This window comes from Acinetobacter sp. ANC 4862 (genome assembly GCF_004336635.1).
Classification (GTDB): domain Bacteria; phylum Pseudomonadota; class Gammaproteobacteria; order Pseudomonadales; family Moraxellaceae; genus Acinetobacter.
Window position 1 is genome coordinate 1 of the sequence record NZ_SJXH01000013.1, and the last position, 57,671, is coordinate 57,671.

58 protein-coding genes and 2 pseudogenes (1 of these 60 running past the window's edge) are annotated in these 57,671 nt (G+C 41.8%); 18 read left to right on the forward strand and 42 right to left on the reverse strand.

Features of this window, described 5'->3' with window-relative positions; genetic code table 11:
- Both E0409_RS07575 and E0409_RS07580 read left to right on the forward strand, forming a co-directional pair.
- Window positions 1-244: pseudogene (locus E0409_RS07575) on the forward strand (IS982 family transposase); the annotation flags it as partial.
- Between the two features lie 220 nt (window positions 245-464).
- The gene (locus E0409_RS07580) at window positions 465-887 is read left to right on the forward strand and encodes a hypothetical protein (RefSeq protein ID WP_131289361.1); all 423 of its coding nucleotides are present in this window, start codon (window positions 465-467) and stop codon (window positions 885-887) included.
- Between the two features lie 175 nt (window positions 888-1,062).
- Here E0409_RS07580 and E0409_RS07585 read toward each other — a convergent pair whose 3' ends face one another.
- Window positions 1,063-1,824, reverse strand: a complete 762-nt coding sequence (locus tag E0409_RS07585) for a ferredoxin--NADP reductase (RefSeq protein ID WP_131289363.1) — start codon at window positions 1,822-1,824, stop codon at window positions 1,063-1,065.
- Window positions 1,825-1,909: 85 nt separating this feature from the next.
- Between E0409_RS07585 and gigC the strand changes: the two genes are divergently transcribed.
- Complete coding sequence (gene gigC / locus E0409_RS07590; protein WP_131289365.1) at window positions 1,910-2,794, forward strand: LysR family transcriptional regulator GigC; 885 nt, start codon at window positions 1,910-1,912, stop codon at window positions 2,792-2,794.
- Window positions 2,795-2,843: 49 nt separating this feature from the next.
- On the opposite strand, the gene E0409_RS07595 is transcribed toward gigC, so the two are convergent.
- The 16 genes from E0409_RS07595 to ndhC all read right to left on the reverse strand — a co-directional run bounded on the left by E0409_RS07595 (window position 2,844) and on the right by ndhC (window position 19,909).
- On the reverse strand, window positions 2,844-3,569 hold the full coding sequence (locus E0409_RS07595) for a cold shock domain-containing protein (protein WP_131289367.1): 726 nt from the start codon (window positions 3,567-3,569) through the stop codon (window positions 2,844-2,846).
- Between the two features lie 138 nt (window positions 3,570-3,707).
- Window positions 3,708-4,001 (reverse strand): cold shock domain-containing protein, encoded by a 294-nt coding sequence (locus tag E0409_RS07600; protein WP_131289369.1) that lies wholly within the window; start codon window positions 3,999-4,001, stop codon window positions 3,708-3,710.
- An 88-nt stretch (window positions 4,002-4,089) separates the two neighbouring features.
- Window positions 4,090-4,725 (reverse strand): uracil phosphoribosyltransferase, encoded by a 636-nt coding sequence (upp, locus tag E0409_RS07605; protein WP_131289371.1) that lies wholly within the window; start codon window positions 4,723-4,725, stop codon window positions 4,090-4,092.
- Window positions 4,726-4,847: 122 nt separating this feature from the next.
- On the reverse strand, window positions 4,848-6,341 hold the full coding sequence (gene nuoN, locus E0409_RS07610; RefSeq protein WP_131289373.1) for an NADH-quinone oxidoreductase subunit NuoN: 1,494 nt from the start codon (window positions 6,339-6,341) through the stop codon (window positions 4,848-4,850).
- A gap of 3 nt (window positions 6,342-6,344) precedes the next feature.
- A complete protein-coding gene (gene nuoM, locus E0409_RS07615; RefSeq protein ID WP_171458793.1) occupies window positions 6,345-7,949 on the reverse strand; it encodes an NADH-quinone oxidoreductase subunit M in 1,605 nt (534 codons plus the stop codon).
- A gap of 7 nt (window positions 7,950-7,956) precedes the next feature.
- A complete protein-coding gene (gene nuoL, locus E0409_RS07620; protein WP_131289377.1) occupies window positions 7,957-9,852 on the reverse strand; it encodes an NADH-quinone oxidoreductase subunit L in 1,896 nt (631 codons plus the stop codon).
- Window positions 9,849-10,157 carry an NADH-quinone oxidoreductase subunit NuoK gene (gene nuoK / locus E0409_RS07625; protein WP_067726428.1) on the reverse strand — a complete coding sequence of 103 codons (309 nt, stop codon included), beginning with the start codon at window positions 10,155-10,157 and terminating at the stop codon, window positions 9,849-9,851. The genes nuoL and nuoK overlap by 4 nt, the downstream gene beginning before the upstream one ends.
- Window positions 10,157-10,675, reverse strand: a complete 519-nt coding sequence (nuoJ, locus tag E0409_RS07630) for an NADH-quinone oxidoreductase subunit J (protein ID WP_171458794.1) — start codon at window positions 10,673-10,675, stop codon at window positions 10,157-10,159. The genes nuoK and nuoJ overlap by 1 nt, the downstream gene beginning before the upstream one ends.
- A complete protein-coding gene (nuoI, locus tag E0409_RS07635; RefSeq protein ID WP_131289381.1) occupies window positions 10,675-11,217 on the reverse strand; it encodes an NADH-quinone oxidoreductase subunit NuoI in 543 nt (180 codons plus the stop codon). Before nuoI ends, nuoJ begins: the two co-directional genes overlap by 1 nt.
- Before the next feature lie 18 nt (window positions 11,218-11,235).
- A complete protein-coding gene (gene nuoH / locus E0409_RS07640; RefSeq protein ID WP_131268668.1) occupies window positions 11,236-12,252 on the reverse strand; it encodes an NADH-quinone oxidoreductase subunit NuoH in 1,017 nt (338 codons plus the stop codon).
- A 3-nt stretch (window positions 12,253-12,255) separates the two neighbouring features.
- Window positions 12,256-14,940: an NADH-quinone oxidoreductase subunit NuoG gene (nuoG, locus tag E0409_RS07645; RefSeq protein ID WP_131289383.1), complete on the reverse strand. Its 2,685-nt coding sequence runs from the start codon at window positions 14,938-14,940 to the stop codon at window positions 12,256-12,258.
- Window positions 14,941-14,951: 11 nt separating this feature from the next.
- Window positions 14,952-16,280 (reverse strand): NADH-quinone oxidoreductase subunit NuoF, encoded by a 1,329-nt coding sequence (gene nuoF, locus E0409_RS07650; RefSeq protein ID WP_131289385.1) that lies wholly within the window; start codon window positions 16,278-16,280, stop codon window positions 14,952-14,954.
- A complete protein-coding gene (gene nuoE / locus E0409_RS07655) occupies window positions 16,277-16,786 on the reverse strand; it encodes an NADH-quinone oxidoreductase subunit NuoE (RefSeq protein WP_131289388.1) in 510 nt (169 codons plus the stop codon). Before nuoE ends, nuoF begins: the two co-directional genes overlap by 4 nt.
- Before the next feature lie 14 nt (window positions 16,787-16,800).
- Window positions 16,801-18,588 (reverse strand): NADH-quinone oxidoreductase subunit C/D, encoded by a 1,788-nt coding sequence (nuoC, locus tag E0409_RS07660; RefSeq protein WP_131289390.1) that lies wholly within the window; start codon window positions 18,586-18,588, stop codon window positions 16,801-16,803.
- Between the two features lie 88 nt (window positions 18,589-18,676).
- Window positions 18,677-19,354, reverse strand: coding sequence for a NuoB/complex I 20 kDa subunit family protein (locus E0409_RS07665; protein WP_086199188.1), 678 nt, complete (start codon window positions 19,352-19,354; stop codon window positions 18,677-18,679).
- Between the two features lie 6 nt (window positions 19,355-19,360).
- Window positions 19,361-19,909 carry an NADH-quinone oxidoreductase subunit A gene (gene ndhC / locus E0409_RS07670; protein ID WP_131289392.1) on the reverse strand — a complete coding sequence of 183 codons (549 nt, stop codon included), beginning with the start codon at window positions 19,907-19,909 and terminating at the stop codon, window positions 19,361-19,363.
- A gap of 627 nt (window positions 19,910-20,536) precedes the next feature.
- On the opposite strand from ndhC, the gene E0409_RS07675 reads away from it, so the two are divergent.
- On the forward strand, window positions 20,537-20,893 hold the full coding sequence (locus E0409_RS07675) for a hypothetical protein (RefSeq protein ID WP_131289394.1): 357 nt from the start codon (window positions 20,537-20,539) through the stop codon (window positions 20,891-20,893).
- A 45-nt stretch (window positions 20,894-20,938) separates the two neighbouring features.
- On the opposite strand, the gene bfmS is transcribed toward E0409_RS07675, so the two are convergent.
- Window positions 20,939-22,597: a sensor histidine kinase BfmS gene (bfmS, locus tag E0409_RS07680; protein ID WP_131289396.1), complete on the reverse strand. Its 1,659-nt coding sequence runs from the start codon at window positions 22,595-22,597 to the stop codon at window positions 20,939-20,941.
- A gap of 31 nt (window positions 22,598-22,628) precedes the next feature.
- On the reverse strand, window positions 22,629-23,345 hold the full coding sequence (gene bfmR, locus E0409_RS07685; RefSeq protein ID WP_067726452.1) for a response regulator transcription factor BfmR: 717 nt from the start codon (window positions 23,343-23,345) through the stop codon (window positions 22,629-22,631).
- A 588-nt stretch (window positions 23,346-23,933) separates the two neighbouring features.
- Here bfmR and E0409_RS07690 point away from each other — a divergent pair.
- The 5 genes from E0409_RS07690 (at window position 23,934) to E0409_RS07700 (ending at window position 29,595) form a co-directional block, all read left to right on the forward strand.
- A complete protein-coding gene (locus tag E0409_RS07690) occupies window positions 23,934-26,768 on the forward strand; it encodes a ribonucleoside-diphosphate reductase subunit alpha (protein WP_131289398.1) in 2,835 nt (944 codons plus the stop codon).
- A 287-nt stretch (window positions 26,769-27,055) separates the two neighbouring features.
- Complete coding sequence (locus tag E0409_RS16905; RefSeq protein WP_284702734.1) at window positions 27,056-27,181, forward strand: hypothetical protein; 126 nt, start codon at window positions 27,056-27,058, stop codon at window positions 27,179-27,181.
- 64 nt (window positions 27,182-27,245) lie between these two features.
- Window positions 27,246-27,377 (forward strand): hypothetical protein, encoded by a 132-nt coding sequence (locus E0409_RS16910; protein ID WP_284729605.1) that lies wholly within the window; start codon window positions 27,246-27,248, stop codon window positions 27,375-27,377.
- Between the two features lie 137 nt (window positions 27,378-27,514).
- Complete coding sequence (locus E0409_RS07695; RefSeq protein ID WP_131289399.1) at window positions 27,515-28,798, forward strand: ribonucleotide-diphosphate reductase subunit beta; 1,284 nt, start codon at window positions 27,515-27,517, stop codon at window positions 28,796-28,798.
- Window positions 28,799-28,989: 191 nt separating this feature from the next.
- Entirely contained in the window at window positions 28,990-29,595 is a 606-nt protein-coding gene (locus E0409_RS07700; RefSeq protein ID WP_131289401.1) for a DUF805 domain-containing protein, read from the forward strand.
- A 44-nt stretch (window positions 29,596-29,639) separates the two neighbouring features.
- On the opposite strand, the gene E0409_RS07705 is transcribed toward E0409_RS07700, so the two are convergent.
- The 8 genes and pseudogenes from E0409_RS07705 to rutD all read right to left on the reverse strand — a co-directional run bounded on the left by E0409_RS07705 (window position 29,640) and on the right by rutD (window position 36,686).
- The gene (locus E0409_RS07705; RefSeq protein ID WP_131289402.1) at window positions 29,640-30,053 is read right to left on the reverse strand and encodes a TM2 domain-containing protein; all 414 of its coding nucleotides are present in this window, start codon (window positions 30,051-30,053) and stop codon (window positions 29,640-29,642) included.
- A 243-nt stretch (window positions 30,054-30,296) separates the two neighbouring features.
- A pseudogene (locus tag E0409_RS07710) lies at window positions 30,297-31,172 on the reverse strand (NAD(P)-dependent oxidoreductase).
- 9 nt (window positions 31,173-31,181) lie between these two features.
- Window positions 31,182-32,537: a pyrimidine utilization transport protein G gene (rutG, locus tag E0409_RS07715; RefSeq protein ID WP_131289404.1), complete on the reverse strand. Its 1,356-nt coding sequence runs from the start codon at window positions 32,535-32,537 to the stop codon at window positions 31,182-31,184.
- Window positions 32,538-32,571: 34 nt separating this feature from the next.
- Entirely contained in the window at window positions 32,572-33,081 is a 510-nt protein-coding gene (gene rutF, locus E0409_RS07720; RefSeq protein ID WP_502699804.1) for an NADH-dependent FMN reductase RutF, read from the reverse strand.
- A 173-nt stretch (window positions 33,082-33,254) separates the two neighbouring features.
- Window positions 33,255-33,635 carry a pyrimidine utilization protein C gene (gene rutC / locus E0409_RS07725; RefSeq protein ID WP_131289406.1) on the reverse strand — a complete coding sequence of 127 codons (381 nt, stop codon included), beginning with the start codon at window positions 33,633-33,635 and terminating at the stop codon, window positions 33,255-33,257.
- Window positions 33,636-33,655: 20 nt separating this feature from the next.
- Window positions 33,656-34,417 carry a pyrimidine utilization protein B gene (gene rutB, locus E0409_RS07730; RefSeq protein ID WP_131289408.1) on the reverse strand — a complete coding sequence of 254 codons (762 nt, stop codon included), beginning with the start codon at window positions 34,415-34,417 and terminating at the stop codon, window positions 33,656-33,658.
- Window positions 34,414-35,529 (reverse strand): pyrimidine utilization protein A, encoded by a 1,116-nt coding sequence (rutA, locus tag E0409_RS07735; RefSeq protein ID WP_131289410.1) that lies wholly within the window; start codon window positions 35,527-35,529, stop codon window positions 34,414-34,416. Before rutA ends, rutB begins: the two co-directional genes overlap by 4 nt.
- A 338-nt stretch (window positions 35,530-35,867) precedes the next feature.
- Complete coding sequence (rutD, locus tag E0409_RS07740) at window positions 35,868-36,686, reverse strand: pyrimidine utilization protein D (protein WP_131289412.1); 819 nt, start codon at window positions 36,684-36,686, stop codon at window positions 35,868-35,870.
- A gap of 420 nt (window positions 36,687-37,106) precedes the next feature.
- On the opposite strand from rutD, the gene E0409_RS07745 reads away from it, so the two are divergent.
- Complete coding sequence (locus E0409_RS07745) at window positions 37,107-37,709, forward strand: hypothetical protein (protein ID WP_131289414.1); 603 nt, start codon at window positions 37,107-37,109, stop codon at window positions 37,707-37,709.
- A 37-nt stretch (window positions 37,710-37,746) separates the two neighbouring features.
- Here the strand turns inward: E0409_RS07745 and lysM are convergent, their stop codons facing one another.
- From lysM to E0409_RS07775, 6 genes are all read right to left on the reverse strand, one after another.
- A complete protein-coding gene (gene lysM / locus E0409_RS07750) occupies window positions 37,747-38,229 on the reverse strand; it encodes a peptidoglycan-binding protein LysM (RefSeq protein ID WP_131289416.1) in 483 nt (160 codons plus the stop codon).
- Window positions 38,230-38,429: 200 nt separating this feature from the next.
- The gene (gene acpP / locus E0409_RS07755) at window positions 38,430-38,666 is read right to left on the reverse strand and encodes an acyl carrier protein (RefSeq protein WP_004651013.1); all 237 of its coding nucleotides are present in this window, start codon (window positions 38,664-38,666) and stop codon (window positions 38,430-38,432) included.
- An 86-nt stretch (window positions 38,667-38,752) separates the two neighbouring features.
- Complete coding sequence (fabG, locus tag E0409_RS07760) at window positions 38,753-39,487, reverse strand: 3-oxoacyl-ACP reductase FabG (RefSeq protein WP_131289418.1); 735 nt, start codon at window positions 39,485-39,487, stop codon at window positions 38,753-38,755.
- Window positions 39,484-40,470: an ACP S-malonyltransferase gene (fabD, locus tag E0409_RS07765; RefSeq protein ID WP_131289420.1), complete on the reverse strand. Its 987-nt coding sequence runs from the start codon at window positions 40,468-40,470 to the stop codon at window positions 39,484-39,486. The genes fabG and fabD overlap by 4 nt, the downstream gene beginning before the upstream one ends.
- A gap of 158 nt (window positions 40,471-40,628) precedes the next feature.
- Window positions 40,629-40,811: a 50S ribosomal protein L32 gene (gene rpmF, locus E0409_RS07770; RefSeq protein WP_131289422.1), complete on the reverse strand. Its 183-nt coding sequence runs from the start codon at window positions 40,809-40,811 to the stop codon at window positions 40,629-40,631.
- 77 nt (window positions 40,812-40,888) lie between these two features.
- A complete protein-coding gene (locus E0409_RS07775) occupies window positions 40,889-41,446 on the reverse strand; it encodes a YceD family protein (RefSeq protein WP_131289424.1) in 558 nt (185 codons plus the stop codon).
- Window positions 41,447-41,543: 97 nt separating this feature from the next.
- Between E0409_RS07775 and E0409_RS07780 the strand changes: the two genes are divergently transcribed.
- The 3 genes from E0409_RS07780 to E0409_RS07790 all read left to right on the forward strand — a co-directional run bounded on the left by E0409_RS07780 (window position 41,544) and on the right by E0409_RS07790 (window position 43,236).
- A complete protein-coding gene (locus tag E0409_RS07780) occupies window positions 41,544-42,206 on the forward strand; it encodes an elongation factor P hydroxylase (RefSeq protein WP_131289426.1) in 663 nt (220 codons plus the stop codon).
- Window positions 42,207-42,290: 84 nt separating this feature from the next.
- Window positions 42,291-42,908 (forward strand): L-threonylcarbamoyladenylate synthase, encoded by a 618-nt coding sequence (locus E0409_RS07785; protein ID WP_131289428.1) that lies wholly within the window; start codon window positions 42,291-42,293, stop codon window positions 42,906-42,908.
- Window positions 42,909-42,963: 55 nt separating this feature from the next.
- On the forward strand, window positions 42,964-43,236 hold the full coding sequence (locus E0409_RS07790) for a hypothetical protein (RefSeq protein ID WP_131289430.1): 273 nt from the start codon (window positions 42,964-42,966) through the stop codon (window positions 43,234-43,236).
- Window positions 43,237-43,348: 112 nt separating this feature from the next.
- Here the strand turns inward: E0409_RS07790 and E0409_RS07795 are convergent, their stop codons facing one another.
- Window positions 43,349-44,083 (reverse strand): GNAT family N-acetyltransferase, encoded by a 735-nt coding sequence (locus tag E0409_RS07795; protein WP_131289432.1) that lies wholly within the window; start codon window positions 44,081-44,083, stop codon window positions 43,349-43,351.
- 296 nt (window positions 44,084-44,379) lie between these two features.
- On the opposite strand from E0409_RS07795, the gene E0409_RS07800 reads away from it, so the two are divergent.
- Genes E0409_RS07800 through rluB form a run of 3 tightly spaced genes read left to right on the forward strand, consistent with a single transcriptional unit; the run spans window position 44,380 to window position 46,933 of the window.
- The gene (locus E0409_RS07800; RefSeq protein ID WP_131289434.1) at window positions 44,380-45,174 is read left to right on the forward strand and encodes a segregation and condensation protein A; all 795 of its coding nucleotides are present in this window, start codon (window positions 44,380-44,382) and stop codon (window positions 45,172-45,174) included.
- Window positions 45,171-45,761: an SMC-Scp complex subunit ScpB gene (scpB, locus tag E0409_RS07805; RefSeq protein ID WP_131289436.1), complete on the forward strand. Its 591-nt coding sequence runs from the start codon at window positions 45,171-45,173 to the stop codon at window positions 45,759-45,761. The genes E0409_RS07800 and scpB overlap by 4 nt, the downstream gene beginning before the upstream one ends.
- 41 nt (window positions 45,762-45,802) lie before the next feature.
- Window positions 45,803-46,933, forward strand: coding sequence for a 23S rRNA pseudouridine(2605) synthase RluB (gene rluB, locus E0409_RS07810; protein WP_131289438.1), 1,131 nt, complete (start codon window positions 45,803-45,805; stop codon window positions 46,931-46,933).
- Window positions 46,934-47,008: 75 nt separating this feature from the next.
- Here the strand turns inward: rluB and bioD are convergent, their stop codons facing one another.
- The 5 genes from bioD to E0409_RS07835 all read right to left on the reverse strand — a co-directional run bounded on the left by bioD (window position 47,009) and on the right by E0409_RS07835 (window position 51,706).
- Window positions 47,009-47,650 carry a dethiobiotin synthase gene (gene bioD, locus E0409_RS07815; protein WP_131289440.1) on the reverse strand — a complete coding sequence of 214 codons (642 nt, stop codon included), beginning with the start codon at window positions 47,648-47,650 and terminating at the stop codon, window positions 47,009-47,011.
- Window positions 47,647-48,420: a malonyl-ACP O-methyltransferase BioC gene (bioC, locus tag E0409_RS07820; RefSeq protein WP_131289442.1), complete on the reverse strand. Its 774-nt coding sequence runs from the start codon at window positions 48,418-48,420 to the stop codon at window positions 47,647-47,649. The genes bioD and bioC overlap by 4 nt, the downstream gene beginning before the upstream one ends.
- A 6-nt stretch (window positions 48,421-48,426) precedes the next feature.
- A complete protein-coding gene (locus E0409_RS07825) occupies window positions 48,427-49,593 on the reverse strand; it encodes an 8-amino-7-oxononanoate synthase (RefSeq protein ID WP_502699805.1) in 1,167 nt (388 codons plus the stop codon).
- Window positions 49,594-49,595: 2 nt separating this feature from the next.
- Window positions 49,596-50,891 carry an adenosylmethionine--8-amino-7-oxononanoate transaminase gene (bioA, locus tag E0409_RS07830; RefSeq protein WP_131289446.1) on the reverse strand — a complete coding sequence of 432 codons (1,296 nt, stop codon included), beginning with the start codon at window positions 50,889-50,891 and terminating at the stop codon, window positions 49,596-49,598.
- Window positions 50,892-50,977: 86 nt separating this feature from the next.
- On the reverse strand, window positions 50,978-51,706 hold the full coding sequence (locus E0409_RS07835; protein WP_131289448.1) for an alpha/beta hydrolase family protein: 729 nt from the start codon (window positions 51,704-51,706) through the stop codon (window positions 50,978-50,980).
- Window positions 51,707-51,860: 154 nt separating this feature from the next.
- Here E0409_RS07835 and E0409_RS07840 point away from each other — a divergent pair, with 154 nt between their 5' ends.
- Window positions 51,861-52,430 (forward strand): peroxiredoxin, encoded by a 570-nt coding sequence (locus E0409_RS07840; protein WP_131289451.1) that lies wholly within the window; start codon window positions 51,861-51,863, stop codon window positions 52,428-52,430.
- Window positions 52,431-52,556: 126 nt separating this feature from the next.
- Here the strand turns inward: E0409_RS07840 and ftn are convergent, their stop codons facing one another.
- Window positions 52,557-53,021 carry a heteropolymeric bacterioferritin subunit Ftn gene (ftn, locus tag E0409_RS07845; protein WP_067726514.1) on the reverse strand — a complete coding sequence of 155 codons (465 nt, stop codon included), beginning with the start codon at window positions 53,019-53,021 and terminating at the stop codon, window positions 52,557-52,559.
- Between the two features lie 473 nt (window positions 53,022-53,494).
- On the opposite strand from ftn, the gene E0409_RS07850 reads away from it, so the two are divergent.
- Window positions 53,495-54,562: an SDR family oxidoreductase gene (locus E0409_RS07850; RefSeq protein ID WP_131289453.1), complete on the forward strand. Its 1,068-nt coding sequence runs from the start codon at window positions 53,495-53,497 to the stop codon at window positions 54,560-54,562.
- A 65-nt stretch (window positions 54,563-54,627) separates the two neighbouring features.
- Here E0409_RS07850 and ligA read toward each other — a convergent pair whose 3' ends face one another.
- Together ligA and E0409_RS07860 are read right to left on the reverse strand one after the other, a co-directional pair.
- The gene (gene ligA / locus E0409_RS07855; RefSeq protein ID WP_131289455.1) at window positions 54,628-56,667 is read right to left on the reverse strand and encodes an NAD-dependent DNA ligase LigA; all 2,040 of its coding nucleotides are present in this window, start codon (window positions 56,665-56,667) and stop codon (window positions 54,628-54,630) included.
- A 90-nt stretch (window positions 56,668-56,757) separates the two neighbouring features.
- On the reverse strand, window positions 56,758-57,671 hold the 3' portion of the coding sequence (locus E0409_RS07860; protein WP_131289457.1) for a cell division protein ZipA C-terminal FtsZ-binding domain-containing protein. 31 nt of this gene lie beyond the right edge of the window; the window shows 914 of its 945 coding nt (coding positions 32-945); the start codon falls outside the window, past its right edge; its stop codon occupies window positions 56,758-56,760.

Genomic DNA, 57,671 nt, shown 5'->3' on the forward strand with positions numbered 1-57,671 from the left:
TTTAATTACCTATCACCGAAAGAATATGCAAGCTGTTAGTTTATCCAATACAGATGAATATCACTTAAAACAACGCAATAAAATAGAGACTTTATTCAGCCTGTTAAAAGGGAAATATCATTTGGTGACGAGTAAAGCGAGAAGCATTGAAGGATACTTAGCTGGAATTTATGCTTCTTTATGTGCTTACCAGTTATGCCATCAAAACAAGCCTGCTATTCGAGTAATGGAATTATTGGCTTAAGCAGGATTCAGGTTATTTTATCTAATCAATAAGAGAGTTATGCATAAGCCATACCAATTTTAAAATTTGGTAAAAAAACGCATGAAGCGACTGGAGTATGAAAATAAATGGAGGGGAATTTTTATCTTTAATCTTGAATAAAGATGAATCTGGCTTTAGGTGCTGAAACAGCTAAAATGAGCTATAATTATGCACCTTGTTTTTCATGCTGCTTAACTTTATGGCGTATCGACAGCAATCTGTAACGCTTGATCTGGACACTGATGTCACTCATCAATGTTGCTTGCATTACACTCGTGATGAACATCTCATTGGGATTATTGAATTTAATAAACCCAGTTACATGCTTAAATGGGGTGACTTAGAATATTTTCGTCGTCGTACCGAAGAGTTTTCAGTGATGCCTTTCCCTGAATGTATCAATGCGATGGTGATTGATATTCGTAATATCGCACCCTTTTTGGACAATGAAGTACCGATCATTCCTTGGCGTTTATTGGAAGAAGAATGCCCAATCCGTTTGGTGGTTCCACAAGACCGTCTTGAACATTATTCAGGTCTGTTTGAACCGACATGGTTGACCTCTGATGTTGAAACCGCGATTCAAGAAATTCGTGAATATATCGATATGTTTGTACATTAATAATTATTATTAGATTTATATATCCCTCTTTAATGAGGGATTTTTTGTGCATTGTATTCCCTCTCCTTTTAGGAGATGAGCAGCACTGCTGCGCAAGGGAGAGGTAAATATAATTATTTAAATTAAATCCTCTCACCCTAGCCCGCTCCGTAAAAGAGAGGGAACTTAAAGGATTTTACCAATAATTCTCAACTGCAATATTCCCTTCACCACGGCGGTTCATGATCAAACCACGTGCCTTTAAGGCTTCCTTGGTGTCTTCGACCATTTGTGGGTTACCGCAGAGCATGACGTGACTGGTTTCAACATTAAATTGCAAACCTGCCACTTTTTCTAATTCGCCATTTTCGATCAGTACAGGCAAGCGATCATGTAATGCTGCGTTTGAATCACGGGTGATAATCGGGATGAATTTAAAGCCACTATGTCCTTCACCAAAAGTTTCAGCAATTTCCTGAATACGCTCTACATAAGCGAGTTCAGCTTCGGTTCGCACACTATAAACCAGATTAATCTTTTGATATTTAGACCATGTATCGAAATCTTGCAGCATGGAAATAAATGGTGCCAAACCTGTGCCAGTAGCGAGTAGCCACAAGTCATTCGGTAATGGTAATTGGTAGCGCGCCAGGGTTAAAAATCCATAAGGGATTTTTTCCAGGTACAGCTCATCTCCAACTTTGAGATGTTGCAAATTTGAAGTGAAGGCACCTTCTGGAACTACAATTGAAAAGAATTCCAAGGTTTCATCAAAAGGTGATGACACCACAGAGTAAGCTCGAACAACCAGTTCATCACCCACTTTTAAGCCAATACGTGCAAACTGCCCTGCGGTAAATTTAAAATGTGCAGGTCGTGTCATGGTAAAACTGAATAAGGTATTGGTCCAACGGTGTACAGATAAGACTTTTTCTAAGCTAAATTTTTCAATTGACATGATTTCAACGTGGCATGAAAGACTATGCTCATGGTAGCATGACCACATAATTTATTAATATTTTTTAAATGTTAAGGCTCTATTCATGCGCATGACTTTACGCCAGTTGGCTGTTTTTGTAGCAGTCGCCCAAGAAGGCACAGTAACCAAAGCCAGTGATGCCGTAAAACTCACCCAAAGTGCTGCAAGTATGGCTTTAGCCGATTTGGAAGATGGCTTAGGTGCTCCGCTGTTCGATCGCTTAGGTAAACGTCTACAATTGAATGATTTAGGACGTTACCTATTGCCACAAGCATTAGAAATTTTAGGTCGTTGTGATGCATTCGAGCAGGCAGCCAAAGGCGAGCTACAAAGTATCGACTTACGCTTAGGTGCAACGCTCACAATTTCAGATTACTTAATGCCCGATTTAATGGCAGATTTCCTTCAAATTCAGCCACAAGCGCATTTACAACTTCAAGTCGGCAATACCCGCCAAATGATTGAAGCTGTGAACCAGTTTCAGTTGGATTTAGCTTTAATTGAAGGTTCATGTCATTTACCACAGTTGCAATGTATTCATTGGCGTGATGACGAACTGGCAGTGTGCTGTTCACCAAATCATCCACTTGCACAGCTTGAACGTGCATTAACCCCAGCTGACTTTGAGGCTGCAGGGGTTGAATGGATTTTACGTGAAGAAGGTTCCGGTACCCGTGAAGTCTTTGATAATGCAATTCTCAAAGATTTACCCGATGCCAATATCCGTTTAACCCTCGGTCATAATGAAGCAATTCTTAAAATTGTGGCAGGCGGCATTGGGATGTCCTGTATTTCTAAACTCGCCATTGAACCTTTACTTGAAAAAGGTCAGTTGGTTATTTTAGAAACCCCATTCTGGCAACTCACCCGTCCTTTATTCATGTTGGTACATCGTCAGAAGTACCAAGGTCCGGGTTTAAAGGCCTTTATGAAATTCTGCGAAGAATAATTTAAAATAATAAAAAAGCGCTATTTGGCGCTTTTTTATTGCTAGATCATTAGTGTCGACCAAATTGATCCTCGCAAGGAATACCATCATGATCTCCATCCATTTGGGTATTTGGGCAATTTTTAATAAAGAAGACTGCTTCTTCATACGAATGCATCTGTCCACAGTGCTCTCGACCATCACATTTAAATTGTGATGTTGTTACTTGAGCTTGAGTATTTGCTGCAACGTTTATTACTTCAGTTCTCAATGATTGGCTAGATGTGTTGTCTAGATGCCTTTGTCCTTGTTCTGAAAGTACTCGATCTGGCAAATCCCCCAAAGCTTCTCGCTGCTGTTCCACAATTTGTGCCTGTTCTTGCATCAACTGTTGGGCTTTCAATTGTTGGGCCTGTCTATAATCTTGATATTTGTTATAAACCAACACGGCCAGCACAGCGATAATAATTAGCCCAACAATCGTGAAAATACGCCCTTTGCGACTACGCTCATTAAACCGTGGCGAAGCATTGTGATTCGCATAAGAATGTTGTTGTGGCTGAGCTTCTAAAGCTGCTGTGTTCTGCTTTAAATCTAAACGAACAATCTGATCGGCTTTTAATTTACCGTTATCTTCGACAATACGAAACTTTAACTTTTCCCCTATTTTAGGCTCGACACTTTTATTGGGAAAATCCTTGATATGAAAAAATAAGTCTTTCGACTCCCCATCCATGCTAATAAATCCAAAGCCACGCTCTACGATATAGCTTTTAACTTTCCCCTCAACAAACATAAGTCACTCTTATTGTTTAAATCTTATGCAGGCAATTGTAATAAAAAAAGCGCCATTGTGGCGCTTTTTTTATGCATTACATTTAATTCATTCTTCAGTTGAATGACATTGCTCTTTTCATCTATAAAGATAAAAGTTTTATTTGCGCAAGTTTGATAACAAAGCTGATGTGATCGACTTATTATGGGTAGACACTTTTGATTTCTTTGCTTTTGCAGATTTGTCTTCCACGCGTTCTATACGAACTGCTTTAAACTTTTCTCCATTTTCAACAGCTACGAATTTCACCCGTTCATTACGTTTCGGTTCACCTTCTGCCGCCGGGAAATCTGAAATATGGAAGAATATATCCCCTTCAATTGTACCAATAAAACCAAAGCCTTTTTCAGGGTCATACTGTTTGATTTTGCCCTGTTGTAATTCATCTTTCATGCTGCTGCCCTATTCTAAAAATGCCATGTGTACATTATATAAAAAAAGAGGCTTTAAGCCTCTTTTTTCGATCTTTAAAAAAGACGAATTAATCTTTTTGTACAGAACCAAAAATTTTATCGCCAGCATCGCCAAGACCCGGAACGATATAACCATTTTCATTCAAACCATCATCGATAGCAGCAGTAAAGATGATGACATCAGGATGAGCCGCTTCAACACGTTTGATCCCTTCAGGTGCAGCAACCAAGACCATTACACGGATATCTTTACAGCCACTTGCTTTCAATACATCAATAGCCGCAACCAGTGATGAACCTGTCGCTAACATTGGGTCGATAATCATCGCAAGACGGTTTTGAACGTCAGGTACCAATTTTTTGTAGTAAGTACGTGCTTCTAAAGTTTTTTCATCACGTTCTAAACCCAGAACCGATACTTTGGCACTTGGAATAAGATTTAAGAAACCATCCAACATGCCAATACCGGCACGTAAAATTGGCACAACGGTAATTTTTTTACCGACAATACGATCTACCGTTACTTTACCGTTCCAACCATCAATTTCATGGTCACATACCGGCAAATCTTTGGTTGCTTCATAAGTCAGAAGCATGGTGACTTCTTGTGCTAATTCGCGGAAATTTTTTGTACTAATGTCTGCACGGCGTAGCAAACCAAGTTTATGTCGAATGAGCGGATGACGGATTTCATGAATAGCCACGGGAGAACACCTAAAAGATGAGATAAAATTCCTTCTATTATAAATGTTTTTTATATCTCTTATAAACCAAAAAGCCCCCTAAGTTAGGAGGCTTTTTGGTTAAAACTAATCGTTTTTTTAGATTACTGCTGAGAAAGCATGAAATGCAGTGGAGATAAAATCTCTGCTTGAAGCGCTAACTTAATGATTGGGTCTGGGTAAATACCGATAACCAATACAGCTAATGCAGCAGCAAGCACCATAATACCACCCACTTTTTGACCCCAATGTTTATCAGCATCAATACGTGGTGTATCTGGCGGAGTCATGTACATCACCACCATCACACGGAGGTAATAATACAAACCAATACCAGAACCAACGATGATCATTGCAGCAAGGAACCAGTGTTGCGTTGTTACCGCAGCCATCACCACCAAGAACTTACCAATGAAGCCCGCAGTCAATGGAATACCGGCAAGAGACAACATCATCACAGTCAAAGTTGCTGTCAGGATTGGACGACGCCAGAACAAACCTCGGTAATCCGCCAGACTTTCTGCTTCACTGTCATTGTTGTACGGGCTCGACATTAACGCGACCACACCGAACGCACCAATCGTTGTTAACACATAAGTGATCACATAAACCGTTACGTTGCCAAGGCTTGCGTAAGTCATGCTGATTAAACCAATCAACAAATAACCAAAGTGTGCAATTGAAGAGTAACCCAGGATACGTTTCAAGTTCACTTGACGTACCGCAAGGAAGTTACCGACCAGGATTGAAAGCACGGCAATAATCGTGATGATGGTTACGATTGAATCAACCAGGATTGCACCTGAAGCCAGTAAATAACGTACAAACAAACCGATGGTTGCAACTTTCGCAACAGTCGCAAGGAATGTTGCGATTGGCGCTGGTGCACCTGCATAAACGTCTGGTGTCCATTTGTGGAACGGCGCAAGAGACAATTTAAATGCAACGGCACAGATGATTAGGCCTAAACCTAAAATCACCATTGGTTGCTGGATCGCTTGCATTAACGCTTGAACATTGTCATAGAAAGACAATGAACCGGTATAGGCATAGATATAAGCCATACCCATCAACAACATTGCAGAAGCAGTTGCTGAAAGAACCAGGTATTTAATACCTGCTTCTAAAGAGCGTGAGCGTTGATGCGTATATGCCAACAGACCGTATACAGGAATCGACATCAACTCAAGGCTAATGAAGAAAGATGCATAGTGAGAGCTTGCTACCATGAGCATTGCACCCGCAACCGAACACAACATCAAGATATACAGTTCTTCACGGTTATCTTTGTAGGTTTCAATATAAGCGTGTGACAAGGTACAGCAAGCAAGGGCTGCAACAATAATCACCAGTTGATAAAGCATGCTAAATGGATCAACCATAAACATGCCCATCACGTTTGATGGTGCAAATGCCCCACCAAACATAGCGAATAGGATATATACCAAAGCAAGGTTTAAGCCCACTACAGATGCTGTTGCAATTAAATTATGGTTACGTTTAATTGCAATAAGAAGCATCACAACGATCGCAGTTAAAGCCACGATCATCACAGGAGCTAATGGCATAAGCTCAGAAAATGACATTGTGAAGTTCATGGCTTATTGGATCTCCACATTTTGTTGCGATACGACTTGTTGAGTCGCATCGACAACGTCTTGAACTGGGATATAGCTATTTGCTAACCACGCCATGCTTGAATTTGAAATATCAAGGAAGCTTTGTGGGTAGATACCAAGCCATAGTAGAGCAACGGCACAAACTAACAAAATAACAATCTCACGCGCATTTAAGTCTTTCAATGGGTTTGCATAATGTTGTTTTTGCTCTTCGTTTGGCGTACCAAACATTGCTTTGTGAATCAGGATCAAGCCATAAAGACCTGCCAATACCAAGCTGGTTGCTGCCACAATGGTGAAGGTTGGGAATTTGTCGAATGAACCCATCAAAATCAGGAATTCACCAATAAAGTTACCCAGACCAGGAATACCAACAAGGGCCGCGACAAAGAACATCAGGAAGAAAGCAAGGTACGGGAATTGACCGCGCATACCACCCATTAAACGTAAGTCGCGCGTATGAACACGTTCGTACACTTGACCACACATAATGAACAATGCAGCAGATGAAATACCATGTGCCAACATCATGATCATCAGACCCTGGAAGGTCAAAATGTTACCTGCGTAGATCGCAAGGAGTACAAAGCCCATGTGCGAAATAGAGGTGTAAGCAAGTAAACGTTTCATATCGGTTTGTTGGAAAGCACACCAAGCACCGTAGAAAATACCAATTAAACCGAAGATGATCGCGATGTCTGCAAACTGTGCAGAAGCCGCCGGGAAAAATGGAATAACGAAACGAAGCAAACCGTATGCAGCTGTCTTAATCAAGATACCTGCCAAGTCGACAGAACCTGCTGTCGGAGCTTGAGCATGCGCATCTGGTAACCAGCCATGCAATGGGAACACTGGAAGTTTTACAGCGAAACCAATGAACATACAGATCATCAAGGCATAAGCCACTGATGGTAATTGCGCATCAAGCGTATTTGCCACACCTAACAAGTAGTTGTAATCAAATCCGATCATGCCTGTCATCATATAACCGTAAACCACAAGGCCTAGGATACCGATGAGCATGATTAAACCTGCGACTTGGGTATAGATGAAGAACTTGGTCGCTGCATAGACACGTGATTTGTTGTCCGCGCCCTTATGACCCCATAACGCAATCAGGAAGTAGATTGGTACAAGCATCATCTCCCAGAAGAAGAAGAACAGGAACAAGTCAATCGCGATGAATACACCGATTACCCCACCCAAAGACCATAAAAGGTTTAAGTGGAAGAAGCCAACATTCTTTTGAATCTCACCCCATGAACATCCAACTGCAAGTACACCCAGTAATGCAGTCAAGCCCACCATAAGAAGTGAAAGACCATCCACCGCTAGGTGAATGTTAATGCCGAGGGTTTGAATCCAAGGCAGCATGAATTCAGCTGACCAAGTCGGAACTTTAGCGCCTAATTCATAGTTATAAGTACCCGATTGCCATAGCGAAACCGTGAAGCCCAGTGTTACGAGCATACCAATTAAGGCAATATAACGTGGCAATTTGTCATTGAACTTGTCGACTAACCAACAAATAAAACCTGCAATGAACGGTACAAGGATCAGCGCGGGTAAAATCCAGTTGTTTGTGATTTCCATCTTATTTCCCCACTACCTGAATCACGATCAAGATCATCAGTAAGACCACTACACCGAGTGACATACTTGATGCGTATTCACGCAATGAACCTGTTTGACGTGAGCTTGTGAAGCTATGACCACCTTTAACAATGGCAGGAAGCACTAACCACAAACCATCAATTGGATCACGACCTAAAATTTTCGCAATCAGCAAATATGGTTTTACAAATACGATGTTATACAACGCATCAAAACCAAGTGCATTACGGCAAATATTGGCAAGACCCGCACCCAATGTAGTTTCTGCAAAAGCTTTAACTGCTTTATAAGCAAAGGCAAACAGGACCACGCCAACCACAAGACCGGCAAGTGCAATACCCACTGCTGTATATTCAGCACCGTGTACACCCGCTTCAAGTGCTTCAGGAATAATAAACGCTGGAATTTTCGCAGAGTTTAAAATTGCTTCTACTGGTGCTTTTAAGAAGTAAGCCAAACCAGTTGAAAGTACCGCCAAGATACCCAACGGCGCCCAATAAGTTGCACCTTTGATTTCGTGATACGGTGTGTTTTCTTTACCAAAGAATACAACCCAGATTAAACGGAATGTATAGATTGAAGTTAAGAACGCACCAGCAACACCGACCCAGTACAAGCAGTTATATACAGGAAGATTTGCAATGTGGCTTTGTGCCCAAACTGCACCAAGGATCGCATCTTTCGAGAAGAAACCGATGGTTAAGAATGGAATGGCAGCCAACGCACCGCCACCAATCGCGAAGCAGGCAAACAAGAATTTGTTATGTTTGAACAAGCCACCCATTTTGAAGATGTTTTGTTCATGGTGGTAAGCCAGAATCACCGCACCAGAAGACAAGAACAATAATGCCTTGAAGAATGCGTGTGAAAGCATGTGGAACAGACCTGCTTGGTATGCTTCAGCACCTACAGCCATAAACATATAACCGAGCTGACTCATGGTTGAGTAAGCCAAGATACGTTTGATGTCGGTTTGAACCAATGCAGCAAAACCAGCAACAATCAATGTTACCGCACCCGTAATCGAGATGAACATCATCACTTCAGGTGTCATTTCAAACACAGAGAACATACGGCAGCACAGGTAAATACCTGCGGTTACCATTGTCGCAGCATGAATCAATGCAGAAACAGGTGTAGGACCTGCCATTGCATCGGCCAACCATGTTTGTAATGGAATTTGAGCAGATTTACCCGCAGCACCCAAGAACAACATTAACGATGTCCAAATTGCAAGTGAATGGTCACCTGCTAATACTTGAGGCGCATTGGCAACGATTGTCCCGATATGCAAAGTACCAAATTGTTGGTAAAGCAAGAACAATGCGATCAGCAAGAATACGTCACCGATACGGGTTACAGTAAATGCCTTGATTGCCGCATAACCATTTTCAGGTTTTTGGTAGTAGTAACCAATCAGCAAGTATGAGCAAAGGCCCACGCCTTCCCAACCCAAGAACAATAACGCCAGGTTATCGCCCAATACCAGTAGCAACATGCTTGCTACGAACAGGTTGAAATAAGAGAAGAAACGTGCAAAGTCTTCATCACCATGCATGTACCATGATGCAAAGATGTGGATTAAGAAACCAACACCCGTCACCATGCCCATCATCAGTAATGATAGACCATCTAAATGCAAGCTCATGCCCGGTGCTAAACCACCAACGTTGAACCAAGTCCAAAGATGTTGAACCTGAGCAACTGAGCCATTCTCGACAAAGCCCACACCAGCAATCAGTGCAAATAAAGCCGAAAGACCGACTGAACCTACCCCAATAATGGCTGCCACACTTTCAGGAAGCTTGTTACGCCCCGCCGCTAAAAGGATAAAACCAATGAGCGGAAATAATACTGTTAAATATAAATAACTCATCCGCGCATCTCACTAGCAGCATCCACATCCAAATGATGGAAGCGATGGTAGAACTGAAGGACGATCGCAAGACCAATACACGCCTCTGCAGCAGCAAGAGTTAAAATCAGGATGAACATGATTTGTCCATCTGGTTGTAACCATGCGCTACCCGCTAAAACAAACGCAAGTGCAGCTGCGTTCATCATCACTTCAAGGCTCATTAACATAAATAATAGGTTGCGTCGCACCATTACACCGTAAAAACCGAGTGCAAAAAGAATGGTTGCAACGATCAAACCATGTTCTAAAGGGATGTTGCCCATTATTCTTTTTCCTTTTCTGCACTTGGTTCACGTTTACCCAAATGGAATGCAGCTACTAATGCAGCTAGCAATAACATCGCGGCAACTTCTACCAATAGTAAGTAGTGAGTAAAGAGCGCTGTACCAACAGCTTTAGGTCCAATCACTTCTGTGCCCATGACAGGAGCAGCAGTTGTGTAATCTGAACCGAGCATCCAGACAAGCACTAAGCCCATCAGGAAACTCACCATTGCAGGATATGCCCATGCAGATGAAGTGAGCCACTTACGTTCCTGATCAACCGTATGTTGACCCAGATTCAGCATCATCACCACAAACACGAACAACACCATGATCGCGCCGGCATACACAATAATTTCCAGCGCACCAGCGAATGGTGCACCAACGATCATGAACATACCTGCAACAGCAAGCAGAGACACGATCAAGCTAAGCAATGCATGTACAGGATTCGCGTTAGTGACAACGCGAATCGTAGAGACAATGGCCACAAGTGCCATCAAATAAAATGGCCACATCATGGTAATAAGCTCCGTACGTCAACAGGTGCGCTTTCGCGTTGTGCTTGACCTTTCTCTTTACCTGCTACAGCCATACCGGTTACGCGGTAGAAGTTGTAGTCAGGATATTTACCAGGACCTGAAATGAGCAAGTTTTCTTTCTCATAGACCAAGTCTTGACGAACATATTCACCTAATTCGAAATCTGGTGTCATCTGAATTGCAGTCGTTGGACATGCTTCTTCACACATACCGCAGAAAATGCAACGAGAGAAGTTGATACGGAAAAATTCCGGATACCAACGACCATCTTCTTTTTCAGCTTTTTGTAATGAGATACAGCCCACCGGACAAGCAACCGCACATAAGTTACATGCAACACAGCGCTCTTCGCCATCTGGGTCACGTGTCAATACAATACGACCACGAAAACGCGGCGGAACAATTTGTTCACCTGGTACTTCTGGATATAAAATGGTGTCACGTTTACGTGTCACGTGGCTGAAGACCATCCACAATGAACGTACGATTGACCCGAATCCAGCTAGAATTTTATACATTTTGTACTCCCTGCTGTCCTAGGCCTGATTCATCAGAATCACAGCACCAGTCACCAACAAGTTGACCAACGCCAAAGGCAAACAAATCTTCCAACCAAAGTTCATCACCTGGTCATAACGTGGACGCATGAGTGAACCACGTGCCAAGACAAACATCATTACAAAGAATGCTGTTTTGATAATGAACCAGAATACTGGTGGAATAAATGGAATTTCTAGGTTGAATGGCGCTAACCAACCACCAAAGAATAAAGTTACGATCAGTGCTGAAATAAGAACCACGTTGACATATTCTGCAACGAAGAACATACCCCATTTCATACCGCCGTATTCGACATGGTAACCTTCCGCCAATTCTTGTTCAGCTTCTGGTTGGTCAAATGGATGACGATGTGTTACCGCAACACCAGCAACAATAAAGATCAAGAAACCTAAGAATTGAGGAATAACAAACCAGACATCACGTTGTGCTTCAACAATCTCGCGCATGTTGAATGAACCCGCAATTGCGACCACACCCATCAGCGAGATCCCCAAGAACACTTCATAAGAAATGGTTTGAGCTGCAGAACGAAGACCACCCAATAACGCATATTTGTTATTTGAAGACCAGCCACCAAAAAGCACTGCGTACACTGCAATACCTGCCATTGCCATAAAGAACAATAGCCCGATACTCATGTCAGCAACACCAAGTGTTGGACTTACAGGAATCACCATGAACGAAAGTACCGCAGTTGCCATGGCAACTGCTGGTGCTAAACGGAAAGTGAGTTTGTCAGCAAACTTCGGTGTCCAATCTTCCTTAAACATGATTTTCAGCATGTCGGCAACGATTTGGAACATCCCCCCAGGACCAACACGGTTTGGACCGTAACGGTCTTGCCATAATGCAAGTAAACGACGTTCGATGAATGACATCAACGCAGCGACAAGCACCACCACAAGCAAGATCACAATCGCTTGAACCACAGAGTAAGCGATTGGCCAGTTCTCAGCCCAAAGCGGTGTTTGACGTATTAATTCTTGTTCCATGAATTACACTCCTACCGCGACTGATACAGGCTCTGCAAGTGAAACAGTTGGTGCAAGACCAATTGGATAACCAATATAACCTGTAGGTAAATATTCAATCACTTGAACTGGAAGGCTAATGCTTGCCTCACCTGATTTCACAGTAATTTTTTGACCGTCTTGAACATTTAAACGTGCTGCATCCTGTTCACCCACTGCAAATACTGCTTCAGGAATACGCGATTCCATGGCAGGTGTTTTTACAGTGAATTCACCAGAACCGAAAATGTGGTGCATCGGCACTAAACGGAAGCTTTCTGGATGCGCAACGACTGGCGTTGGTGCAACAAATGTACGTGCAGGACGTTTTTTCAGACGATCGAATAAACGAATGCCTGAATCACCACCTTTCAAGTGACCACCCACGTTGTCTTGGTATTTGTTCCAAGCTTGTGGAGAGTTCCAGCCTGCAGACCATGCAAACGGTACCAGTGACGATGGTGTTTCATTACCCACATAACCTTCCATAGAGAAAGTTAATGCAGAATCGATATCGATCGGTTGTTTTGGCTCATGTACAGATAACGGTGCACGCATTGCAGTACGACCTGAATAACGACGTGGTTCACGCGCAATTTTCAAGCCATGCACACGGAAGCCGGCATCTGGTGCTACATCTTGAATCGCTTCAAGTGCAGGAACATTTTTCGCAACCGATTCAATCACGTCATCCAGCAATGTCCATGAAATTGCCTTACCTTGTAAGCCAGTTTCAAGGGCATGTAACCAACGCCATGATTCTTTAATCGCATACTCTGGTTTGTAGTAGCTTGGGTCATACACTTGGTAGAAACGTTGTGCACGGCCTTCTTGGCTAACCACAGTACCATCACCTTCCGCGAAGCTTGCCGCTGAAAGTACAATCGATGCTTTCGCAACAGTTGCAGTTTCCGCATGATCAAGCACGATCACATCTTGTGCTTTGGCAAATGCTGCATCTACTTGAGCTGCAGGTAAACGACGGTAAAGGTCATTTTCAACCACGATGATGGCATCGTAATCTTGAGCGAATGCCTGTTCTAAGCTTAAACCACCGAAGATTGCCAAGCCCATTGAGTTCACTTCAGGAACGGTCAATGTAAGACCCGCATTTGAACCAAGGTTTTGCGCAACTTGTGCAGCTGCTTCCATGATTGCAGGATCTTGCAAGCTTGTACCGGAGATGATCAATGGTTTTTTCGCAGCTTTTAATGTGTCAGCAATGCTTTGTGCAAATGCTTTCGCATCGTCATCCAAACCAGTGATGTTTTCACCAGCAACTGCCCCAGCAACCGCAAAGCCTAAACGCGCAATATCATTTGGAGAAGCAACCACTTCACCTGTCGCAACATCAGACAAACGGGTTTGCGTCGCAGCAAGGATGTAAATCGGAGATTTCGCATCTTGACCAATACGTTGTACCGGTTCAGCCAACCACTCTTGAGTACGACGTTCTGCAGCCATTTCTTTGGCTTTATTTTTCGCAGCTTGGCGAACAGACAAGGCCATACGTGGTGCAGTTTGAGTTAAGTCTTCACCCAGAATCAACACAGCATCGTAGCTTTCGATTTCACGCATCGTCGGGTTATAAACACCCTCGGTTTGCATGATAGAGGCAGCAAGTTCAACCAGGTTTTGCTCTTTTTGAGCCAGACCTGTCGAGAAGTTGTCTTGACCGACTAACTCGCGAAGCGCGAAGTTCGATTCAAGAGATGCACGTGGAGAACCAATACCCAATACTTTTTTGCCTTGGATACTTTCAATCACGGTATCAAGTGCCTGATCTACAGAAACTGTAGTCACGTTTTCACCTGAACGGAATTGCGGTTGACGTGGACGATCTTCACGGTTTACATAACCCGTACCGAAACGACCTTTATCGCAAAGGAAGTATTGGTTAACGTCACCATTAAAGCGGTTTTCTACGCGACGAAGTTCACCATAACGCTCACCCGGAGAGATGTTACAACCTGAAGAACAGCCTTGGCATATGCTTGGCGCATACTGCATGTCCCATTTACGATTATAGCGTTCTGAGTGAGTTTTGTCGGTAAATACACCTGTAGGACAGACTTCAGTCAGGTTACCCGAGAATTCCGATTCCAAAGTACCTGATTCTGGACGACCGAAGTAAACACGTGATGCGTTGGCATACACGCCGAAGTCCGTACCACCTGCGTAGTCTTTGTAATAACGCACACAACGGTAACACGCGATACAACGGTTCATTTCATGAGAAATGAATGAGCCTAGCTCCTGGTTGTAATGCGTACGTTTGGTGAAACGGTAACGACGACGGTCGTGCTGTGTCATTACAGTCATATCTTGTAAATGACAGTGACCACCCTCTTCACACACTGGACAGTCGTGTGGGTGGTTGGTCATCAAGAATTCAACAATCGAAGCACGGAAATCTTTCGCTTCTTTGTCTTCAATCGAGATGTAGGTATTGTCAGATGCAGGCGTCATACATGACATGACTAAACGACCACGCGTATCTTCTGGATTCGCGTACTGAGTCACGGCACATTGACGGCAAGAGCCGACAGAACCTAAGGATGGATGCCAACAAAAGTACGGGATATCAATACCCAAAGACAAACATGCTTGCAGCAAGTTCTCTGAGCCATTGACTTCATACGATTTGCCATCGACATGAATTGTAGCCATAGTCGAATTCCTTAAGCTTGTTCTACGTTGCTGGTTTGAGCGGCGGCATTGACTACCTTCGCTTCAAATTCGCCACGGAAATGTTTGAGTGCGCCCATAAGCGGTTCCATTGCACCTGGAGCGTGAGCACAGAAAGTCTTACCAATCCAAAGCTTACGAGTAAGTTCTTGTAAGTGATCGATATCTTCTTTCTTACCTGTACCATTTTCCAATGCTTTAAGCGCTTTAACCGCCCAAGGTAAACCATCACGGCAAGGCGTACAGAAGCCACATGATTCACGCGCAAAGAATTCTTCAAGGTTACGTGTTGCTGAAACCATACACTGAGTTTCATCAACCACCATCAGCAAACAGGTCCCTAAACGTGAACCTGCTTTCATGATGCTTTCTGCATCCATTGGCAAGTCGATATGCTCTGCTGCCAAGAAGTCAGTAGAAGCACCGCCCGGTAACCATGCTTTTAATTTAAGACCATCACGCATACCACCGGCATGATCTTCAATCACTTCACGCGCTGTTGTACCAAATGGTAATTCCCATAGACCCGGGAATTTCACCTTACCTGATGCACCATAAATTTTGGTGCCTGGATCTTTCGACTTACCCGCAGATAAGTTGATGTACCATTCAGGACCACGCAGCATGATTGCTGGTAAGTTGTTGTAGGTCTCTACGTTGTTGACAATCGTAGGACGACCCCAAGCACCTGCAACTTGCGGGAATGGCGGTTTGGTACGTGGATTGGCACGGCGACCTTCAAGCGAGTTAATCAATGCAGTTTCTTCACCGCAAATATAACGACCCGCACCGGTATGCACATGTAAATCAAAGTTCCAACCTGTTCCAAGGATATTGTCACCCAGGTAACCTTTGGCACGAACTTGCTCAAGCGCTTCGTTTAAATACTTCGCAGCTTCGATGTATTCACCACGGATGAAGATATAACCTTGAGTTGCTTCTAATGTATAAGCAGCAATCAACATCCCTTCGATCAATTGGTGTGGAAGATCTTCCATCAACAAACGGTCTTTAAAGGTACCCGGTTCCATTTCATCGGCATTACAGATCAGGTAACGTGGACCACCATCATTTGGCGCCATCAACGACCATTTAATCCCTGCCGGGAAACCTGCACCACCACGACCTTTTACAGTTGCAGCTTTAACAACGTCAAGCACTTCAGCCGGTTTCATGGCAATGGCTTTTTTAAAGCCTGCATAACCTTCAAGCGCTTCGTAATCATCAGCATTACGAACATTGGCTTGTTTGCTTAAACGCCAAGTGAGTGGATGAGTTTCCGGGTTACCGTCACCGTAAATTGGTTTTGGTTCAGTATTCATAGATACTTCTCCAATAACTGTTTAACCGAAGTCACTTCAACCAATCCGTGAGTGTCTTCATCAATCATTAAGGTTGGACCTTTGTCACAGTTACCTAAGCAGCAAATCGGCAGCAAGGTAAAACGACCATCAGCGGTGGTTTGACCAAACTGAATACCGAGTTCACGCTGGAACGCTTCAGCCAAAGTTTCTGCACCCATCAGGAAGCAAGCAATCGAGTCACATAACAAAATTACGTGACGACCAACAGGTTGGCGATAGATACGGTTATAGAACGTCGCAACGCCTTCTAAATCCGCAACACTCATAGAGAGCATTTGTGCAATCGCATTCATTTGCGCATCATCCACCCAACCATTACGGCGTTGAACGCATTTCAATGCATCCAAACATGCCGCACGCGGGTACGGATAATGTTCAATGTGATGTTCGATATCGTGGATTTCTTCCGAAGTTAAAATCCCTTCAACATTCACACGTGGCTTTTTATCAGTCAAAATCATCATAATGCGTTTACCCCTTAGCGATCCACGTCAGCCATTACGACGTCAATTGTCGCTAAATAAATGATTAAGTCAGATACAAGACTGCCGTTAATCACAGAAGGCATTTGCTGTAAATGGGTGAAAGTTGGTGTACGAATACGGGTACGATAACTCATGGTCGACTTGTCTGAAGTCAAGTAGTAGTTACTTGCACCTTTCACCACTTCTGCCATTACAGATGCTTCACCTGCAGGCATTACAGGCCCCCATGACACGCTCAAGAAGTGCGTAATCAAGGTTTCAATATCTTGTAATGTCTTGTCTTTTGGCGGTGGAACAGCCAATGGATGATCCGCTTTATATGGACCAGAAGGCATGTTATCTAAACATTGCTGGATGATTTTGAGCGATTCTTCAATTTCACGGAAGTGAACAAGAACACGCGCATAAGCATCGCCTTCATACTCTAAAGGCACGTCGAAGTCGTAGTTTTCATAACCGCTATAAGGACGGTATTTACGAACGTCGAAATCAATACCCGTAGCACGTAGACCAGTACCGGTTACACCCCAAGCCAATGCAGATTTTGCATCGTATTGCGCAACATTACGAGTACGACCAATAAATACAGAGTTTTTCAGCGCAGCAGTGTAGTACTCTTTCAAACGGCTTGGCATCCATTCGAGAATTTCACGAATAAGTTTTTGCCAGTTGTTTGGAAGGTCGTGCGCTGTACCACCGATACGGAACCATGCCGGATGCATACGGTAACCCGTGATCGCTTCAATTGCGTCATAGATTTTTTGACGATCGGCGAACATATAGAATACAGGCGTCATACCGCCGGCATCTTGAATCGCAGTACCGATATACAACAAGTGGTTATTAATACGGAACAATTCAGACATCATGACACGGATACATTGCGCACGGTCAGGAACAGTGATTCCTGCCATTTGCTCTACGCCAAGAACGTAAGGCATGTTTTGCGCACAACCACCCAAGTAGTCAACACGGTCGGTATACGGAATGAATGAATGCCAGGTTTGACGTTCAGCCATCTTTTCCACACCACGGTGGTGATAACCGATGTCAGGCACACAGTCTTTCACTTCTTCGCCATCTAACTGCAAAATGACACGGAATGCACCGTGCGCAGATGGATGGTTCGGACCCAAGTTCAGGAACATGAAATCTTCATCGGCATTACCGCGTTTTAGACCCCAGTCTTCAGGAACAAAGCGCAAGTGTTCTTGCTCGAAATCCTGTTTTGCCTGGTTCTGCATATACGGGGTATATTCAGTGGCACGTGCAGAATATTCTTTACGAAGTGGGTGACCTTCCCAATAGGTTGGCAACAAGATACGACGGAGCATTGGATGCCCTTCGAAGTTAATGCCGAACATATCGTATGCTTCACGTTCGTACCAGTTGGCATTTGGCCAAATGTTGGTTGCTGTTGGAAGATTTACATCATTCTCATTCAACGCAACTTTAATACGAATATCACTGTTACGCTCTAGCGATAACAAATGATAGAACACGGTGAAATCAGACGCAGGTAAACCGTCGCGGTGCGTACGTAAACGCTCATCTACCGCTGACAAGTCGAACAACATCACGTATGGACGTGACACTGTACGCAAGAACATTAAAACGTCTTGTACACGTGCGCGCTCAACCCAGACCGTTGGAAAATCTTCAAAGGTCGCTTGCACGTAGAAGTTCTCACCAAACTTGGTTTTGAGCTCTTCTACAATTGCAAATGCTGGGCGTGAATCAACTGGAGTTGATTCTGGCATAGCAATGTCAGTTTCAGCCATTGGCTTGGCTTCCTATTTAATACAAATTCAAGTCAACTTTAACGACAATTACACCCAGACCGGGTGCATCAATATTTCATCGTTAAAATTATTTAATTTCATCCATAGAGCGTAAGTTTTTCACTGCAATACGTTCAGCATTCTTACGGTCACGTTCTGGCTGCATCTTTGGCTTATATACTGGCTGAAGATCATCACCAATTACCGCTGAAAGTGGACGGCGCTCTAATTGAATTTGGTCTTGTAACAACATTAATGCTTGCAACAATGCTTCAGGGCGTGGTGGGCAACCTGGGATGTACACATCGACAGGAATGATTTTATCCACACCTTGTACAACTGAATAAATGTCATACATGCCGCCAGAGTTTGCACAAGCACCCATTGAAATCACCCATTTAGGCTCTAACATTTGCTCGTATAAACGCTGAATTACAGGGGCCATCTTCACGAAGCAAGTCCCTGCAACAATCATTAAATCCGCCTGACGCGGTGAAGCACGAATAACTTCGGCACCGAAACGTGACATATCATGCACACCGGTTAAGGTAGTTGCATATTCTACGTAACAGCATGATGTACCAAAGTTAAAAGGCCATACAGAGTTTTTACGGCCCCAGTTTACAGCTGTGTGCATCACGTCCTCTAAACGAGTCATGAATACATTCTTATTCACTTCTTCTTCAAGCGGATCCGTAACGATCTGACGCTCCTGAAGTGGATATTGATCAGCATCCGGATTCGCACGGGTTAATGTATATTTCATCCCGAGTTACTCCTTAATAGATGATGTAGCCGGTGTTTTTGCTTTCACACGACCAGAAGATTGAGCTGGAATTTGACCTGTAGGGTCCATGACCAACTCTTCGATGGAGTTAAAGCGAGTAATGTCTGCAAGGTTCATATTTGCTGAACCTATTTTCGGTTGCATAGCTGCTGATTTGCGGCGGTCCGTTGGCGCCCAGTTTAATGCACCTACAGAAATGGCATAAACCAAAGCAATCAATAAATCGACCACAAAAATAACAACAGTTGTAAACCCGAACCAACCTACCTCACGAACTGATGTAGCCCATGCGTAGAGATAAAGTGCTTCTAAGTCAAATACTACAAAGAAAATCGCCACCAAGTAGAACTTAGCAGACAAGCGGATGCGTGCTCCACCAGCACCTACCACACCTGACTCAAATTGCTCTTGCTTCGCACGGCCCCATGACTTACCCCCAAGGAGTAAAGGAACTGTGAGCATAAAGACGCAAAGAAATGTAACGCCGATCACGAAGGCAATAATTGCCCAATCGTATGGAGTAATGGCACTCATGCGGGGATAACTCCTGGCAGGCCTAATTTATTAACAAAGAATGTATGTATTGGCCTTCAAATACACCAAACACAAAATTAATCCCGCCAATTGTACCTGATTTATGATTTCACTTGCTAGCTTATAAGCCTTAGTCTTTAGGATGATTTTTTAATCATTTTGCCTTTTTTTCAAAGCTTAAGCCCTATTGTTTATCTAGCAATCGCTTTATTAAATCAAAAAAAGAAAAATGATTATTTTTTTCAAATTCATGAAATCCAGGTTTATATTTCCTAGAAAAATCCAAATTATAGTGTCATCTGCTTATTCAAGCACATCTTCAATCAGCGCAAAACGATCAAATTTTGGCCCAATGTTTTTCTGGCTCCCATTCTCAAATCCAAATCATTGTTGTTTTATCTCTCCCCATAAAAATCAACACTTTTAGCAATGCGATGATAAATATGAGAACTCTTCTTAGTGTGTGATTTTTTTAAAGCACTACCACCTATATAAAGCAATAAACCCGACTTCGTAGTACATATTTTGTGTGTTTTTTTGCAACTCTAATGCATCTCATGATGATCTCCCCCCCTATTTATGCTATTCCTATCTCTATTCGTAGAACAAAGAATAAGGAGCAAACACATGGGCTTAGCATACAAACACGAATCTGAGTATTTTTTCTTTGCACAGCTCTTAGTACATCATGTGCAAGGGTATATTGAAAAACATCCGGATGCCCAGGATGCTATTTTCGACCTTCGTGATATTTATGAACTTTTTCGCCAAGACTTTGCTTCTGCAACCACAAATCTGGATGCTATTTTAAATATCGCAGACCAATATAAAGTTGAAACACTGAACGGCGATCAAAAGCTGATTAGTCATTACGCCATCGATCCTAAAAATAATTCTTTGCTGCTAGATTTCAATACTGAGGCTCTAGAAAGCCTGAGACAAGGCAAACCCATTATCGAACCCGATGCCACTCTTCACGAATAGACCATAAAAAAAGCACCGAATCTGGTGCTTTTTTTATTATCTTGCTTAAAACTCTATGCTGTCTTTAGTCATACCGGTTTTTTTGCCAGATTTATTAAATCTTTGTACAGGCCATGTCATGATAAAACGCGCCCCACCCAAAATCGGGCTTTTATCGACATGAATATTACCGCCAAACCAGTACGCAATACGACTCACAATAGACAAACCTAAACCATAGCCACCAGAAGCACGGGTACGACTGTCATCTAAACGTGCAAAAGCTTCAAAGATGCGCTTCCGCTCTTCTTCGGGTACACCTGCACCATCATCTTCAACCTGCACATAAGCCAGACCTTCGTCATTGATCCCTCCGCTTACAATCACTTTATGATCACAATATCGAACCGCATTGCCCACCAAATTCTGTACTACACGGTGTAAATAACGACGTTCAGCATCCACCACAATGGTAAGAGGCAGTGCTTGAAGCTCGATTTCTTTTTGTGTTTTTAGTGCCTCAGTTTCAACAACAACTTGATCTAACACGTCAAACAAAACAATTTTTTCAAAGTCTAAAGAAGGTGTACCTTGCTCGAGTTTGGCATAGGTCATGATTTCATCAATCAAGGTATTCAGCGCTTCAATATCCTTATCAATCTGCTCAACCTGTTGCAAGCGATACTCATAGTCATCTTCTTCTGCCAGCATTTCCATACCAAAACGGATCCGTGCCACAGGTGTACGTAATTCATGCGAAACCGCACGCATCAATTCGCGTTGAGCTTCAATCAAGCGCTGAATGTGATCCGACATACTGTTGTAATTGGTCGCCAAACTTGCCATTTCATCGGTCCCATCGACCGGCAAACGTAAAGTCATATCCCCGGACTTCATACGATGCAAGGCATAATTCACTTCACGTAAACGACGCTGCATTGGCACAAGCAAGCCATATACACCCAGACTTAACACAAATAAGCTGAGTAAGGTAATCCCGGCTGCAAGCTGGAAAGGCATCCAGTTAAATAGCGGTACAGGACCGAGCACCAACACCTCAGAAGGCGAACTTGGCATAGGGGAAACAATAGAAATTGTGGTCCCACGAACCGATGCACTGTCACGGTATAAAATAATACTGTGATCTAATCGAAGTCGACCAATCTGTTCCGAATCAAGTGGAAGGTTTTGAATTTTTTCAATTTGAATAGGATAAGCAAAATTCGATTGAATTTTTGCAAGATATTCTTTTTCTTGTCCCGGGTAATACACCAGATAATCCAGAATAAAAATCGGCAACGCTTTCATTTGGCGTTCGCCAATTTTATCTACTTTTATATAAAGCAAATGTTTTGGATCATCTTTCAGGCCAATAATCACGTAAGCAATCGAGTTTTGTGCATCATAACGAACCGCAGCTTTACGCTCGTTAATTCGTCTTTGCTCGGTACGCGATAAATCAACTTTATTTGCATCTACATAATAAATGGGCAATTCCAGCAAATCCGAAGCATCAGAAATCCAGTCTTTTTTCTGTTGCTCATTCGGCTGCCGTGCGATGCCCTCACTAATGATATAAGACACACCATCGGTTAAAGATTCACGATATTCTTGCGCACGCTGGTAATTAATAATCTGTACCAACAGGTAGCCAAATACTGCTACCAAGGCGACTAAAATTACTAACCCCGCATAAATACGCAAGAATATACTGTGTTTAAACAAGAGGATGTCCTATAAAAATTAGGTACAAATATTAAAGACCGTTGGTTTCTTTAACGAATAAATAACCTTTACTACGTACTGTTTTAATACGTTTTGGATTTTCTGGATCATCACCAATTTTTGGACGAATACGTGAAATGCGCACATCAATTGAACGGTCTTGACCATCGTATTCAATACCGCGTAGACGCTCAAAAATATCTTCACGAGATAGAATGCGACCCGCGTTTGAAGCCAATAACCACAACAGGTCATATTCAGCACTGGTGAAGTCAACCAACTCACCATTCAAAGTCACCGAACGGCCACCATTATCGATCACAAGGTCATCAAATTCGATGCGTTGTGCAACTTCATCTTCAGGTGCCTTGTCGGTACGACGCAGCAATGCACGAATACGCGCTAAAAGAACACGTGGCTGAACAGGTTTAGCCACATAGTCGTCCGCACCCATTTCCAATCCTAAAACCTGGTCCATATCTTCGGTACGTGCAGTCAGCATCAAAATCGGTTGATGATAATGTGGACGGACTTCACGACAAATGGTTAAACCATCTGCACCTGGCAACATCACATCCAGTACCACTAGATCTGGTTGTTCCGCAATGATACGACGGATTGCGCGATTACCGTCAGGTTCTACCCCAACTTCTAATCCATTACGAATCAGGTATTCTTGAGTCAAACGTGCAAGACGTTCATCGTCTTCAACAATTAAAATTTTAGGTAACTTTTCTTCTTGGCTCATAAAATGCCCCTTTATATGGATTAAGGTATCCTTAAAAATCCGACGGATACGCTTTAATATATTCAGCAATATACACACGTTTACATTGTAAACAAGATAGCATTCACCAAACTGATACATCAAAGTAGTTTTTTGTTATATTTTTATTAAGTGTTGAATTAATTGATATTTTCAAATTTAATGCCCATTTAAGCCATTTTACCGATACATCTTGTTACAAAATGTTGATTTTATATACATTTTGCCATTTTGTTCAGAATATGAGTAATTAATCGCACTCTTTTAACTTATCCACAATGTTATCTATAAGTACTTAATCCGAGCTTTGTTATGCTAGACCCCTGTCTAATCAGGCTTATACAAGAAACATAAAAATAGAGATTTTTTTGCAATGAGATATTGCGGATAAATAGAAAAATTTTTACTAAAATGTCAATATTGATCTAAGCTCATTTTTCCCGTATCTTGTGTTCAATTCGATTTTAAACCACTAGTTCTTGTGTTTAATCCTCAAACACTGAGATGAGATTTCGTCCAGTTCAAATGGTCCACACACATAACAATAGATGACAATGGAGCTATGCCCACATGAGCGTAATCACTTCAATTCCTGGTCAACTTCAGGTGATTAAACGCACCGGTGATGTTGCTACTTTTGATGCAGAGAAAATTTCTGTCGCGATAGGTAAAGCTTTCTTGGCCGTAGAAGGTCAACAAAGCGCTGATTCAAGCCGTATTCATGACCGTATAGAACAACTGACTGAAATGGTGATGAATACTTTTAACCGTCGTTTACCGTCAGGTGGCACGATTCACATTGAAGAAATTCAAGACCAAGTTGAACTTGCGCTTATGCGTACCGGTGAACAGAAAGTTGCGCGTGCGTATGTCATCTACCGCGAACAACGCTCTGATGCACGTAAACAAACTGGCGCACACCATCATCCTACTTTGCAAATCACGGCTGCAAATGGTCAGCTTCAACCGCTTGACTTGGGCGCGCTAAAAGCACATGTAGAAAAAGCAGCTGAAGGTCTGGAAGGGATTGATGTTCAAGCGATCGTCGATGAAACCATCAAGAACTTATATAACGGCGTAAAAGAGTCTGACATCTCAACAACAATGATGATGGCGACCCGTACCCGTATCGAACAAGAACCTAACTATACTTATGTGACTGCACGTTTACTTCGTGACAATTTAGTTGCTACAGGTTTGGAGTTCCTGGGTCTGTCTACAGACACCAATGAGGGTGATGCTTTAGAAACCTTCTTAAAGAAAGGGATCGAGCTTGATCTTTTATCTCCAGAACTGCTTAACTTCGACCTTGCGAAATTGGCAGCAGCGATTCAACCAGAACGCTCAAACCAGTTCACCTACTTAGGTCTGCAAACTTTATTTGACCGTTACTTCATCCATTCAAATGGCATCCGTTTTGAATTACCGCAATTGTTCTTCATGCGCGTATCCATGGGTCTGTCGTTAAATGAAGAAAACCGTGAAGATCGTGCCATCGAATTCTACAACTTGTTGTCTAGCTTCGATTACATGGCTTCAACACCTACCCTATTTAACTCGGGTACTTTACGTCCACAGTTATCTAGCTGTTACTTAACTACGATTGGTGATGACCTGTATAACATTTATGGCGCAATGCGTGATAACGCAATGTTGTCTAAATGGGCAGGCGGTTTAGGCAATGACTGGACTCCAGTTCGTGCCTTGAACTCATACATCAAAGGGACAAACGGTAAGTCTCAAGGTGTGGTACCGTTCCTTAAAGTAGCCAACGATACAGCTGTTGCGGTAAACCAAGGCGGTAAGCGTAAAGGTGCAGTTTGTGCATACCTTGAAACCTGGCACCTGGACATCGAAGAATTCCTAGAGCTTCGTAAAAATACCGGTGATGACCGTCGCCGTACCCACGACATGAATACTGCAAACTGGGTTCCAGACTTGTTCATGCAACGTGTATTTGAAGATGCTGACTGGACCCTGTTCACACCTTCTGAAACGCCTGATCTTCATGATTTAATGGGTGCAGAATTCGCTGAACGTTATGCTTACTACGAAAGCATTGCCAAAGAAACAAACATGTTGCACAAAGTTATTCGTGCAAAAGATTTGTGGCGCAAAATGCTGTCGATGTTGTTTGAAACTGGCCACCCTTGGATCACATTCAAAGACGTATGCAACTTGCGTTCACCTCAACAACACGTGGGCGTAGTGCATTCATCTAACTTGTGTACAGAAATTACTTTGAACACCAATGAAGATGAAATTGCAGTATGTAACCTAGGTTCAATCAACCTTGTACAACACGTTCAAGGCGGTGTGTTAGATCGCGAAAAATTGGCGCGTACAGTAAAAACTGCTGTTCGTATGCTCGACAACGTGATTGACATCAACTACTACGCTGTACCACAAGCACGTACTTCAAACATGAAGCATCGTCCAGTGGGTATGGGCATCATGGGCTTCCAGGATGCTTTATATGAAATGAACTTGGCGTATGGTTCTGAAGCGGCTGTTGATTTTGCCGATGAATCTATGGAAGTGATTAGCTACTATGCGATTTCAACTTCAAGTGATTTGGCTGTTGAACGTGGGACTTATGAAACATTTAAAGGTTCATTGTGGGATCAAGGGATCTTGCCAATCGACTCTTTAGATATCGTTGCAAAATCACGCCCAGAACGCATGTTCGAAGTGGATCGTACCACTCGTCTGGATTGGGATACTTTACGTAGCAAAGTTCAAAAAGACGGTATGCGTAACTCGAACGTTATGGCAATTGCTCCGACTGCAACTATTTCGAACATTTGTGGTGTTTCTCAGTCAATCGAACCGACTTTCCAAAACCTTTATGTGAAATCTAACCTTTCTGGTGAATTCACAGTGATCAACCCGTACTTAGTACGTGCGTTAAAAGATCGCGGTCTTTGGGATTCAGTGATGGTGAACGACCTTAAACATTTTGAAGGTTCTGTTCAGAAGATTTCACGTATTCCTGAAGAGCTTAAAGCCATCTTCGCGACTGCGTTTGAAGTTGAACCACGCTGGATTGTAGATGCTGCATCACGCCGTCAAAAATGGATCGATCAAGCACAGTCTCTTAACCTTTACATCTCTGGTGCAAACGGTAAGAAACTGGACATGACTTACAAAATGGCTTGGTTACGTGGTCTTAAAACCACTTATTACCTTCGTGCATTGGGTGCGACTTCTGCTGAGAAATCGACCATTAACACGGGTGCATTGAACGCAGTAAAATCAAACATGGGCGCTGCTGTTGTAACTAGCGCACCTGTAGTTGAAGAAGTGAAAAAACCTGAAGCAGTAGCTGAAGATGATTTTGCTCAAGCAGCTCCAGTGCCATTGGCATGTTCAATTGACAATCCTGATTGTGAGGCTTGTCAATAAGCTTGCATGACCTCCCCTAACCCCTCCTAAAAGGAGGGGGATTCCTCGAAGCAAATGGCGGGATGCAAGTCCCCCTTTGCAAAATGGGGATTTAGGGGGATTCCAAAATTTAGGCAATAAAAAAGCCCTATAGCGTCCGTCAAAACTAACTAAAGGGCTTTTCAATCTCGAAGTGATACCAAAATGGTCACGACGAGGCTGGCATTAGCAAATGCGAGATGAATTGTAGCACTGAATTCTTTCTCGAGCCAGTATGAGTCATTTTGATTTGATATGGAGATAACTCTATGGCTACTAAAAAAGTTTCCCGTGATGCTGGTACTGGTCGCTTTGTTACTGAAAAGTATGCACAAAAGCATCCTAAAACGACAGTGACTGAAACCGTTAAACCTACAAAATCATCTAAAAAATGATTTTGTGAATGTAAATCTTAGTTTCGGCTAGGATTTACATTTTAAATAATTATAGGAAAAGACCATGCTCCATATGACTCACAACTACATGTTAGGACTTGTTGCACTGGTCGTTTCCTTTGTTCTGACTTTTTATGTCCCGATTGGCTATTTCTGGCTCAAGGCACATAAAGCGAGCAAGCAAAATAAGTCGTGAGGATATCTGTCCTATCGAACAAGATTAGAACAGTGATCGGCAAAACTTAATTTTGCTTACACAATTTAAGCGTATAGTAGACATCTTCGTTTGTGAGATGTCAGATAACAGATATAAGCATCGAAGAGAGAATTGATATGTCTATCCTAAGTTGGGACGATTTCGAAGATGATTCACAGAAACCGGCTGCACCTGAACACAAGTCTGCGCCCGTCGAGCCGCAAAAAGCGACTCATACACAAGTGGTATCTGATGCACAACCATCAGCGCCGGATTTGGGTGCTGCACAACCCGCTAGAACCAGTCAAGGTCGAACAAAACATTCAGCCGATTCATTGGCAAGAGCATCTGCTGCCTTAGAAACACTTGATGTTGCGCCAGGCTTGGAAGAGCTTGAAATGGGCGCACAGCGCGTACAAGTTGACGATAAAGCCATGATCAACTGTCGTGCTGACTTGAACCAGCTTGTTCCATTCAAATACGAATGGGCTTGGCAAAAATATCTAGACGGTTGTGCCAACCACTGGATGCCGCAAGAAGTGAACATGAACCATGACATCGCACTTTGGAAGTCTGAAAACGGCTTAACCGAAGATGAGCGAACTATTGTTATGCGTTCACTTGGTTTCTTCTCGACTGCCGATTCATTGGTTGCAAACAATTTGGTATTGGCGATTTACCGTCATATTACCAACCCTGAATGCCGTCAGTACATTTTGCGTCAAGCATTTGAAGAAGCAATTCATACACATGCTTACCAATACTGTATCGAATCTTTGGGTATGGATGAAGGCGAAGTCTTCAACATGTACCGTGAAGTACCGTCAGTAGCGCGTAAAGCGGCTTGGGGCTTGAAATATACCCAATCTTTAAGTGATCCTACTTTCAAAACGGGTACACCTGAAAACGACCAAATCTTGCTTCGCAACTTGATCGCGTTCTACTGTGTACTTGAAGGCATCTTCTTCTACTGTGGTTTCAGCCAAATCCTGTCTATGGGTCGCCGTAACAAGATGAATGGTGTTGCTGAGCAATTCCAGTACATCCTGCGTGATGAATCTATGCACTTGAACTTTGGTATCGACATGATTAACCAAATCAAGAATGAAAACCCGGGTCTTTGGACAGCTGAATTCCAAGAAGAAATCATTCAAATGATTCTTGAAGGTACGATGCTTGAAATTGAATACGCACGTGACACGATGCCACGCGGTGTACTCGGCATGAATGCTGCAATGATGGAAGAATACTTGAAGTTCATTGCAAACCGTCGTTTAGCGCAACTTGGCTTGCCTGAACAATTCGCTGGTGTGAACAACCCATTCCAGTGGATGTCAGAAATGATGGACTTGCGTAAAGAGAAAAACTTCTTTGAAACTCGCGTAACAGACTACCAAACTGGTGGCGCGTTAAGCTGGTAATTTAAAGATGTAAAAATCCCGCTCATGTAGCGGGATTTTTTATCAGAAGATAAAATTCATATAAAAAACAATAGAAATACAGCAACTTAAGAATAAATAATTAGTTTAAATTTCAAACTGTTCTGCTATTATGAAAGTGAATAACAACACTAAATTTACAACTTAATACCCATAAAATCACAGAGGCTAAAATGAAAGGAAGTATTTTGGATTTTTCAATCCAGACCAACACAGGCATTATCAGTGGCGATGACCAAAACCGCTACAATTTTACCGGCGCAGAATGGCGTGGACAACGTCCACCTGCTCGTGGCGATCGGGTGGATTTTGATGTCGATAATGCTGGCAGTGCCATTCAAATCTTTACAGCATTAGGTCACAGCAATCCAGTGCAAAATATTTCCAATCAATTAGACAAACTTTCTGATCAGAATAAAGCTGAAGAACAATTCAACATGATTGATTGGTTTGTAAAATGCCTAAAAAACTATGTCGTATTTGAGGGACGTGCACGCCGTAAAGAATTCTGGTTCTTTTATTTAGCATGCATTATTTTAGGTGTTATTACTCAAATTATAGATGCCGTACTCGATACTGAACCATTATTTAACGGTGTTCTTAACCTCGCATTATTAATACCGACTTTAGCAGCAGGTGCTCGTCGTTTACATGACACAAATCGATCAGGTTGGTGGCAACTTCTTATTCTGACTATTATTGGAATTATCCCACTGATTATCTGGTGGGCTTCAGACACCAAGCGAGAAAACAACCAATGGGGACAACCTGCTAAATAAAGCAGACAAAAAAAAGGGCTTATGCCCTTTTTTTATTTCTTTAATCAACCATACTTACGAGCAAAATCCTCATCCGATGTACACAAATAAATAATGAACTCGATGAAAGCGACCAAAGCAGGAATAAAGGTCCAGCAGAAAATCAGATAAACAATTCCCCAGCCGATTTGCCCCAAATAAAATTTATGAATACCGAAGCCGCCGAGGAAAAAAGCCAAGATTGCTGCAATAATCCTGTTTTTATCGCCCACTTGAGTTGGAAATACTAAAGCTGAACTGAGGATATAAATATCATTGGCCTGACCTGTTCCATCGACGGTAAAATCAACTTTCTGCCCCCGTGCAGGTGGAACTTGCCCACGCCAACTCGCTCCAGAAAACTGATAACGGTTTTGATCATCACCACTGATCACTCCCGAATTGCTCTGAATGGAAAAATCCAATATCTGCCCTTTCATAAATACCCTTAGTTTTATTTATATTCGCTTTTAAATTATAGGTTTAATTATTTAATTTTAAAACAAATATCAACAATCCAATGGATTCGAACAAGACTCAATATGCCAGTACTTATAAACGCTCCTGAACTATTTTATAAGATAGTCCAACTAAACAACTTCATTATAAAAGCACTTCAAACAAAAACCCGGACTTTTCAATCCGGGTTTTTAATGAATAATTTAATCTGAGGCGCTATATATTTATCGCAACTCGATTTGATTGATTTTTTCCAAACCCTGTACAGCAGCAGAAAAATCCAGTTGACGCGCGGATTCTTTTTCAATTAAAGCAAATTGCTCCTGAATCAAATGCATACTTGGAAGATTCAACGATTCCTCCTGAATCAAATCGACTGCAATACCAATATCTTTTTGCAATAGATCTAGCGCAAAGGTTTTATCAAAACTTCGACTGAGTACCCGCTGCGCCATAATATTTTCAGACATGCTGCTTTTACCACTAGAATGATTAATACAGCTCAAAGCCGCCGATAAATCCACACCCTTAGATTTCAATACCGTTAGACCTTCTGCCAAAGCTCACAAATGGGTGGCCATCAAGGTATTATTAATCGCTTTCACCGCAAAGCCAGAACCACTTTCGCCGACATATTCAATGAGACCTGAAAATGCAGCAATGATCGGTTTGGCTTTATCAAAAGCATCTGCATCGCCACCAATCATTACGGTTAAAGTACCTTTTTCAGCGCCGATGGTTTGACCTGAAACCGGTGCATCCAGATATTCAACCCCTATTTTTTTTAAGGCTTGATTTAACTGTTGTGCGGATTGTGGAACACCACTGGTGCAATCAATCCAGATACTGCCTGACTTGGGTGGATGTGTTGCAATCAATTGCTCTACATCCGCACTGGTCGGTAAACATGAAAATATATAATCTGCTTGTACGGCCTTTTCTATATCATCGACAGATTGCGTTTTAAAGCTAATCGAATGATGATCTGCTTTAGACTGAGTTCTGTTCCAGACCCAAACTTCATGTCCAAGTTTAGGAAGATGGGAGGCCATATGCCATCCCATTGTCCCGAGTCCAATAAATGCAATTGTCTGACTCAAAATGAACTCCTATGGATTAGCTACAGGGGTAGCCGAGGTTTCTGTATTTTCACTGCTGGAACTGGTTTTTTCTTCACCACGATTCAAAAATAGGTTCAGCACAATCGCCGCTAGAGTTGCGGTTCCAATACCGCCTAAATCGAAGATCCCAATTTTTAAACTGAAGTTACCTGCACCCATAATCAGGCTGACAGCAGCAATAATTAAAGTGCTGTTTTTAGTGAAATCGACTTTGTTATCAATCCAGATTTTTGCACCGGCTACAGTGATTAAACCAAACACCATGATCGATGCACCGCCCAATAAAGCCACTGGAATGGTACTGATCACGGCACCAAATTTTGGTGAAAGACCGAGTAAAATCGCAAATACTCCGGCAATTACAAACACCGTAGTTGAATAGACTTTAGTGACTGCCATTACGCCAATATTTTCAGCATAAGTGGTCATCCCTGTACCACCGACCGATGCAGACATTGAAGTACATATCCCATCTGCAAAGAATGCACGCCCCATATATGGATCAAGATTTTTGCCAGTCATGCCCGAAACTGCCTTAAAGTGACCCAAGTTTTCTGCCACCAAAATCAGCGCAACCGGTGCAATCAATAAAATGGCATTAGCATTAAAAACAGGGCTATGCAAAGTCGGTAAACCAATCCAGGCTGCTTCAGAAATGACGCTAAAATTAATGGGTGTACCCAAACCCATGACATTGGTCATCAGGAAATAAAAAAAATAGGCAGCAACAATACCGAGTAAAAGCAATAAACGGCGCACCATTCCACGGGTAAACACGGCCACTACGCTAATACAGATAATGGTAACGACCGCCATCCACGTATCGAATGAACTTGCAGACACACTTTTAATGGTCACGGGTGCAAGATTCAACCCGATAATCATCACAATGGCACCCGTAACAATCGGTGGCATCAGCTTTTCAATCCAGCTGGTACCGGTTTTCATGACAATCAAACCAATACCCGCATAAATCAGACCACAAACAATGGTTCCGCCTAGCGCCAAGGCAATATTGGGGTTAGACCCTGCACCGGCATAACCGGTTGCTGCAGCAACTGCACCAATAAAAGCAAAGCTCGATCCCAGATAACTCGGCATGCGGCCGCCGGTAATCAGGAAAAATAAAATGGTCCCAATCCCGGTAATTAAAATGGTTAAGTTCGGATCGAAACCCATCAACAAAGGTGCAAGCACCGTCGCCCCAAACATGGCAAAAGCATGTTGCAAGCCTAAAACTATACTTTTCCCCGCAGGTAAATATTCATCCATTTGGACTGGTGTTGTATCTAAATTGCCTTGGTAAGGCTTAAATTTCGGAAACCACGATTCTTTTTTTTGCATGGGTTTCCCCTCCCCCTAAATTAGGAATATTGGATTAGTTCATGGGTTTCGGCTCACAATAAGCACGGTTGAAATACATCAATGCATTCTTAGCTTCATTTTGTCTCATGGCTTTGACCTGACAAATCAGTATATCGTGACTGCCGACCGACATGATTTGCACTATTTCACAATCAAACGACACCAATGCATCATCTAAAACGGGTGCTTGTGTGATCAGTGTTGACCATTTTCCACGCAAGAATCGTTCCGACATTGGCGTTTTCCCACCAAAAACATTTGATAATTCAGTGTGATGTGCAGCAAGAGTATTTACACATAGTACCTGGTTACATTTAAAGGTTTCAAATACCGATGCCGAACGGTTTAAACACACCAGCAAGGTTGGCGGTGAATCGGTAACACTACATACAGCGGAAGCGGTAAAACCTGCCTGACCCGCTGCACCATCTGTGGTAATCACATTGACGGCTGCACCTAAATTGGACATCCCTTGTCTAAAAGTAGACGGGGCAATTTCTGTATGTGCTTCATTAGCAGTCATTTGGAAATTTTGTGCATGCTGTAGTAAATCTTTTGCAGATTGAACTGTCATGATTTTGCTGTTCATCACCACCTCCATCACTGAAATTCGACTCTTGATCGTTCAAACTGAATTTCAGTTTTGTCCTTTATTGATATATGGTTAGATCTGTTTTTCTTGAAAATTTTCTTCATTTAAACATGGGCAATAGATGCAATTTCAACTAAAGCATCCGGTTTCACCAAGCCGGTTTGTACGCAATAGCGTGCCGGTTTATCGCCCGGGAAATACTCGGCATAGACAGTATTGATCGCAGCATAATCGGCCCAGTCTTTGACAAAGACATGATTAAAGGTCACGTCATCCATGCTGCCGCCTGCTGTTTCAATCACTTTTTTAATGGTTTCCAGAATGTGACGGGTTTGCGCAGCCGCATCCCCGACATGCACGACATTGTTATTTTCGTCAAAAGCCAAAGTACCTGAAACGTACACAATATTGTCCGCTTTGGTTGCAGGTACGTACGGTGCCAATGGTTTTCCTGTTCCTGCGGGTAAAATAATTTCTTTAGGCATGTGTTTTCCCCTATAAAGGCTTAAGCTGATTTTTCTAAGATGTGTGATTTGGAGTGAAATGTTTCGATAAAGTTCTGCGTATCAGATACCCAGCCAAAGAAGGTTTTAATGTTGTACAGACTGGCTGCATGCGCCTCCACCGGTCCTGCCTGATAACAGGCGTCATCCAGTGCTACGCCAAAATATTCCAGGAAAAATCCATCTCTTAAGGTCGACTCGACACAGACATTGGTGGCTATACCAACAAACACCAGATTCCGAATACCTTTGCTACGTAGCATGCTATCTAAAGCCGTATTAAAGAAACCGCTATAACGTGGTTTTTCAATCACGATGTCTTGCACTAAAGGTTTGAGTTCGTCAATCAGTTCAAAGTCCCAGCCGCCTTTAGCGAGTAATTTGCCTTGCAGTTCAGGATGCTTACGCATGGTTTTTAAGGCATTGGATTTATGGAAATTGGGAGAATTAACTCCCCCTGCTTCTACATACTGATCATCCCAGCCATTTTTAAAATAGATCACCTGAATGTTTGATGCATGCGCGGCATCGACTGCTTTTTTGATGTTCTCCACCACCGGTTTAGTTTTTGAAACATCAAAACCCGCCAAGTCTAAATAACCACCTTTAGAGGTATAGGCATTCTGCATGTCGATTACAATCAGTGCAGTTTGCTCGGGCGCAAGCTGAATTGCTTCAGGTTCTGCCTTTAGAACTTTTCCAGTACCTGCTGTCTGGGTAAAACCTGCACAAACTACATTCTCCAAGGATTCATTTGTATTCATGCTGATTTCTCCAAAGTTGAGATTTGAGTTGCATCAGCTTCAATGACAATATGCTCACGACATTTCATTAACGGTTGAATTTTTTGACCGAAATCCTCTACACCCTGAATAAAATCATCGAAAGTTAAAAGAATGCCTTCAGTTCCGTCGATTTCACCAATTTCATCCAGCATTTTTGCAACATTTTCAAAAGAACCGACAATGGTCCCCATGTTGATATTGACTGGAGATACACTGGATGCCATTTGACGAATGTTGGTATCGGCACCAGATTTGGTATCTTTACTACCCTGGTTCATCAACCAGTTAATCGCTTCAACATCTGCCCCATCGTTATAGCTTTGCCATTTTGCAAAAGCTTCTTCATCAGTTTCTGCAGCAATCACCATAAACAGCACATAGGTTTGAACATCGCGTCCGGTTTTATCGGTATGTGCCTTTAAGCGATCATTGATGTCTGCATAAGCCTTCGGAGTATTTAAGCCTTTACCAAAAACAAAGTTGTAATCTGCATATTTGGCCGAGAACTCCAGCCCTGTATCGGATTGTCCTGCGCAGATGATTTTCATGTCTGCTTGTGGTAACGGACTGACCCGACAATCATCCATTTGGAAATGCTCACCTTTAAAGTCCGATTTTCCGGTTGCCCAAAGCTCACGTAAAATTTCGACATATTCAGACAAATAGTCATAACGTTTCGCGAAGTATTCATCGCCCGGCCACATACCCATCTGCTTATATTCAGGAGCTTGCCAGCCAGTCACCACATTCAGACCGAAACGTCCATTTGAAATGGAGTCAATGGTGGATGCCATACGGGCCACAATCGCAGGCGGCATCACCAAAGTTGCCGCAGTGGCATAAATTTTAATTTTACTGGTGACCGCAGCAAGACCTGCCATTAAAGTAAATGTTTCAAGGTTATGATCCCAAAATTCAGTTTTTCCACCAAAACCACGCAACTTGATCATCGAAAGTGCAAAGTCAAATCCATAATATTCTGCACGCTGTACAATTTGCTTGTTCATTTCAAAACTTGGTTTATATTGCGGTGCATTTTCAGACAGCAACCAGCCATTATTTCCGATTGGACAAAAGACGCCTATTTTCATTTTCAATCCCTCTTTTTACCATTTGGTTATAAGTTCGCTTCAATCAATCAACTTGAATTTTTATAAGAAATATTTAGCATATTCTATGCCAATTTTTTTAATCATTATTTATCAAATATTTATAATTTATTTATTTTATCAAATAGTAAAATTAAATTTTAAAGCAGTGCACCGTTATAGTTGTTTTGGCTCCAAAAAAATGCATTATTTGATAAAAAATCACACACTCATTTTTTAGCAATACTGGACTTTTTTAGGTAAAAATCAATAAAAAAACCGTGATCTTAAAATCACGGTTTAGTAAAAAATTTACCGGTTATTGCTATAAATAGGCCTGCTTAATTCGACAGTGAAGCTACTTTTAAAAAATGCTTTTGAAAAAATTGCAGCATGGTTTTATTGAGCACTTCAGGCTCTGTGACTGTGGAAGCATGTGCACCTGAAGCCAAAATGCTCAGTTGTCCATGACCAAGTCGCTGCTTTAAATTACTCGACTTGTGTACAGGAACCAAAAAATCATCCTGATTGGCAATGAAATGTAGCTGGCTGTACTCTAATGCCTGCCTATGCTGATCATTGATTTTAAATTGCTGTGCTGCCTGAATTCGCTTGAGTACATTTTCTGAAGGTGGAAAATCCTCGAGTTGAATATTTTCTAAAGTTGTTAAATGTTGATGATGTGTTGAAATCCATGCCGGTGGATATAGAAATAGTCCCTGTGCTCGGACATACGCTTCGGCACCTGCTGACTTTAATAAATGAAGCCGAGCTTCAAAGCATTTTTGGGTATGCGGATCGATTTCATCCCAGGAATTGATAGAGGTTAAACTCAATAAGCGCATTTCCGATGACATTACTACCGCTAATTCAGCTCCAATAAATCCGCCAATTGCATGTCCCATAAAATGAAAGCACTGAATTTTTTCCCGTTTTAGAATGTCCAGCAACTGTGCTGCCATATCGGTAATTGTATACTGATCTGGCAAAATGGAGGAATCGGCATGACAGCCTTCCTGATCATACGTTAAAACATGAAAATATTGAGTGAATGCTTCAATTTGAGGTTTCCAGAAACTGGCATGTCCGCCCAGACCGGATGACAAAATTATAAAATCTGCTGCTGAATTTTCTTTACAAGGATGAATTTGATAGCTCATTTTTTACCGTTCATTCAAATATTTTGAATAACAACCAGCAAAATTTGTGCCTGAAAATTTTCATAAATTTAGTCTAAGTAGCGATATAACCCATCAAATTCATATTGCCCTTAAATATAGAGATTGAAATATCATAGAAAACCGTAAAGAGTAGCTATTTAAACAATCAATAACAGCATTTACCTTCCTATTCAAATCTATAACAAAATAGATAAATCCTTATAAACTCAAAAACTTAAAATAGATAGAGTGTTAAAAGAAAACAGGATGCTAAAAAAGCATTAAAAAATTCAAATATTATTAATAACCGGAGGCAAATTCATAACTCTCCTTGGTAATACCTGTCCCACCATGGAACAGCCATGGCGATAAAAATAGCATTCATGCCCTATCTATACTTTTCTTGAAAGGTGATGATTCATGGACATAGCAACTGAATATCCACTATTTCAATGTCGTTATCTGCCCCGCTATTTAATCGGGCTGATCTTTATTCCTGCCATATTTATTGTTTTAGCGCAGCACTCACTCAGTACCTTCTCTCGAGTTCAAGATTTCAGTAGCCTGAGTCAGTATTTATTGCATCAATCTATGTCGGGCTGGTTAATGGTCATGTTCATCGTGATGCTGGCATTTATGGCTTTAAACATTAGATTTGTAGTCACCAGTCAAACCATTTCTATACAGAGTTTTGGAATAAAGCTCAGGAATCTGGTGCAGCGCGATAGGCTGTTAAAGACCCAGCTGTACTGCTCTCATCTCTTAAAATATCGTGCCATTAAGCTACCCAAAACACAAATCTTAAGCCAGGAGCAAAAATGGAAAACGAGTAGTATCGGCTTTATTTTAAAACCGGAGTTTCGCAAACAATATAAAATGGCACATATTGATCTGAATATGTTTAATAAAGATAACCGCAGACAGCTGATTAAGGCTTTGGTGCAACACTATTATTTAGACCCTAAAAATTTTTTAGATAGAAAACAACTTGCCAGACTTAAACTACAACACAAACTTCGATAAAAAAGGCGCTCAAAGCGCCTTTTCCATATAGTCCAACTTAAGCGGGAATTCGTAACACTTGACCAGGAAAAATATCATCTGCATCTTTTAACAATGGGCGGTTAGCCTCAAATATTTTGTTATATTGATTGGCATCGCCATAATATTCTTTTGAAATTTTAGACAGACTATCGCCAGATTTAACCGTATAGAATTTACTTTCTGGTGCGGGAGTTGCCACTGTCATCTGATCATCCACTTTCGCGACATGATCGACATTGCCTACGGCCAAAACAATTTTTTCACGGTCTGCCTGACTTTGTACTTGCCCTTTAATGGTCGCCAGATCGCTGTTTCCGTTATAACTTACAGATAGTCCTGTTACAGGCAAGCCTAATGCTTTTATATGTCCCAGAAGCTTGTTTGCGATTTCTTGTGCAGAAAGTTCTGCTGGAGTGGTTGATGTGGCCGGAGCTGGCTGTGGTTCTGCTGGTGCTGTATTTTTTTTACCAATACCTTTTACAAAATCAAAAAGACCCATTTTATTTCTCCATATTGTTATTCAGGCTATTTAAAAAATAGTGCCCTATTTTTATACCTAAAATTTATATAAAAGAAAGGTTGTCTTTGGTGAACCTAACGTAACGATCTGTAATGAAAGTTGTTTAAAACAGTTTTGATTTTTCATTAAAAAAGCCACCTAAAAGGTGGCTTTCATTTTCAGCAAAGCTGAAACAACAATTAACCTAGTTTCTTAGAAACATAGTCAATAGCTGATTGAACAGTTGTGATTTCGTTAGAATCTTCATCAGGGATAGTGATGTCAAAATCATTTTCGAAAGACATAACAAGCTCAACTAAGTCTAAAGAGTCAGCACCTAAGTCATCCATAAAAGATGCTTCGTTTTTAATCTCTTCAGCTTTAAGACCAAGTTGTTCTGCAACCGCTTGTTTGATACGTAGTTCGATATCGCTCACAGGAATTCTCCTCATTGCTTGTGGCGTTTTTAATGCCGTTAGTTTAATTGAATATCTAATTTTTTGAAAGTTTATACATCAGCTAATTAGCTCATGTACAGACCACCATTTACATGTAAAACAGTACCAGTAATGTAACTCGCTTTCTCGCTAGCCAGAAAGCTCACTGCATTTGCGATATCTTGTGGATCCCCTAAACGGTTCAATGCCACTTGTTCACTCATTTTCTTGCGAATTTCTTCACTTAACTGTTCTGTCATTTCTGTTGCAATAAAACCTGGTGCAACAGCATTCACAGTGATTTGGCGACTACCCATTTCTTTTGCAAGGCTACGACCAAACGCTTCTATACCTGCTTTAGCGGCAGAATAGTTGGCTTGTCCCGGATTTGCAAAGTGAGCAACGACAGAACTGATGTTAATAATGCGTCCAAAACGTGCTTTGGTCATGCCTTTTAAAACACGCTTAGATAGACGGTATACGGCTTTCAGATGAATATTCAGGATATCGTCCCAATCATCTTCAGACATACGTAGTAACAAATTATCTTTGGTAATTCCAGCATTGTTCACAAGTGCAAGAACAGGACCATATTTTTGTTCAATCTCTGTAACTAAAGCATCAATGGCAGTCGCATCACGTACATCAAGTACTAGACCTGCGCCATTTTCAGCAAAGTTTGCAGATAATTTTTCTGCGCCTGCTTCGGAAGTTGCCGTACCAACGACAAAATAACCGTCTTGAATGAGTTGCTGAGCGATGGCTGCTCCAATCCCTCTGCTCGCACCTGTTACCAAGGCGACTTTACGTTCTTGTGTCATGCAATTTTCCCTTCAGCCACTAAAATGGCATTTAATGCTTCCTCAAGACGACTGTTACTGTCCAGTGGGAATGCTTTTTCGATTTTTGGTAAACGCTTAGCAAGATTGGCAAGGACATTACCCGGACCACACTCAACCACATACTCCACCCCTTGATCTTGCAGGTATTGCATGGTTTTGGTCCATTGCACAGATTGATACAATTGTGCAGTCAATGCCTGACGAACTCCTGCCACATCAGTTGCGATTTCCGCGTTGACATTTTGTATTACAGGAAGACCTGGTAGCTCAATGGCAGTTTGTTCCAAAGCTGCTGCAAACTTTTCCGCAGCTGGTTTCATCAGTGAACAATGCGATGGAACAGAGACCGGCAATGCAATCGCTTTACCTGATTGTTCTTTTGCTGCAGCCATTACAGCTTCTACAGCTTCTTTATCACCGGCAATAACCACTTGACCTTGTGCATTATAATTTGCGGCTTCTACTGAACCGTTCGCTTGTGCATTGACTTGCTCACAAAGCTCAATCACTTTGGCATCATCAAGACCTAAAATAGCCGCCATTGCACCCTGTCCTTGAGGAACAGCATCTTGCATGAGCTTGCCACGCAAATTCACAAGTTTCACTGCATCGCCAAGGCTCATCGCCCCTGCAGCAACCAATGCGCTGTATTCACCTAATGAGTGACCGGCGAGATATTTTGGTGCAACACCGCCCAATTCCAACCACACACGCCATAACGCGATACTTGCAGTCAGTAATACAGGCTGTGTAAATTCTGTTTGGTTTAACCCTTCACCACTTTGAGCAATGTGCCATAAATCAAAACCAATCGCTTCTGAAGCTTCAGCAAAAGTTTCTTGCACACCACTAAACTGTTCTGCAAGTTCAGCCAACATGCCAACTTTTTGTGAACCTTGACCAGGAAAAACAAATGCAGTTTTTGTCGCTTGAGCTGCTTGATCGAGTCGTTTAGCAGACATATAAAAATCCTTTCATGAGTCTAAGCTCGTTTACGAAGCGAAATTTAACACTTAATTTTTATTTTGGTAATTGCCAAATACAACAAAAATCGGCAACAAAAAAAGGGAGCTTTCGCTCCCATTTTTTCTACTAAGCTTGACGCTTAATACATCACCAATTATTCAGCAGCTGCTTTAGCGAATAATTGACGACCACGGTAGATACCATCTTTAGTCACGTGGTGACGACGGTGAACCTCACCAGATGTTTGGTCTACAGTTAATGCATTCTCGGTTAAAGCGTCATGTGAACGGCGCATGTCACGGCGAGAGCGACTTTTACGGTTTTGCTGAACGGCCATGATGGCTCCTTACAAAGATCGAAAAAATGGATCAGAACAAATTCAGTTGTCTTATACTTTACAGTATAACACAAAAATTAGTTAAGTTTACCCTTCAAACTTGCCAAAACATCAAACGGATTATCCCGTTTTTCTTCGACAATGTCTTCATCGGCGGGTTGATGCTTATGCACACAAACATCATGCTTGGGAGACAACGGCATCAACAATAACAATTCATCTTCTATCAGCGCGAGTAAATCAGCCGACGCAGGTGCATCAAAGCTACCTTTAGTCGTTGCTTCACTTTCACCTAAGACGATGAAATCAGCATCCTCATCCAAGCGCTCTATCAGTGATTCATCATCCACAAGCGCTAAATGAAAGTCTGAAACGAGAGGAATTTCAACGGTATTCAGACAACGTTGACATTCCATTGGAACTTTCGTTTCAACATGACCATCTAACCATACGATACGATGATACGCATCCATTGATAGCTTACAGTCTATGTTAATCAATTGATTATCAATTGATCCAACAGCTTCACGGGAAATGCGAACAAAGCGAGACAATGGCAGGGTACCTGACCATGTAAAGCCCTGTTCAGCCCATTTAAACGGCTCAATCTGTGCCGGAAAGGTATTTGCTGACATAATTAAGGCGGCAATTCTACAAATTCATCGGTACTCTGTCAAAGATTAAGATACAATTTTGTACTTATTTAGACAGATCATTTGGGTAATACAAGTCATGCATCAGTTGCAGCCGCAACCTGAAGTCACCACTTCATTACGGTTAACCACTCATTCAACCTCAAATTCTGCTGTGTATGTAGACCATGTGCAACTCTCACCTTGGGCTAATTTGCAAACAGAAGTTCAACAAGTAGATTGGCTTATACTACACTTTAATCACTGGTTTTCCCACCTAAATGTGACGCTTGTTCGTGGTGATTTTGAACCTGAATATTTTCCAGCGACTCAAGATAGCCCTGCCCGCATCCAGTTTGCGCATGGTTTCTTTAATAGCGCGTTGCATGAGATCAGCCACTGGAGCATTGCTGGCGACAAAAGACGCTTATTGGCAGATTTAGGTTACTGGTATGCACCGGATGGTCGAACTGCTGAGCAACAGGCATTATTTGAACAGGTTGAAATTAAACCGCAAGCCATTGAATGGTTATTCTCTAAAGCATTTGCTCGAAAATTCCGCGTATCTTTGGATAACTTAACGGGCGATGGCGGTGATGGTGCAACTTTTAAAGACAATGTTTATGCTCAAGTTCAGCAATATTTTAATGGCGAAGCCAAACTTCCTCGCGATGCAGCACACTTTATTCAGTGTATCTGTGCCTGCACGCGAAGTGGCAAAACATTACAAAGTGATGAGTTTCAACGTGAAATGTTAGACTGAATTACACAAACTCATCAAAGCCTGATTGCAAGACTTTGTAAACTCAACAGATAATATCTAAAAATAAATCGGGAGAGAATAAATATGCTTCATTTAAGAATACATCCTGATAATCCTCAACCGCGTTTGATCAGTCAGGCGGTAGAGCGTATTCGTGCCGGTGATGTGGTGGTCTACCCGACCGATGCTGCGTATGCAATTGGTTGCCAAATCGGAAATAAAAATGCCATGGAGCGTATTTCACAAATCCGTGGCCTAGGGCCCAAGCACCAATATGCGATTCTCTGTTCCGATTTATCTGATATTGCTACTTATGCCAAAGTAGATAATGCCATGTATCGGCTGCTTAAAAATAATACTCCCTCAGTGACCACCTTCATTTTACCTGCGACCAGCGAAGTGCCTAAACGCTTGATGCATCCTAAAAAGAAAACCATTGGACTGCGTATTCCGAGTAACCCGATTTGTCGAATGCTCCTAAAGGAATTGGGTGAACCCCTTTTAACCAGTACGCTGATTCTCCCCAATCATACAGAGCCTTTAGATGATCCTTATGATATTGAAATGGAGTTGGAAAAACGCATTGATGTGTTTATTGATGGAGGTCTAGGGATTTTAAACACCACCAGTATTGTGGATTTATCCGGTGAGCATCCGGAAGTGATTCGTCGTGGTGTTGGAGATGTAAGCGCTTTTGAATAAGCGCTTTTTTAAACTTCCATGAAAAAAAATAAATAAAGATATTGAGAAAGATGAAATGGACTTATTTCATGTATTACTCAATATCGATCAGTTCTCCGAAGATAAAACCATCTATGTCGAGCACCCTTGGACACTGGAATCTGAAGCCCAAGTCATCTATATAAAGGATAAGGCTACCTCCACTATTCACATTGAAAATAAAGTGTATGCGTATTTCCTCGATATTTATTTAGTCGATGAATTATGGGCTCAGTTTGAAAGCCAAAATTTATGTTTGCGCACGGTCTGTCAGCATATCGTAGAATTTGCGCTTGATCAGCGCACATAAAAAATTGCATAACTTTTAAATTTGGCTATTTAACATTTAATCTTTCCAGCAACCCTCATCATCTAGAAAAAGTAGATAAGTGCTGAACAATACTGTGCATTTAGAATCAATTTTAGCTGTTAACAGTTAACGCGATGATATCTTTTAATTTCTTTTTCTGCTTACCATCAATATCAAAATTATCTGCTTTTAGCCAAGCCAGATATGCCTTTTCTAATTCAGGCCATTCCTCATCTAAAATTGAAAACCATGCGGTATTGCGGTTTCGACCTTTAGCTATACGATGTTGACGAAAGGTTCCTTCATACTGAAATCCAAAACGTAAAGCTGCACGTTTTGAAGGTTGATTCAATTCATCACATTTCCATTCCACACGACGGAAACCTTGCTCAAAACACGCTTTCAATAATAAATAAATCACTTCAGTTGATGCTGTAGACTGCTTTATTTTATGAGAAAAATAAACATTTCCAATTTCTATGACATGATCCGCAGGACATTGATTAATTAAGCCCACCCACCCCACCATAATCTGGTTCACTTCAATTAAATAATGCGTTGTTCCCTTAAAACCAAAATGATTCTTTAAAGCACTTCGTAATTCATCTTCAGTTTCAAAACCGGAATAAGGTAAATAGGTCCAACAACTGCGATCTACTTCGGTTTTTACACAGTGCCAAATTTGCTTAAAATGCTCCTCACTCAGTGTGGTTACAGACAAATCATGTAATGTGACCCTGTTTCCATATAGATTTTCTGCCAAAAGATGCACGGCCAAGGGATTAGATACTGGCATTCCGATGATTTGACCATATTCATTTTCTTGTACTTTCTGATAATTTTTCATCGCTGATCACAACGTGTTTTCTTGATTTTATATTGCGCAAAAAATCTCCTTTTCGCCAGTAAAAAATATATATCTAACAATGACATCATGTACGTTGTTTTCAGTTAGATAAAAATTCCCTATTTATTTTAGGTTTTTTTGTCATTTGTTAGCTTTTGTAATTTATTTGGAGTCCATTTTCCTTTAGACTACGCAGATTAATTATGTGCTTTTTCTCATCACCCAGCACCTATACTGACCGCTGATCTGAAATAGCATCTTCATGCCTTTGAAAATTCGCGTGGCCTATAACTGTAATGAATCAACCGATCCATAATCCTATGGAGCAAGCTTCACCCATCCGCGTTATGGATGAGTGGCAAGAATCAATTCCAGAGGATTTGTATATTCCTCCTGCTGCATTTGAAATTCTTTTAGAGCATTTCGAAGGACCACTCGACTTCCTGATTTACCTGATTCAAAAAAGCGGTTTTGACTTATTACAACTTGATATTGCCCCGATTGCAGCCCAGTATTTATCGTATATGGATGCAATGAAGTCACTCAATATTGAATTAACAGCAGATTATATGGTGATGGCGGCTTTATTGGCCGATCTCAAATCACGTTTACTACTACCAAAAGCAAGTACATCCATTGTTATTGAAAAAGATCCAAAACAACAACTGATTGACCGTCTAGAAACTTATTTACGTGTAAAACAGGCAGCTGAACGTTTGGGTCAAATGCCAGTTCTAGAACGCGATACCTTCCCAACAAATGTAAGTTTGGGTCATATTGCACAAAATAACGAAGGCTATGATATTGCTCTTTTACGTGATGCCTTATTTTGCGTGTTCAATCGACCAGAACCGGTTACCCATCAAATTCAACAAGAACCCGTACTGCTAGAAGAACGCATTGCTTTTATTGAAAGCCGCTTACAGTCAGGTGAAATCCTGCATTTCGAGGCCTTGCTGAAACCGAGTCAAGGACGTATGGGTATGGTGGTCACCTTTATGGCCATTTTAGAACTTACACGCCAACAAAAAGTGAATATTATTGCGACAGGTATTGAAGCGCCACTGGCGATTCAAGGAGTACAAGCATGATAAATGATCAAGCGACACCCCTATCTGTTGCTGATAACCAACATGAAGTTTTGATGCAACTGGAAGCGATTATTTTTGCCAGTGAAGCAGCTGTTTCACTTGCACGTTTAAAAGAAGCGTTCCAAAATCAATATGCCAAACCAGAATTGCGTCAATTCTTACAACAGCTTGCCATGCTACAACATGGCAGATCGATCGAACTGGTGGAAACCGCACAAGGTTTCCGTTTTCAGGTTCGTGCTAAATATCGCAATATCATTACTCAGGTTTGGCCAGAGCGACCAACTCGCTTATCCCCAACCCTGCTCGAAACCATTGCTGTGATTGCTTACCATCAACCAGTAACGCGAGCAGATATTGAACAGATTCGTGGGGTTTCAAACAATAGTCAAATACTCAGATCTTTGTTTGACTGGAACTGGATTAAAGAGTCCGGATTCAGAGAACTCCCTGGAAGACCCGCGTTGTTAGTTACAACGCCACAATTTTTAAATGCATTTGGCCTGTCTTCACTGGGTCAATTGCCTCCCCTGCAGGATGCCAAGGAAGCTTTTATGGTCCTCGATGCTCACGCACCGAAGTCATAGATAGGTGAACTGTTGATGATAATTTCTAAGGTTATGCTGTCATGAGTGAAAAATTACAAAAGGTGCTTGCACGCGTTGGTTTGGGTTCTCGCCGTTATATGGAAGAAGTCATTGCCGCTGGTCGTGTAAGTATCAATGGACGTGTTGCCCAAGTGGGTGAACGTATTGAACCAGGTGATGAGCTTCGCATCGATGGTCGTAAAGTCCAATTCCAGATTGAAGACGAAATTCGTCGTCGTGTTCTGATTTACTACAAACCAGAAGGTGAAATTTGTTCACGCAATGACCCTGAATCACGTCCGACCGTATTCGAACAGCTTCCAGCAATTCCAGGTGATCGCTGGGTGATGGTGGGTCGTCTGGATATTAACTCGACTGGTCTGTTATTGTTCACGAACGATGGTGAATTGGCGAATCGCCTAATGCACCCTTCAAACGAAATTGAACGTGAATATGCTGTGCGTGTGATGGGTGAAGTAACACCACAACTTAAAAACAATATGATCAATGGTGTTGTTCTGGATGACGGTCCAGCAAAATTTGAATCATTCTCTGAAATTGGCGGTGAAGGGATTAACCGCTGGTATCAAGTGGTGGTAAAAGAAGGTCGTAACCGCGAAGTTCGTCGTATTTTTGAATCTCAAGGTCTTAAAGTTAGCCGCTTGCTTCGTACCCGTTACGGTACTGTGATTTTACCGCGCGAACTTCGTACGGGTCGCTGGATGGAGCTTGATAAAGGCGATATCGACAACTTGACCAAATCTGTTGAGTTAAAACCGCGTCAAGGTACTGGCTTGTTTGGTATGGCAAAACGTCGTAACGAACGTATGCAAGAAAAACCAATGGCTGCCCGTCGTGGTGGTTATTTACGTCAGCAACGTCGTGATAATGAAGGTGAAGCTCAACCGGAACAGCGTCGTGACCAACGTCAAGCCAGCCCCGAAAATGGCCGTTCTGACAACCGCTTCAACAATCGTCCTGTTCGTACAGAAGGCAATACCGACAACCGTTTTAACAATCGCAATGATCGTTCAGAACAACGTGGTGATGATCGTGGCAACCGTGCGCCTACTGAGCGTAATGGCAATACGTTTGAAAACCAAAACCGTGGTACAGATAAATTTGCACAACGCAAACCCTTTGGTTTGAATAAAGGCTTTAAGAAATTTTAATGCTTAAATACCTTTAAAAGAAAAGCCACTCATTTGAGTGGCTTTTCTTATCGTTTTTCAAAAGGAGAGAAAGTTTTAAAGCACAGGAATATCCATCCACTGTGCATCTGGAAAATGTTTTGCCAAATACGCTTTTAAATAATCCGAAGTGTCTTTAGAGATAAGCTGATCTTGCGATTCATCATTCAAGTTATACGCCAAAGCATAAAGTTCCAAACCACGACTTTTTAAAGCTTCCAAGCTCAGCAACGTATGATTAATACTGCCTAAACGACCTGAACTGACCAAAATCACAGGAAATTTCTTTTCAGCCAGATAATCAATCGTCAGCAATTCTGTGGTTAAAGGCACCATCAAACCGCCCGCACCTTCCAGTAAAACCACCTCATATTTATTAGCCAATTGCTGAGTCGCATCTGCAATTTTTTGAAAATCAATTTCACGACCATCAATTTTGGTCGCTAAATGTGGCGAAGCTGGATAAGTAAAAATCTCAGGCATGGTCAGTTTAGTTTCATCTTCAGGAAACCAGCCCATCTGCATCATTTTACGATGCTGTTCGATATCTTCAGAAATATCGGTATTGCCAGTTTGTACCAACTTTTGGGTAATGGTTTTCTTGCCCTGCGCGTTCCATAACTTTGCCAGATAACCGGTGGTATAGGTCTTGCCAATTCCGGTATCAATACCACTAATAAAATAAACCGCTGCGGTCATGGCTTGCTCCGTGCAATGCAATAGATAGGATGGTAACTCAGCTGATAATGGCGCTGACCATGCTGATCAAGCTCTGAAAATTGCTGATAATCTTGATAAAATTGCTGTAAAGACTGTTTGCTCCAACGATGCTGCGATGCTGTTGCAGTCACACCGGTAGCTTTTAAATGTTGCAGTACTTGTTTAGGCTGTTGAAAAGTTAAAGTTTCAATATTTTCTGAAAGATGCAGGATTTCAAAATCCTGCTGCATCAACTTTTGCTGAATAGATTCAATGCTTAGATAATCCAAACCCTGTCCAGTCAATGCCTTAATTTCTTTTAGATTCTGCTGACCAAAGGTCGAAAAACACAAATAGCCTTGCTGTGTTAAAGCATCAGAACATTTTTTAAAAATCGCCTCTAAATCAAAGATCCATTGCAAAGCTGAACTGGATGCAATCAGGTCAAGGCATTGTGGAAAATCCAGTTGTTCAATATCTCCGATCAGCCATTCTATTTTTTTAGATTCAGAAAAATGCTGCTGAACTTCAGGATACAGGTCATTTAAAAACAGTTGTTTAACTGCAAAATGCTGCATCAGCAAATGGCTTAAATTCCCCGAACCACAACCGATTTCAAAAACACGATCTAAACTGTTTTTGCATAAGTGTTCTTGCATCAACCCAATTAAATTCTGGCAAATCTGTTTTTGTACCACCGCATGTTCTGTATAACTTTGCGCGGCTTTTTCAAAGCGCTGCGCGACTTGTGATTTATCAATATTCACCATGCAAACTCACAACAATGCCACAAGCTGATCGAGATCAGTTTGGCTCACTTGCGTGGTCAGTGAAATACGCAATCTTGAACTATGCTTGGGTACAGTTGGCGGACGAACCGGCATGATATAAAAACCAACCTGCTGTAGCTGCATTGCTTTAGCCACGGTCTTTTGCGACGCACCGATAACCACTGGCACAATATGCGATGTTGAAGGACAATCAAAACCTTTACGTATAATGGCTTGCTGTAGATTACGACTAATATTGTTTAAATGCTGTCGCTCATTTTTTAAAGTTAAAACTTTTTGGAAAATAAAATCAGTCCATGCCATACAGATCGGTGGTTGTGCGGTACTAAAAATCAGCGGTCGCATGCTATTAATCAGATATTCACGAATGATCGGATGGCAAATCAGATAACCGCCGACCGATGCCAGTGCTTTACCGAAAGTTCCTACCAGTAAATCAATATCATCAATCACGCCATATTGTTCAGCACAACCCAAGCCCTGCTCACCTCGAACGCCAATGGCATGCGCTTCATCGACATACAGCATGACTTTAGCAAATTGCTTTTTAACCCGAACCAGTTCAGCCAAATCGGTCTCATCACCATCCATACTAAAAATGGATTCAGTCACCACAATAATGCGATCAAATGATTCATCGGCATGGTACTTTTGCAAAAGTTGAGTCAGATGATTCAGGTCGTTATGTCGATAACGCACATATTTGGCAGTGGATAAACGGATGCCATCAATCATGCTGGCATGCACCAGTTTATCTGCAAGAATTAAGGTTTTACTGTCACTTAAGGCAGGTAAAATCCCGATATTCATGTGATAGCCGCTGTTAAATAACAATGCAGCACGCCCCTGAAAAGCCTGACTTAAGCTGACTTCCAGTTGTTCATATTCAGGAAAATTCCCGGTCAGCAAACGTGAAGATGATGAACTCATGATCCGCAGTTCATTTGGGGTTTCATCAAAAAACTGTTCACGCAAAGTTAAATCTGATGCCAAACCCAAATAATCATTGGATGAAAGGTTGAGCATCGTCTGACTATTAATTTCGATCATCCGACCTTGCTGAACATTTGAAGTAAATTGACGCAGATTACCCTGCTGCTTTAATTCATCCAGCTTCATTGCATAGTCATTTAGCAGCGTGTCATTCAACATGTTCATACTGAAACCTCTTGCATCCGCTCAACCACCTCAACCAGTTGTTGCAACAAGGTATTGAGTTGTTGCTCACTAATCACATAGGGTGGCATCACATAGACCAATTTGCCAAATGGACGTATCCAGACCCCGCGTTGAACAAACTGTTGTTGCAAGGTTTTCATATCAACATTAAAGCTCAGTTCAACTACGCCAATTGCACCCAGTACCCGCACATCCTGTACATAATCCAGCTCTGACAAGGGTTGTAAATGTTGTACTAACTGTTTTTCGATACGCTGAATATTCGCTTGCCAATCCTGTGCCAATAAAACTTCTGTGCTTTTCAACGCAACAGCACATGCCAGTGGATTTGCCATAAAGGTTGGACCATGCATAAACACCCCTGCCTCGCCCTGACTGATGGTTTCCGCCACATGCTTGCTGGTTAAGGTTGCCGAAAGCGTCATATAGCCCCCGGTCAAACCTTTGCCGATGCACATGATGTCAGGTTCAACCTGGGCATGTTCCCACGCAAACAGCTTGCCGGTACGCCCAAAACCGGTGGCAATTTCATCAAAAATCAACAGCACCTGGTATTTTTCACAGAGCAATTTGGCTTGGCGTAAATATTCAGGATGATAAAACCGCATCCCGCCTGCACCTTGCACGATGGGTTCCAGAATTAAACCGGCAATAGTGTGGTGATGCTGGTTTAAGACTTGTTCTAATTCAGCAATATCTGCTTGATTCCATTCATCATAAAAACCGACTTGCGGTGCCGGAACAAATAAACGATTCGGTAGACTGGAACCAAAAATTTGATGCATCCCTGTCACGGGATCGCAGACCGACATCGCATTCCAAGTATCACCATGATAGCCAGAACGTGGCGTCACAAAATTGGTCTTCTGACTTTTTCCCTGTGAAGTCCAAAACTGTACCGCCATCTTTAACGCTACTTCAACAGCCACCGACCCTGAGTCTGCATAAAAGATTTTATCCAGGCTCGGAGGGGTAATTTTTAACAGAAGTTTGCCGAGCTCAATCGCTGGATCATGGGTAAATCCACCAAACATGATGTGCGACATATTTTGTAATTGATCAGTTACTGCCTTGTTCAGTTCAGGATGGTTATAACCATGAATGGCGCACCACCAAGATGACATGCCGTCAATCAGTTGACGCCCATCTTCCAGTTCGATGATTGCACCATAGGCCTTTTTGACTTTAAAAGTCGGCAATGGATTGGTCATGGAAGTATAAGGATGCCAGATATGTTCAAGATCAAATTCTAGATCAGTTAACTCGGTCATCCTTACCTCTAACAGTACATAAAAATCCTAATTTTTAGATCTTAAACTGACACCGAATAAAAAGGAATTGCGATATAAGCCATTTCTCAAGATGTTTGTTTTATTTTCTTTAAATACTGGAAGATTTTGTCACTTGTTTCTTCCGCATGGAAGACAGGGAAACCATGGGAGCCAGAAATTAGATCAACATCTAAAAACTTTGTATTTAAATTTTGAAGATTTTCGATAACTTTGCAACTAACTAAAGCATCCTGCTGTGCAAGCAAATAATATTTCTGCCCCTGATAGTTTTTTAATATATCTGCAACATTTAATTGCTCCAGTAAATTTAAACCTTGCTTTAATAGCTGAATTTGCTGTGGCTGAATTAAACTTTGCAATGTGATGAAATCTGCCTTGGTACTTTTCACACCCTGACAAACCATATAGCCAAATTTCTTTAATGTCGCAATTGCATCCTGTTCAAAGGACTGTTTAAACTGCTGAAAGCTAAGGTGAGCCATTGCTGTTTGCCATGCGTCATTAGCAACAAAACAAGGATTAGAAGCGAGTGTGATCAGGACTTTTCTTGCTGCATATTGCTGTTCAATTTGATCCACCAGCAAAGCAGCCAACTGCCCACCTAAAGACCAACCCACAATGACATCAAACTGTTTAGCCAGTTCAACGTGTTGTTGCAATATCTGCTCATCAAAGGCATTAAAGATATTGATCAATTCAACTTGACCACCTTGTTGTTGCAAGGCCTGTTTTAAAGGACTAAGGAGTTTGGTGCCCCCGCCCCAGCCAGTGATGAGTAAAATACGTTGCTGCAATGTTAATCCTTAAATCTATGCTGTGACTGACTGCAGTATATAAAATTTTATTGATTTTAAACTGCACAAAATCCATCAAAAATAATCTACGTTTGATGAATATTATTTTGTTAGTATTTGGAGAGATCCTAACAAAAAGAAGATGCAGAATATTATGAATGCTTCTAAAATATGCAAAATCACTTTGCTCTGTATAAGTGTAAGCTTAAGTCTTACTCAATTTGCATCTGCTGAAAGTTCCATTTTTTCAAAGTCTGAAACTTCTCAAAAACAATGGGTCGGAAAATCTGCACCTGCGTTTAAATTACAGGATCAAAACAGCAAATGGCATTCTTTAAGCCAATATAAAGGTAAATGGATCGTTTTATATTTTTATCCCAAAGACAATTCACCGGGTTGCACTCAAGAAGCCAATCAGTTTAAGGCACTCTACCCACAATTTTTAAAAAATAATGCTGTAGTGTTGGGCTTGAGTTTAGACGATGTTAAATCTCATCAAAAATTTTCAGAAAAGTTAGGTTTACCTTTTCCCATCTTGGCAGACAATCATCATCAACTGGCAGATCAATTCGGGATTGTCCGTAACCTCGGCATTACCAAAATTGCCAAGCGAGAAAGCTTTTTGATTGACCCCAAAGGAACCATTGTTTATCACTACAACAGTGTAGATACACAATCGCATGCGGCTCAGGTCTTGGCAGATATTCAAAAGTTTTCAAAATAGATCTTCGATTATTCAAAATCTAGACCGTATGATTCGATTCAAATGATAAACCGGGTTCAAATGATAAAATTTAAGACATAAAAAAGCCCAACTCTTGTCAGGCTTTCTCGATCTAAATCTGCAATCTTACATTTGCGATTGAATATAGTTTTGCAAACCAATCAATTCAATCAAACGAATTTGTTTTTCCAGCCAGTAGGTATGATCTTCTTCAGTATCAGACATTTGCTGACGAAGCATCTCGCGGGTCACGTAATCGCCTTTTTCTTCGCAAAGTTTTACACCTTGCGCCAATTTTTCACGTACATGATATTCGAGTTTTAAATCTGCTTTTAAACACGTTACAACATCTTCACCGGTTTCGATGTCATCACGGTTCATATTCGGTGTACCTTCTAAAAACAATACACGGCGAATAAGCGAATCGGCATGCGATGCTTCTTCTTGCATTTCATGGTCAATACGTTCAAAAATCTTCGTTAAACCCCAATCTTCATACATACGAGAATGAATAAGGTATTGATCACGAGCAGCCAGTTCGCCACCGATCAACATATTTAGATAGTCTACGACTTCTGGATTGCCACGCATTTCAATTACTCCATACCCTTTTTCTAACATTATGGACAAAAGCCACCATCAATGCAAAAGAAAAATTATGTAAGTTTATGATTTTTATAAAATTAAAATGAGAAACATACGCATTTGCAGTGTATTTAACCAAACTTTCCATATAAAAAATAAGCCTTTGCGTAATTGAAGCAATTTCACCAAGGCTGATTTAAACTATAAAAGTATATTTTTAAGATTTGTAACGGTTACAAATGGTTCTTATTCCCTCAACGAATAAATGACTTTAACCTTGTGATGCATGTCTTAGCACATCATTCGGTCACAATTGCATCTCATCTAAACGAATTAAATACAAGTTCAGCTGTGAGTAATAACAAATAGAATGCTGCCACATACAAATTTTAGCTGAACTAAGCATCAATCGGTCAAAGACAACCCTGCGATTTCACTCTAAGATAGACGCAAATTTAAAAAACAACAATGGTTTAGCTATGACAAATCCACAACATACCGCACCTATTCTTGTGACAGGTGCGACAGGCTACATTGCCAGTTGGGTGATTAAAAATTTACTGGAGCAAGGTCATACCGTACATGCCACTGTTCGTGATCTCAACAAAAAGCCAAGCTTTGCACATTTAGATAAAATTGCAGCAGAAACCACGGGCACACTTAAACTTTTTAAAGCCAATCTACTTGAACCCCATTCATTTGATGAAGCCATGCAAGGCTGTGAAACCGTGTTGCATATGGCATCTCCTTTTGTGGTGAGCAACTTTAAAGATGCGCTAAAAGACATTATTGAACCTGCTATTTTAGGCACTGAAAATGTGCTGAACAGTGTCAATAAAACCGAGTCAGTGAAACGTGTGATCGTGACCTCGAGTATTGCTGCAACTTATGGCGATGCCATTGATATTCAACACACCGCAAAGAATGAATTTGATGAATCGCATTGGAATACCACCAGTTCAGAAACACATCAACCCTATCCCTACTCCAAAGTCATCGCGGAACGTAAAGCATGGGAGATGCAAAAAGCACAACAACGTTGGGACTTGGTGTGCATTAACCCGGCGCTGGTTCTCGGTCCATCATTAACCGCAAATACCCAGTCAGGCAGTGTGGAAGTTCTACAACAATTTGCTAACGGCATGACCTTGCTCGGTGTACCGCCTATGTGGAATGGGATCGTCGATGTCCGTGATGTTGCAGAGGCACACGTTCAAGCTGCATTTAATCCTGATGCCGAAGGGCGCTATATTATTAGTGGTGGCACTTTGAGCTTATTGGAAATGGGGAAAATTTTACGTCAGAACTTTGGTCCTAAGTTCCCCTTCCCACGTAATAAACTCCCGAAAGCGGCTTTCAAACTGCTTGGTCCTTTGGCAGGTTTCTCCAAGTCATTTGTTGAACTGAATATGGGTTATCCAATCTACTTTAATGCCCATAAAAGTCAGCAAGAACTCGGCATACAATACCGCAACATTGAAACCAGTCTGATTGAGCATTTCCAGCAGTTACTGGATGACGGGGTGGTGAAAAAATACATTCCTTAACGTCTAAAAAAACCACATGCATCTAACATGTGGTTTTAACTGCGCTGATTCAAACTTTAAGCTTATTAACCTTGTACTTGTCCGTATTCAGCCATCAAGTTTAAAAAGTCGGTTTCATTCATTACTTGTACTCCCAGCTTTTCGGCTTTTTCGAGTTTCGACCCAGCTTTTTCACCTGCAACCACGCATTTGGTTTTACTCGAAACGCTACCGCTAACACGCGCGCCTAAGGCTTGGAGTAACTGTGTCGCTTCATCACGTCCCATACTGCTGAGCGTACCAGTAACCACCCAGCTCTCACCATTAAGAGGCTGACGTGTAGGTGCAATCGGTGCATCCCAGTGAATACCGGCTTCAAGCAAACGATTTACCACTTCCAAGTTATGTTCAGCTTGGAAAAAATCGATAATCCATTCAGCGGTAATATCACCGACATCTGGCGTTTTCTTTAAGGCTTCAAGATCCGCAGCTTTAAGGGCATCAAAAGTCTGAAAGGTATTGGCAAGCATACGTGCCGTGGTTTCCCCCACACCGCGAATACCCAAGGCATAAATGAAGGAAGCCAGTGTGGTTTTCTTGCTATTTTCAATAGCATCAAACAGGTTCTGTACCGACTTTTCACCCATTTTTTCAATCGTCAGCAACTGTTCCCGATGTTCATGCAAGCAATAAATATCAGCGACATTTTTCAACAAATCGAGGTGTAATAAAGATTCCACCCAACGATCACCCAAGCCTTCAATATCTAGCGCTTTACGTGAAACAAAATGGCGAATCGCTTCTATACGCTGTGCCGCACAGTACAAACCGCCTGAACAGCGCGCCAAAGCTTCACCTTCTGGCATCACTACTGGCGAATCACAGACTGGACATTGCGCTGGAAGATGGATCTCTTGGGCCTCCACTGGGCGGAATTCTGGCCAGACTTTTTCCACCTTCGGAATCACATCGCCACTGCGGTAGACACTGACGGTATCGCCAATACGCACATCTAAACGGTGGATTTCTCCAATATTATGCAAGGTGACATTGGATACTGTTACCCCCCCTACAGCCACAGGATTTAAACGTGCAACCGGTGTTAAAATTCCTGTACGACCCACTTGCCAGTCAATATTTTCAACCGTAGTTAAAGCAGCAACTGCGGGGAACTTATACGCCGTTGCCCAACGTGGTTCACGACTTAAGAAACCCAATTGTTTTTGCTGCTTTAAGCTGTCCACTTTAATAACCAGGCCATCAATTTCAACACTCAAATTCGCACGTTTCGCATTAATTTCTTCATAGCATTGCTGCACTTCCTGAATGCTGTCACAAATAAAATGACATTCACCTACCGCAAAACCAAATTGAGTGAGCCATTCCAGGCTGGCAAACATGGTGGTCTGACCATGATGGGGTTCGCACTGCGCAATACCATAGGCATAAAATGCCAAAGGTCGTGATGCCGCAATTCCTGGATCTAGCTGACGCAGACTGCCTGCAGCTGCATTACGCGGATTAGCAAAGGTTTTTTCACCTTTGGCTTCATTTTCAGCATTGAGTTTTTCAAAGCCCGCTTTAGGGATGAGCACTTCACCACGCACTTCTAATAGCGCTGGAACTGGACCTTGAGCAGACGAAAGCACTTTTGGCAAGTTACGAATGGTTTTGACATTATGGGTAATATCTTCGCCCGTTTCGCCATCTCCTCGTGTCACCCCACGAACCAGCACCCCATTTTCATACCATAGGGAAATCGCCAAGCCATCGAACTTCAATTCGACATCGTATTGAATTTTTTGATTCGGCAAACGCTCTTCTACACGGCGCGCAAAAGCAAACAGGTCTTCTTGGTTAAATACATTCCCCAATGACAGCATTGGTACCTTATGGGTCACGCTTGCAAATTTAGAGAGTGCTTTGCCACCGACTTTATTGGTCGGGGTATCGGCTTGTACACATTCTGGATATTGCTCTTCTAAAGCCTTGAGCTGATGAAAGAGTTGATCATATTCACTATCTTCAATGCTTGGTTGATCCATCACATAATAGGCGTGGTTATGCTTGGCTAAAATTTGAATCAATTGACGCATTTGCGCTTTGATAGTTGAATCCTGGGTCATACACTCACCATAAAAAAGGGCGGTTGATTTCCGCCCTTAAAAATATTTTATCTACTCGCTATTATAGAAATCGAGTCCGTCAGTTTCAAACTAAACTTCTACAGTTTGTCCTGCACGATAGTCGATTGCATGATGACGCCATTGCTCACGCAACTGAGGTGTGAATTCCTGATTGTTCTGATCATAGACGGTGCCATCAATTTCACGCGCAATCAGACGTGAAAGACTGTCCATGGTATCAAAGGCATTTTGCACATCACTATGTGGCAAGGCCAGGAAGAATGCCAAACCTTTCACTTGTTCAGTGGACAAGGTTTCAAGGTCAAAACCGGCTGCACCTTCATCGGTAATTTGCAAGACTGAAAACAGTAATTTGCTGTCGTCTTGATTGTAGCGATGGAAACACGCCATTTCACCAAAACGTAGACCATACTTAAGCAATACTTTTAAAGTTTTTTCACCTGAAAGTACGCGGCGTTCCGGGTAAACATTTAACGCAATAAACTCAACCGCAGTTGATAAGGCACTTTCTTCATCAACGCGTTGCTGTTCATGCAAATGTTCATCCAAAATACTGCTTTCATCTTCAAACTCTGAAATTTCAGCTTTTTCGATATTCGCATTTACGCTATGTTCTGCTGAATCTTTTGTTACCGTTTGTTCAGCTTGAATCGTTTGCTCTTTTACAGCATCTGTTTTTGATTCAACTTGATTGGTTGTTTCTGCTGCAGCGACTACTGGCGCTTTAACTTCAGCATTTTCAGATTTTGTTTCTGCTTTTTTTGCATCTTGAGCCAGCTCAACAGCCGATTCCGCTAACTTGGGTTCAACACGTTCTATACTTGATGGCTCATTGGCACTTTGTAATTGATCACGGACATGGCGAGGAATCACGGGTTGCTGGCTATCTGTGTCTACATGAAGTTCTGAATCTAATGAAGGTGCTGCATTAGCAGGTTTTTTAAAAAGTATTCTTAAACCGAATAACATAATGATAACGGCGA

Coding starts and splice junctions, on each gene's coding strand:
- E0409_RS07580 (WP_131289361.1), top strand. CDS start 465: ATGGCGTATCGACAGCAATCTGTAACGCTTGATCTGGACACTGATGTC.
- E0409_RS07585 (WP_131289363.1), bottom strand. CDS start 1,824: ATGTCAATTGAAAAATTTAGCTTAGAAAAAGTCTTATCTGTACACCGT.
- gigC (WP_131289365.1), top strand. CDS start 1,910: ATGCGCATGACTTTACGCCAGTTGGCTGTTTTTGTAGCAGTCGCCCAA.
- E0409_RS07595 (WP_131289367.1), bottom strand. CDS start 3,569: ATGTTTGTTGAGGGGAAAGTTAAAAGCTATATCGTAGAGCGTGGCTTT.
- E0409_RS07600 (WP_131289369.1), bottom strand. CDS start 4,001: ATGAAAGATGAATTACAACAGGGCAAAATCAAACAGTATGACCCTGAA.
- nuoN (WP_131289373.1), bottom strand. CDS start 6,341: ATGAACTTCACAATGTCATTTTCTGAGCTTATGCCATTAGCTCCTGTG.
- nuoL (WP_131289377.1), bottom strand. CDS start 9,852: ATGAGTTATTTATATTTAACAGTATTATTTCCGCTCATTGGTTTTATC.
- nuoK (WP_067726428.1), bottom strand. CDS start 10,157: ATGGGCAACATCCCTTTAGAACATGGTTTGATCGTTGCAACCATTCTT.
- nuoJ (WP_171458794.1), bottom strand. CDS start 10,675: ATGTGGCCATTTTATTTGATGGCACTTGTGGCCATTGTCTCTACGATT.
- nuoI (WP_131289381.1), bottom strand. CDS start 11,217: ATGTATAAAATTCTAGCTGGATTCGGGTCAATCGTACGTTCATTGTGG.
- nuoH (WP_131268668.1), bottom strand. CDS start 12,252: ATGGAACAAGAATTAATACGTCAAACACCGCTTTGGGCTGAGAACTGG.
- nuoG (WP_131289383.1), bottom strand. CDS start 14,940: ATGGCTACAATTCATGTCGATGGCAAATCGTATGAAGTCAATGGCTCA.
- nuoF (WP_131289385.1), bottom strand. CDS start 16,280: ATGAATACTGAACCAAAACCAATTTACGGTGACGGTAACCCGGAAACT.
- nuoE (WP_131289388.1), bottom strand. CDS start 16,786: ATGATGATTTTGACTGATAAAAAGCCACGTGTGAATGTTGAAGGGATT.
- nuoC (WP_131289390.1), bottom strand. CDS start 18,588: ATGGCTGAAACTGACATTGCTATGCCAGAATCAACTCCAGTTGATTCA.
- E0409_RS07665 (WP_086199188.1), bottom strand. CDS start 19,354: ATGAAATATACATTAACCCGTGCGAATCCGGATGCTGATCAATATCCA.
- ndhC (WP_131289392.1), bottom strand. CDS start 19,909: ATGAGTGCCATTACTCCATACGATTGGGCAATTATTGCCTTCGTGATC.
- E0409_RS07675 (WP_131289394.1), top strand. CDS start 20,537: ATGGGCTTAGCATACAAACACGAATCTGAGTATTTTTTCTTTGCACAG.
- bfmR (WP_067726452.1), bottom strand. CDS start 23,345: ATGAGCCAAGAAGAAAAGTTACCTAAAATTTTAATTGTTGAAGACGAT.
- E0409_RS07690 (WP_131289398.1), top strand. CDS start 23,934: ATGAGCGTAATCACTTCAATTCCTGGTCAACTTCAGGTGATTAAACGC.
- E0409_RS16905 (WP_284702734.1), top strand. CDS start 27,056: ATGGCTACTAAAAAAGTTTCCCGTGATGCTGGTACTGGTCGCTTTGTT.
- E0409_RS16910 (WP_284729605.1), top strand. CDS start 27,246: ATGCTCCATATGACTCACAACTACATGTTAGGACTTGTTGCACTGGTC.
- E0409_RS07695 (WP_131289399.1), top strand. CDS start 27,515: ATGTCTATCCTAAGTTGGGACGATTTCGAAGATGATTCACAGAAACCG.
- E0409_RS07700 (WP_131289401.1), top strand. CDS start 28,990: ATGAAAGGAAGTATTTTGGATTTTTCAATCCAGACCAACACAGGCATT.
- E0409_RS07705 (WP_131289402.1), bottom strand. CDS start 30,053: ATGAAAGGGCAGATATTGGATTTTTCCATTCAGAGCAATTCGGGAGTG.
- rutG (WP_131289404.1), bottom strand. CDS start 32,537: ATGCAAAAAAAAGAATCGTGGTTTCCGAAATTTAAGCCTTACCAAGGC.
- rutF (WP_502699804.1), bottom strand. CDS start 33,081: ATGACTGCTAATGAAGCACATACAGAAATTGCCCCGTCTACTTTTAGA.
- rutC (WP_131289406.1), bottom strand. CDS start 33,635: ATGCCTAAAGAAATTATTTTACCCGCAGGAACAGGAAAACCATTGGCA.
- rutB (WP_131289408.1), bottom strand. CDS start 34,417: ATGAATACAAATGAATCCTTGGAGAATGTAGTTTGTGCAGGTTTTACC.
- rutA (WP_131289410.1), bottom strand. CDS start 35,529: ATGAAAATAGGCGTCTTTTGTCCAATCGGAAATAATGGCTGGTTGCTG.
- rutD (WP_131289412.1), bottom strand. CDS start 36,686: ATGAGCTATCAAATTCATCCTTGTAAAGAAAATTCAGCAGCAGATTTT.
- E0409_RS07745 (WP_131289414.1), top strand. CDS start 37,107: ATGGACATAGCAACTGAATATCCACTATTTCAATGTCGTTATCTGCCC.
- lysM (WP_131289416.1), bottom strand. CDS start 38,229: ATGGGTCTTTTTGATTTTGTAAAAGGTATTGGTAAAAAAAATACAGCA.
- fabG (WP_131289418.1), bottom strand. CDS start 39,487: ATGACACAAGAACGTAAAGTCGCCTTGGTAACAGGTGCGAGCAGAGGG.
- fabD (WP_131289420.1), bottom strand. CDS start 40,470: ATGTCTGCTAAACGACTCGATCAAGCAGCTCAAGCGACAAAAACTGCA.
- rpmF (WP_131289422.1), bottom strand. CDS start 40,811: ATGGCCGTTCAGCAAAACCGTAAAAGTCGCTCTCGCCGTGACATGCGC.
- E0409_RS07775 (WP_131289424.1), bottom strand. CDS start 41,446: ATGTCAGCAAATACCTTTCCGGCACAGATTGAGCCGTTTAAATGGGCT.
- E0409_RS07780 (WP_131289426.1), top strand. CDS start 41,544: ATGCATCAGTTGCAGCCGCAACCTGAAGTCACCACTTCATTACGGTTA.
- E0409_RS07785 (WP_131289428.1), top strand. CDS start 42,291: ATGCTTCATTTAAGAATACATCCTGATAATCCTCAACCGCGTTTGATC.
- E0409_RS07790 (WP_131289430.1), top strand. CDS start 42,964: ATGGACTTATTTCATGTATTACTCAATATCGATCAGTTCTCCGAAGAT.
- E0409_RS07795 (WP_131289432.1), bottom strand. CDS start 44,083: ATGAAAAATTATCAGAAAGTACAAGAAAATGAATATGGTCAAATCATC.
- E0409_RS07800 (WP_131289434.1), top strand. CDS start 44,380: ATGAATCAACCGATCCATAATCCTATGGAGCAAGCTTCACCCATCCGC.
- scpB (WP_131289436.1), top strand. CDS start 45,171: ATGATAAATGATCAAGCGACACCCCTATCTGTTGCTGATAACCAACAT.
- rluB (WP_131289438.1), top strand. CDS start 45,803: ATGAGTGAAAAATTACAAAAGGTGCTTGCACGCGTTGGTTTGGGTTCT.
- bioD (WP_131289440.1), bottom strand. CDS start 47,650: ATGACCGCAGCGGTTTATTTTATTAGTGGTATTGATACCGGAATTGGC.
- bioC (WP_131289442.1), bottom strand. CDS start 48,420: ATGGTGAATATTGATAAATCACAAGTCGCGCAGCGCTTTGAAAAAGCC.
- E0409_RS07825 (WP_502699805.1), bottom strand. CDS start 49,593: ATGTTGAATGACACGCTGCTAAATGACTATGCAATGAAGCTGGATGAA.
- bioA (WP_131289446.1), bottom strand. CDS start 50,891: ATGACCGAGTTAACTGATCTAGAATTTGATCTTGAACATATCTGGCAT.
- E0409_RS07840 (WP_131289451.1), top strand. CDS start 51,861: ATGAATGCTTCTAAAATATGCAAAATCACTTTGCTCTGTATAAGTGTA.
- ftn (WP_067726514.1), bottom strand. CDS start 53,021: ATGCGTGGCAATCCAGAAGTCGTAGACTATCTAAATATGTTGATCGGT.
- E0409_RS07850 (WP_131289453.1), top strand. CDS start 53,495: ATGACAAATCCACAACATACCGCACCTATTCTTGTGACAGGTGCGACA.
- ligA (WP_131289455.1), bottom strand. CDS start 56,667: ATGACCCAGGATTCAACTATCAAAGCGCAAATGCGTCAATTGATTCAA.